Consider the following 57,214-nt stretch of genomic DNA (forward strand, 5'->3'; position numbering starts at 1 on the left):
GGTGTTCATGACGAACGGGCCTGCCATGGCGACGGGCTCGCGGATCGGCTTGCCGCCGAGCACGAAGACCTCCAACGACTCGCTGCGCGAATCCTGGGTGTCCGACGCCGCGAACTCGATGGAGTCTCCGCGGCCGAACAGTGCCGTCTGACCCATGCGAATCGGACGCCGTTCGGACCCGACGGTGCCGTCGCCCGCGAGGACGTAGACGAGGGCGTTGAAGTCGCGGTTCCACGGCAGCGAGACCTTCGCGCCCGGCGCGACAGTGGCGTGAGCGAGCGCGATGGGGGTGTACGTCGAGCCGGGTCCCTCGTGGCCTGCGACCTCGCCTGCGATCACACGGATCAGAGCGCCGCCGTCGTCGCTGGAGAGCAGGGCGACCTTGTTGCCGGTGATGTCCTGGTAGCGGGGTGCGGCGAGCTTGTTGTCGCGAGGCAGGTTCACCCACAGCTGCACACCGTGGAACAGCCCGCCGGACATCACGAGGTGCTCCGGCGGAGCCTCGATGTGCAGGATTCCGGCACCTGCCGTCATCCACTGTGTGTCGCCGCCGCCGATGAGGCCACCGCCACCGTGCGAGTCCTGGTGCTCCATGATCCCGTCGATCATGTACGTGACGGTCTCGAATCCGCGGTGCGGGTGCCACGGGGTGCCCTTCGGCTCTCCCGGCGCATAGTTGACCTCGCCCATCTGGTCCATGTGGATGAACGGGTCGAGTGCGGGAAGGTCGATGCCCGCGAACGCGCGGCGAACCGGGAATCCCTCGCCCTCGTATCCGGTCGGTGCCGTGGTGACGGACTTGACCGGCCGCGGTGTCGCGGTGGCGTCGGGAAGCGGGATTCGGGGCAGGGCAAGAATGTTGTCGACTGTCACGGCAGGCATCGTGGACTCCTCTTGTCGGTAGACCGCGCCATTGGTTGACGCTTCAACTACGCTCGGTGAAACAGCCTATCCGGCTCGATATTCCCTCGACGCGATGGTCTGACGCGCACTGGTCGATCGCACGGACTCGCCGGCGAGGTTCACCCAGGTCAGCGAGTCAGGGTGCCCAGGTCCACGGGAAGCTGAATGCCCGTCACGTGCCGGGCCTCGTCGGAGGCCAGCCATGCGACGGCGGCGGCGATGTCCTCGGGTTGGCTGATCGGATCGGGGAGGGAGCCCATGAAGATCGGGCCGAGCGCCGCGCCGTGTTCGCCGAGCAGTTCCATCATGTCGGCGGGCTGCATCCCGGTCTCGACGCCGTGCGGGTGGACCGTGTTGACGCGGATGCCGTACTGACCGAGCTCGTTCGCCATGGACCGGCACAGCCCGACGATGCCGTGCTTCGACGCGGCATAGTGTGCCAGGAACGGCAGACCGCGCAGCCCGGCGACCGAACTCGTCAACACGATCGCCCCGCCGGTTCCCTGTTCGAGCAGGATCGGAATCGCAGCCTTCGCGGTGTGGAAGGTGCCGGTCAGATTGACGTCGAGAGTTTCCTTCCACTGCTCGGGCGAGATCTTCCACGACATCGCCGCCGAGCAGATACCTGCGTTGGCGACGACGACGTCGAGCCGACCGAGTCGATCGACGCCGTCCGCCAGTGCTGCGGACAGGGCGTCGAAGTCACGAACATCGGTCTCCGACGCGACGATGCGACGACCGAGCCTCTCGACGGCGTCGACCGTCTCCGCCAGATCGGCGGATGTCGCACCGTCGTACGACGTCGACGCGAACTCGCTGCACGCATCGACCGCGATGATGTCCGCGCCCTCCGACGCCAGTCGCACGGCTTCGGCGCGTCCCTGGCCACGGGCGGCGCCCGTGATGAATGCAACCTTGCTTTGGAACCGCTTGCCGTCGTACTGCTTGCCCTCGAATGTCTCGATTCGACCAGTCATGTCCGGACGCTACAACGGCGAGTGTCCGCCGGATGTCCGATTCGGGGTGGATTCGATCGAAGTTCGGCAGCCCAGTACGGTAAGGGGCGACACCGGGAGGTAAGTAGTAATGGAAAGTATCGGCGCGTTCATCGGAATGGTCGTTGTTGTACTCACGATCGTGCTCGTCGTCTTCGGATGCACGATGCTGTTCATTGCATCGGTGAAGCCGGACATCATGAACTTCGACCTGACGCGCCGCTCGCGCAAGAAGCTCGAGAAGGACCGCTCCTGAGCAGTCTCCTCTGGAGACTTAGGTCATAGCCGGGACCGATCCGGCCGCCCGTGCGGTTGTATGTTTCCGTGGCAGATACCGCAGACGTGCAGATCGATGCATGCGGTCCGAGATTGAAGGCGCGGCTGCGAGGTGAGACCGCCCTCGCTCAGTTCGCGCGCTTCGTCTTCGTGGGTGCGTCGAGCAACGTTCTGTACGCAGTCGTGTTCGTCGTCCTTGCTGCTCTCGGATCGTTCGTCGCGAACATCGCAGGAATCGCGGCCAGCACGGTACTCGCGAACGAGCTTCACCGCCGCCACACATTCCACGCCGCCGAGCGCGTCGGGTGGTTCCAGGCGCAGTGGGAAGCGGGTGGCCTCGCCCTCGTCGGTCTCGCTCTCGGAACCGTGGCACTGGCCGCGGTGCACGTTCTCTTTCCCGGCGCATCCGCCGTCGCGCAGATTCTCGTCGTCATCGCGGTCAGCGCCGCCACCGGCGCGCTGCGATTCCTCGCGTTACGCGGTTGGGTGTTCTGACGCACGTCACGGTGCCCCGGCGATAGGCTGACCACGCTCGCCGTAGCGAGGAGGCCTGTGATGGGGAGATGGTTCACCGAAGCGGTCGTGGACACCGGACGTCTTCCGCTGTTCTTCCTGCTCGTGTCGTTTCTGCTCGCCTTTCTGTTCATCCGGTTCAGCGTCCGCATGATCCGCGCCGAAGTCTCGTGGTGGCCGGGCAACGTCACGCCCGGTGGCATGCACATCCACCACGTCATGTTCGGCCTCGTCATGGTCCTCGTGTCGGGGTTCGCGCTCGTCGCTCTCTCCAGTTACGAGACCCCGGTCGCCAACTGCATCCTGGCCGGCGTCTTCGGCGTCGGCAGCGCGTTGATGCTCGACGAGTTCGCACTGATTCTGCATCTGCGCGACGTCTACTGGGCCGAGGAAGGACGGTCGTCGATCGACGCCGTCTTCGTCGCGATCGCGATCTCCGCGCTGTTCCTGCTCGGCGTGCACCCCATCGGTTTCGCCGGCGACTTCGAGGCCTATCAGCAGAACAGGTCGCTGCTGACGCTCGTCGCCGTGCTGGTCGTGATCTTCGGGCAACTGGTGCTCGCTGCGATCACGGTGCTGAAGGGGAAACTCTGGACCGGCCTGGTCGGGTTGTTCTTCGTACCGCTGCTCGTCGTCGGCGCGATCCGACTCGCCCGTCCGTCGTCTCCGTGGGCTCGGTGGCGATACACCGACAAACCGGAGAAGCAGACGCGAGCCTGGGTGCGCGAGAAGCGTTTCCGCGAACCCGTAGTCCGCGCGAAGATCGTCGCGCAGGAAGCGTTGTCCGGACGCTTCGGTGTTCCGATCGAGGTACCCGAACCGGCGGAACCGCAGGTGGCGATGCCGTCGCGTACATTGCCGAATCGGCTGGTGGCGGGGATTCGCTGGACCCGAACGCGCCGACGCCTCAGGCGAACTCCGGTGTGGCGGTTGCCCGCGATTCTGGTGACGCTGTCGATCGTGCTCGCGTTCGTGTTCGTCGCGCTCGACGACGAATTCGGCTCCACCGACGGCGCTGTCACCACCTCGAGCGAACTCGACATCGGCGCCACGGCGACGCTGCTCAGCGTCATCGCGGGCGGCATGATCACGCTGACCGGTCTGGTGTTCACCGCGATCACCCTCGCGATGCAGTTCGGGGCGTCGCAGATCTCGGTGCGCGTCGTGCCGCTGCTGCAGCAGCAGTCCGTGATGCGGTGGTCCATCGGGATGTTCCTGTCCACGTTCGTCTTCTCGGTCATCATCGCGTCGGATCTCGCGCTGTCCGGAGAGTGGACGGCGCCGGTCGTCTCGACGTCCGTCGCGATCCTGCTGTCGTTCGTCAGCGCATTCCTGTTCATCGCACTCGTGGCGCGCGTCGGCGTCGTGCTCGACTCGGCACGGTTGTTGAGATGGATTGCTGCGCAGGGTCGTTCGTCGATAATCCGGATGTACCCGTCGAGTTCGCCGGTGTCGCGCGGCGCCCTCGCCGCATTCGTGCTTCCGCCGGACGAGCCGACGGGCACGACGACGGTGCGCTTGAAGCAACTGTCGCCGGACGGCCGAATCCTCCTCGCGGTGAACTTCGTTTGCATCGAACGGCTCGCGCAGAAGTGGGGCGTGTCCATCGAGTTGATGCCGACGATCGGCGAGTTCGTCGCGCAGGACGCAGTGCTGTTCGAGATCGAAGGACCGCAGCTACGGGTCAGGGCGCATCAGCTGATGGCGTGTCTCGTGTTCGGGGACACGCACAGTCCGACGGTCAGTCCAGCCGCTGCCCTGCAGGCGATCGTCGACATCGCCCTGAAAGCGCTGTCGCCCGCGATCAACGACCCCGGCCGCGCCGTGCAAGCGATCGATCATCTCGAGGATCTCTTGATGACGATCGCACCCCGCGTCCGCACCGACACCGACGACTCGACGCCTACACGCATCCGCGGGACGCGTCGCACCTGGGACGATTACGTCACCATCGCCACCGACGAGATCCGACACTTCAGCACCAACTCCACGCAGGTTCAGCGTCGATTGCGGTCCCTCTTCGTCACCTTGCTCGCGTCGTGCCCGCCGGATCAGCACCCGCCTCTGCTCGCACGCATGGACGCCCTCGACGCACAGGCCGCGCGTGAGTGGAAGGGCGATCTCGATCTGCGACTTGCCAGTGTCGCGGACCCGCAGGGTCTCGGTTCCGAGCGCGGGTCGTCGGGAAGAGTTCTGCCGCTCGTCGTCGGGACCAGGCAGCGCGGCGAGGAGAACGGATCGCGAGACGATCTGTGAGCACGCCCAAGCAGGCCCCGCGCGGGCTTCCGACTTCTAACAGACTTCCTCGCAGTCCGCGCTCGGCGTCGTCGAACGCACCTACGCTCTCGTAGGTAATCGATTCGAGGAGGCATGTCCATGGTCAGGGAACTGACACAACTGGAGTTGCTGCGTGAGCTGGTCCCCGCCGCCGAGGACAACGTGAACCGCCACTTGTCCATGGCCAAGGAATGGCATCCGCACGACTACGTACCGTGGGACGCGGGCCGTAACTTCGCCGAACTGGGTGGTGTGGACTACGACCCGGAGCAGAGCAAGCTCTCCGAGGTCGCCAAAGCTGCGATGATCACCAACCTGCTCACCGAAGACAACCTGCCGTCCTACCACCGCGAGATCGCCGAGAACTTCTCCCAGGACGGCGCCTGGGGCACCTGGGTCGGACGGTGGACCGCCGAGGAGAACCGGCACGGCATCGTCATGCGCGACTACCTCGTCGTCACCCGCGGCGTCGATCCCGTCGCGCTCGAGCAAGCCCGCATGATCCACATGACCAACGGTTTCGCATCCCCCGCCGGATCGCAGACCGGACTGCTGCATTCGGTGGCGTACGTGACGTTCCAGGAGCTCGCGACGCGCGTCTCGCATCGCAACACCGGCAAGGTGTGCGACGACCCGATCGCCGACCGCATGCTCCAGCGCATCGCCGCCGACGAGAACCTGCACATGATGTTCTACCGCAACATCAGCGCCGCAGCCCTCGACATCGCACCCGACCAGACGTTCGACGCGGTGTGCAATATCGTCATGAACTTCCAGATGCCCGGCGCCGGAATGCCGAACTTCCGCCGCAACGGTGTCCTGATGGCAAAGCACGGCATCTACGACCTGCGTCAGCACCTCGAAGAGGTCGTCTGGCCGGTCCTGCGCAAGTGGAAGATCTTCGAGCGCGAGGACTTCACCGGCCGCGGCGAGACCCGTCGGGAAGAACTCGCCGCGTTCCTCGAAGACCTGGAGAGGCAGGCCACCAAGTTCGAGGAGATGCGCGACCGTTCGCTCGCCCGCGACGCCGCGAAGGCGGAGCGACAAGCGTCCTGAATCACGCGAAGGAGGGGCCGCTCCGCCAGTCGGGGCGGCCCCCTCGTGTACCGACTGCGACCGACTGCGACGAAAGATGTGTTCGTGACGACTGCGGAAAAGATCGAGGCTCTACGGGAACGTTCGGCTCGCGCGCGCGAGCCCGGAAGCGAACGCGCGCGCGCCAAGCGCGCAGCCGCCGGGTTGCCGACTCCGCGTGATCGGATCGATGCGTTGCTCGACCCGGGTAGCTTCGTCGAATACGGCGCGTTGATGCGGGCGCCGGGCGGTGCGGACAATCCGTACGGCGACGGTGTGGTGACCGGGCGGGGAACGGTCGACGGCAGGCCCGTGGTGGTGTACTCGCACGACAACACCGTGTTCGGTGGCTCTCTCGGAGAGATGTTCGGCCGCAAGGTCGTTGCCATGATGGAGCTCGCCGCGAAGACCGCATGCCCCATCGTCGGCATCAACGATTCCGGCGGTGCCCGCATTCAGGACGCGGTGACGTCGCTGGCGTTCTACTCCGAAATCGGTAGGCGCCAGAGATTGTTGTCCGGTCTGGTTCCGCAGATTTCCATCATGCTGGGAAAGTGTGCGGGCGGAGCGGCCTACTCGCCGGCATGTACGGACTTCATCGTTGCGGTGCAGGACCAGGCGTACATGTTCGTCACGGGGCCCGACGTGCTGAAAGCGGTGACCGGCGAGACGATTTCGGCCGAGGATCTCGGCGGCGCGACGAAACAGGCGAGCTATGGCACCGTGCATCACGTCGCCGACTCCGAGGCCGACGCATTCACCTGGGTCAAGACCCTTCTCGGCTACCTGCCGAGTAGCTGCCACGAATCGGCTCCCCTGGTCAACCCGGGTTTGGAACCTCACCTGACCGACACCGATCTGGGTCTCGACTCGTTTCTTCCCGACTCGGACAACACCGCCTACGACATGCACGACATCATCACCAAGGTGTTCGACGACGGCGAGTTCCACGAAATCGGAAGTATGTACGCTCCCAACGTCATCACGGCGTTCACGAGGGCGGACGGCCGGACCGTCGGGGTGGTGGCCAATCAGCCGACGCATCTCAGCGGGGCACTCGACATCGCGAGTTCCGAGAAGGCGGCGCGGTTCATCTACATCTGCGACGCGTTCGCGATCCCGGTCGTCTTCCTCGTCGACATCCCGGGCTATCTGCCGGGACTAGAGCAGGAACGAGCCGGGGTCATCTATCGCGGCGCGAAACTCCTTGCGGCAGTGATCGAATCGACTGTTCCGAAGGTGACCGTCGTGATTCGCAAAGCATACGGCGGCGGGTATGCCGTCATGGGGTCCAAGAACCTCGGTGCCGACCTGAATTTCGCGTGGCCGACGGCTCGAATCGCGGTGATGGGCGCCGAGGGTGCCGTCGGGCTGCTGAAGCGACGGGAGATCGAGGCGGCAGGCGAGGACGGGCCGAAGGTGCGGCAGAAGTTCATCGACTTCTACAACGAGTTCGTGGCCACCCCGTACACCGCTGCGGAACGTGGATACATCGACGCGGTGATCGAGCCGTCGGCGACGCGGCTCGAGATTCGGAAAGCGCTGAAGTTGTTGGCGAACAAGACTCCTGAGCCGCTACCTCCGCGTCGCCGGTCGCTGCTGCGTCCGGTGTGACAGGAACCCGTGTGACGCATACGCCCGGCCGCCGGTTCAGCGTGTCGCGCGGTAGCGATGAACCGGTCGTCCGGCTCGGCCGTATTCGAGCCGGACGCTGAGCACCCCTGTCGACGCATAGTGTTCGAGGTATCGCCTGGCGCTGACGCGTGAAAGTCCGGCCAGCTCGGCGCATTCGCCTGCCGAGACTTCACCGCCTTCGTCGACCGCCGCCAGGACGAGTTGCCCGGTACCTGCACTGAGCCCCTTGGGGAGCGAGGCGGGTGCGGTTGCGGGGGCACCGAACAGCGAGTCGATGACGGACTGGTCCACCCCACCGGGATCGGCCAGGGCCAGCGCACGACGTCGAAAGCCGCTCAGCTTGTCCGCCAGCTGCGGATACTCGAAGGGTTTGACCAGGTAGTCGGTGACTCCGCCGTGCAGGGCTCGGCTGACGGTGTCGAGCTCTCGTGCGGCGGTGATGACGATGACGGCGGTAGCGTTGCCTTCCCCGCGCAATTGCTGCAGGGCATCGAGCCCGGACCTGTCGGGAAGGTAGACGTCCAACAGCACGAGGTCGGGGGCGTGCTCGTGAACAGCGGCTACCGCGTCGGCGGCCGTGTGGGCGACACCGACGGTCTCGAAGCCGGCGGTGGAATCGACGAACCGTCGGTGAATCTCTGCGACCATGAAGTCGTCGTCGACGACCAGCACGCGGTACTTCCGGTCAGTCACGACGATCGACTCTATCGGGTGGCAGCGACGAGGTCGGGATTCTCACCGTGAACAGGGCGCCACCGGTCGAATCGGAATCGGCGACGCGCGCGGAACCCCCGTACTGCGAGCTGACGATTCGGACGAGTGCGAGCCCGATCCCGCGCCCACCGGGCGCATCGGGTTTGGTGGTCACCCCGCGGGAGAACACTTCGGTGCGCATCTCGGCCGGCACACCGGGCCCGGAATCGGCGACCTGTATTTCGATGTCCTCGGAATCGTCGATGCTGACGACGATGCGCGCGTCGTCGGTACCGGCGGAGGCGTCGACTGCGTTGTCGACGAGGTTGCCGAGCACGGTGATGACGTCGGTCGCCAGAATCGGATCCAGTGCGGCGAGATGCGAGCCTTCCTCGAGCTCCAACGCCACCCCGGCTTCGGCCGCCAGCGAGGTCTTGGCGATCAGCAGGGCCGCCACTGCGGGATCGGAGATGGCCTGTGTGACAGACGCATTGATCTCGGCACGCCGACGGGTCAACGCGCCGACGAAGTCCGTCACCGCGGCGTGGTCGCCGAGTTGGTTCAGCCCGGAGATCGTGTGCAGTTGGTTCGCGAACTCGTGCGTCTGCGCGCGAAGAGTGTCGGTCACGGATCGATGGGAGCTGAGTTGGCTTTGCATCCTTGCCAATTCGGTGCTGTCGCGCATGGTGGTGATCGTTCCGATCCGTCGTCCCTTGCTCGAGGCCGCTCGGCGACTGAGGACCAGAACTCTCGAGGCAGTGGTCAGCACCGAATCCCCACTCCCGTCGGGATTCTTCAGGTAGTCGCGAATCGTCGGTTCCAGGGCGAGATCGTCGACGGTGCGTCCGATTGCGTCGTCGATCCCGAGAAGTTCGGCGCCCGAGTCGTTCAACACCGTCACGACTCCGTCGGGATTCACGGCGATCACTCCCTCACCGATACTGTGCAGCAACGCTTCTCGATGGTCGGCGAGATGCGCGATCTCCTCGATCTCCAGTCCCCGGGTGTGGGTCTTGACGCGTCGGGACAGCAGAATGGACCCGACCAGGCCGAGGCAGGCGCCGATGCCGAGGTAGAGAAGAAGCGGTGGCCCGGCTGCGACGAGCAGTTCCCATGTCGACGGGTAGGCCGTGCTGACCGCCACGACACCTCGGACCTCGCCCGACGGCGACAGAACGGGAACGTGACCGCTGATGGACCTACGGCCGTCGACCACAGCATCCCCGCTCCAGGCTCGGCCCTCCGGCGCGAGACTGTCTCCGAGTTCCGCGGGCCTGCCCGTCCGATCGGGAATGGACGACGCGACGATCACGCCGGATGCGCCGACGACGTCGGCAATGCCTGCGCCCGACAGATCGACCGCGCGCCCGACCTCGGGGGCGAGTACGCGGTCGGCCTCGGGTGCATTCGACTGTGCCCGCACGACGGGCGTCGACGCCAGGTTCTCCGCGACGGCGATCATCCTGGCGCTCTGACCGGCGCGGAATTCCGAGCTCGATTGGTGAATCGAGACGCCTGCGACGGCGACGAGCACCACCGCGACCACCACCAGTTGCAGCAGAAGGACCTGGCTGGCCAGGCTGCGGGGGCGTCGTCTCATACCGTCGCCGAACCCTCGGGTCACACGGACGCGATCACGTACACGACGCCGGACAGAGCGAATCCGACGATCGAGATCAACGTCTTGATGACACTCCAGGTCTTGAAGGTCGTCGGGACGTCCATGCCGAGCAACTTACCGATGAGCCAGAAACTCGCGTCGTTGACATGCGGGAAGATCGACGAGCCGGCCGCGAGCGTCAGGATCATCGCGACGGTCTGCACCGGGTTCAACCCCGCAGCCATGATCGACGCGCCCAGCAGACCTGCCGACGTCGTAATCGCCACGGTGGCCGTTCCGAGCGCGATGCGCAGGATGGCAGCGATGATGAAGGTCGACACGATCAACGGGAGACCGAGGTCGCGCAATGTCTCGGCCAAGGCGTCGCCGATGCCACTTGCCAGCAGTACCGCACCGAACATGCCACCCGCGCCGGTGATCAGTACGACGGGTGCGATGGGCTTCAGCGCATTGTCGAGCAGATCCTCGACGTAGTCGGCTGTGCGGCCTCGGCGAAGCGCGAGTACGTACGTCGACACCAGAACGGTGATGAGGAGCGCGACGGGTGTGGATCCGATGACCTGGGGAACGGTGACCCAGGGAGACTCGGCGTCCAGCGTCCCGGTGCGTGCTGCCGTCGTGACGGCCGTGTTGGCGAAGATCAACACCAGCGGAAGCATGAGCAACGCGATGATGGTGCTCGGCTTCGGTGGGTCCTCGACGGTCTCGACCCGCGGTCCCCCACTCAACAGGTCCGGTACCGGAAGGTCGATGCGTCTACCGATGAACGTGCCGTAGAGGTATCCCGCGATGTACCACGTGGGAACCGCCACGACGATTCCGATGAGGATCGTCAGGCCGACGTCGCCACCGAGCAGGACGGTCGATGCCACCGCGCCCGGATGCGGGGGAAGGAAGACATGCATCGTGGACAACGCTGCCGCTGCAGGCAATACGTACAGCAGCACACTCCCACCCAGTCGACGCGCGACGCTGAAGATGATGGGGAGCATCACCATGAACGCTGCATCGAAGAAGATCGGGAAGCCGAACAGCAGTGACGCGACGCCGAGCGCGAACGGAGCACGTTTGTCGCCGAACCTGCGAATCAGGGCGTCGGACAGTGCTTGGGCGCCACCACTGATCTCCGCCAGACGCCCGAACATGGCTCCGAGTCCCACCAGCAGCGCCACCTCGCCGAGGGTGGCGCCGAAGCCGTCGATCAGTACGTCCTGGATCTCCGAGATGGGGATCCTTGTCGCGAAAGCTGTTGCTATCGAGACGATCACGAGTGCAAGGAGCGGGTGCACCTTGAACTTGATGATCATCACCAGCAGCACTGCGATCGCCACGAGTGCGATCGAGAGCAGGGCCGGTGTGGAGAGGGTCTGGACCCAGTCGTCCACGAGAAGTCCTTCCGTGATTCTTTTCTAACGAGGTATATGGAGATCTTCGAGCGTGCGTCGCATTCGAAGATCCTCTGCCGCAAGGAATTCGGAGAATTCATCACCCGGCAGGAAGGAATCGGCCCAGCGATGCCGAGCCAGGGCGTCGTGCCATTCGTCGGACTCACGCATCGTGCGCAGCACGTCGACGATGTCGTTTCTGGTCACAGCGGGAATGTCTGGGGGAGCGACGAATCCGCGCCAGTTCGTGAACTCCAGATCGATTCCGGAGTCGCGGAGCGTCGGGGCATCCTCGGTCGGGTTCGACACCGCCAGTATCCGTAGCGATCCCGCGTCGACCTGATCGATGTACTCACCTGCGCCCGCGATTCCCACGTCGACGCTGCCGTCGATGATCGCGGTGAGGAGGTCGCCCGCGCCGTCGAAGGTGACGATGTCGAGCGTGTTCGGATCGATCCCGATCGTCCGGGCGAGTTCGACTGCGAAGACGTGGTCCGGTCCGCCGACGGCCGAACCCGCGCCGACGGTGAAGGCACGGGGATTCGCACGCCAGGCTTCTGCGAGCGACGCTGCCGAACCGAGAGGGGAAGCCTCTCCGACCACGAGAGCCTCGGGCTCGTCGACGAGTCGCGCGAGTGCTGTGGCGTCGGACAGTTTCCACGGTGAGTTGTCCACCTGCGCGGCGCCGACGACGCCCACACCGACCATCGCGATCAAGTTCTCGTTGCCCGACTCGCGCATCAGCCGCGCGAGCGCGACCGATCCGCCACCGCCGACGACGTTGAACTTCTCGATCGACCCGGTGAGGTCACGGTTCTCGAGGATGCGAGACGCGGTCCGAGCGGTGACGTCGTAACCGCCGCCCGGGGTATTCGGGATGAGCATCCGTAGTCCGGAGAGGTCCGGTTCCGACGACAGCGCCGAGCAACCGACCGACAACGCCAGCGGGAGGGCCGCCAGGGTCGTCAGTGCGCGTCGTCGCGTCATCTGGTTCGAGATGTTCATCGACGTTCATCTTGCCGACGGTCGTGACCGTCGTCACGTATACGAAACCATTGGACGTATTGGTCTTTGTGGTCGCTCGGCGCCGGCCCTGGCGTGTATCGGCGCTCGCCTAGAGTGTGGTGTGCAGCAATTCTGGGACCGCATTTCCGCGGTGAGTCCTGACCCGCCCGCGTGGATCGTTCAGGTGGCCGCGGTGACGGCGCTACTGATAGTCCTGATTCCGCAGACCTGGCGGATCGCGCGCAACGTCGTGACGATTGCTCACGAGGGCGCGCATCTGTTCGTCGCGTTGATCACCGGCAGACAGTTGATGGGCCTTCGTCTGCATTCCGACACGTCCGGAGTTGCGATCTCGAAGGGAAAGCCGACCGGGCTCGGCGTCGTCGCCATGACGTTCGCCGGCTACGTCGGGCCGTCGTTGCTGGGGCTCGGCGCCGCTCTCGTACTGGGCACGCAGCATGCCGTGGCGGTGCTGTGGATCGGCGTGATCTCGATTGCGTTGATGCTGACCATGATTCGCAATTTCTATGGATTGCTGTCGTTGGTCACGGTCGGCGCGCTGCTGTTCGCCGTGTCCTGGTGGGGAACGGGCGAACAGCAGGTCGCGGCCGCGTACTTCATCACGTTCTTCCTGCTGATCGCAGGGCCGAGGCCCGTCCTCGAGCTGCAGCGGTCGCGCAGCGCGGGACGGGCCAGGGATTCCGACGCGGATCAGTTGGCCCGGCTGACGTTCCTTCCCGGAATCGTCTGGGTGGGCCTGTTCCTGCTGGTTACCGTCGGCTCTCTTGCAGTGGGAGCGTGGCGGATTCTGGTTCCGGTGCAGTGACTTCGGGGGCGGCGACGGGGTCGTTGCCGGTGAAGTAGAACATCGCCCGCCGGGCGTCGACTTGTTGCTCGGTGATGGCGAGCTGGCCGCGGCCTTTGGAGAAGAATGCGGTGAGCCAGGAAATGACGGTGGTCAGGCGGCTGCGGAAGCCGACGATGTAGAGCAGGTGGACCAGCAGCCACATGACCCAGGCGATGAAGCCGGTGATCTTGATGGGTCCGACCTGTGCGACGGCGGAGAACCGTGACACCGTTGCCATCGAGCCCTTGTCGAAGTACTTGAACGGGGTGCGCTCGGGAACGTCCTTGCCTGCACGCACGGCCTCGACGCCGTCTTCGATGACCCGGGCTGCGTAGCGTCCGCCCTGGATGGCGACCTGGGCGACGCCGGGGAGCTTGTCCAGACTCATCATGTCGCCGACGACGAACACCTCGGGGTGTCCGGGCAGGGTCAGGTCCTTGTTCACCAGGACGCGGCCCGCGCGGTCGATCTCGGCGCCGGACTGCTCGGCGAGGGTCTTACCGAGGGGGCTGGCGGCGACACCGGCCGACCAGACCTTCGTCTTCGCCGAGATGCGTCGCACGGTGCCGTCACTGTCCTTGACGGTGAGGCCGTGGGCGTCGAGGTCGGTGACCATGGCGCCGAGTTGGATGTCGACGCCCATCTTCTCGAGCCGCTTGGCCGCGGACTGGCCGAGGGAGTCGGCGAACGGCGGCAGGACTTTCGGGGCGGCGTCGAGGAGGATGACCTTCGCGCTGCGGGAGTCGATGTGGCGGAAGGTGCCGTCGAGAGTCTTGTTCGCGAGTTCGGCGATCTGTCCTGCCATTTCGACGCCGGTCGGGCCTGCGCCGACGACGACGAAGGTCAGGAGCTTCTCGATCTCGGCGGGATCGGTGGCGAGTTCGGCCTGGTCGAAGGCGCCGATGATGCGGCCGCGGAGTTCGAGGGCGTCGTCGATGGTCTTCATGCCGGGGGCGTATTCGGCGAAGTGGTCGTTACCGAAGTAGGACTGCCCTGCTCCTGCGGCGACGATGAGGCTGTCGTAGCTGGTCTCGGTGACGCGCTCGAGGAACTGGCTGGTGACGACTCTGTTCTCGAGGTCGATTGCGTTGACTTCGCCGAGGATGACCGAGGCGTTGTGCTGGTCCTTGAGGATCAGGCGGGTCGAGGGTGCGATCTCGCCTTCGGAGAGGATGCCGGTGGCCACCTGGTACAGCAGTGGCTGGAACAGGTGGTGGGTGGTCTTCGCGATCAGCGTGACGTCGACATTGGCCTTACGCAGTTGTTTCGCTGCGAACAGGCCGCCGAACCCGGAGCCGATGATGACGACGTGATGCCGGTGCACCCGCTGCGCGAGGGCTGGGGTGAGTTCTGGCGTGTTGGACACGGCTGCGTTGGAGGCAGACATGGATGTGTCCTTCCGAGTTCGGGACGGGCCGGTTCGCGGTCTGTCGTGTGTGCTGTGTCACGATGGTGCTTGAAGAGTACACCACTTCGTGTGCATATGTTAAGACAATTTTGACCGGTCTAAGAAATTACCGTCGAGCTGGCGGCGGTCCCACCACGACGAGGTCCAACTCGGCGCGAGCGCGAGCAAATCCGGACTCGGGGAACGAGCCGGGATTCAACTCGTCGTGGACGTTGTCGTCCGTGGGTGTGTTCATGTATTCGAAGAATTTCTCGAAGATGCCGGTGGTGAGAATCCCGAGCATCTGAGTGCTGTTACCGTCGAACGCGAAGCTGTGGACCGTTCCCGCGGGTGCGTGTACGAAGTCGCCCTTCGTGAGCAGGATCTCCTGGCCGTTGACGTGCAGCAGAATTCTGCCCTCGGTACAGAAGAAGTTCTCGGTGTGTGCGCGGTGGAAGTGCCGGGGAATGTAGGGGCTCTTGGCGCCCCGCGTGTGCACCGCGAAGTAGGTACCAGCGGTGTTCCTGGAGCGCGCAAGGTAGGTGTTGAGCTGCCCCGAGCTCTTCCACCGCTCACCCTCGCCCGCCTTGACGACGAACGGTGTCGCGTGATGGGGCAGCGCCTTCCCGGTCAGTGCCGGGCGGTCGACCTTCTCGAGGTCCGCGTAGCGGATTCCGAACTGATCGGCGAGCTCCGAATCGCGCAACGGCGAACTGGTTCCGGTGAACACGTGCGACTGGGTGGCGGTGCCCTGCGCCGTGGCCATGGCATGGCCGTCCCCGGCGGTGGTCCAGCTCAGAAACTTGTTGGCGTGAGCCGTCATTCGGTACGCGTACGGGGTGCCCGCCGGGATCGTGGCGGAGTCGCCGGGGATGAGGACCTGGGTCTCGCGGGGGAGCCACAATTGGATTCGGCCTTCCAGAACGTACAGGAAGGTGTGCTCGCGATCGTGTGCAACGAACGGAGTCTCCACGCCCTTGCCTCCGTAGACGTAGGCGGCGCCGAATTGCCCGCCGGTGTCCTCCGGGCGAGCGATGACGGTGACGAGTTGACCACCGAGGTCGTACCGAAGGCCCTCGCCGGACGAGATGAAGTAGGGAGCGCACCGCCCCGGTAGGCGATCGACTTCGGGAATCAGCGAATGTGTGTCCTCGATGGACGGAATCTCTGAGGTGGTCACGCGGAAAGTCCTTGTCCTAGATGGTGTTCGAAGAATCGTGCAATGATGTCCATCGACAGATGGCCGTGCGTCGTGGTGTCGCGTCGGATCTCGGCAGGGGCGTCGGGCTCGGCTTCGAGCCGACCCTGGTCGAGAAAGACGCCCGGACCCAACTCGAGAACGGTGCCGGGGTTGAAGAATCCGTGCCCGAAGTTCTGCACGAGGTACAGGGTGGAATCGTGGCGCGCCGTGCGTAACGCGTCGTGCAGCGCGATGCTGTGCGACGCAGGGACGAGTGTGTCCGCGGTGCCGTGCGCGATCAGAAACGGCGGGACGCCGGTGCCGACCTGCCATGCAGGGCTTGCAGCTCGGGCGAGTTCGACGTTCTCGCGTAGGGGGCCGCCCAGTAAAGCGGCCTCGGGTGAGTCGTCGCTCTGGCTCTCGAAGGTCGTCGGTCCGTAGCCGTCGACGACGGCCTGAACGGCACTGCTGACGCCGTGTGGCTCCTCGCCGTCGAGAGCGAGTCGACTCGAATGGATGCCGGTCAGTGCAGCGAGGTGTCCGCCTGCGGACGATCCCCACATACCGATCCGGTTCGGGTCCACCCCGAACTCGTCGGCATGGTTCCTCAGCCACCGAACGGCCGCGCGGACGTCGTGTAGCTGGCCGGGGAACGTCGTGCCCGGAGTAAGTCGGTAGTCGATCGAGACCATGACGAAACCGCGTTCGACGAAGTGGCGTGCGAAGTCGGGTCGCGCTTTCCTGTCCTGCATCCGCCACCCGCCACCGTGCACCCACACGATCGCGGGGCGATTCGATGCCCCATCGGGGGCGACGACGTCGAGTAGAAGGCCGGGTGCGAACTCGATGTCGAGGTTCTCCATGCATCAACCGTACACCAAAACAAAGGATTCCTTGTTTTCGTCGAAAGACGGGCGCGAGTACTGTCGTGCGTCATGGCGCGTGGGAGGTACTCCGTCGGAGACGAGCGAAGGCAGCACATCGTCGAGGCGGCAGCGGCGCGATTCGCGAGCGAGGGGTACCACCGCACCGCGATGACCACGATCGCGTCGGACGTCGGTATCAGCGAAGGTGGGCTGCTCCACCACTTCCGATCGAAGAAGCATCTGCTCGTGGCCGTCGCGCAGGAGCGCTTCGAATCGTCCGCGAGGTGGTGGGACGCGTTGCCCGACGACGTGATCGGGCTGGCGACGCTTCAGTACATGGTCGATGCGACGCGTCGATATCTCGCCGAGCCGGGGCTGATCTCGTTGGTCGTGCTGGTCAACGCCGAAGCTGCGGACCCGTCGAGCCCGGCGCACGAGGTGTACGCAGGTCGGTACGACATCGCGGTGCAAGGATTGGGTGAGCGCCTGCGAGCCGGGATCGACCGTGACGGCTTGGACCCCGACATCGACTACGACGCCGTCGCGCGTGAATGCCTGGCCGTCAGCGACGGACTACAGCTGCAATGGGTCATGAGCAACGGGACGATCGACATCGTCGCCGGCGTGAAGGCGCACATCGACCGTCTCGGACCGGCGCTGCGTCGTCGAGGAACTACCTGATTCGGCCGGGCTAGCGGTCGTGCGTCGTGCGGTCGTGTGGCGTGTTGTCGTGCGGGGTGCGCTCGCCTGTGTTGCGATCCACGTCGAACACCACATCGGGTGAATCCGGATGGTACACAACGGGAGTCGGGTCTTGCGCGTTCTTCGCACTTGCGCGGAAGCACAGCAGGCCGGTCGTGAAGATGGCGATCACGGCGATGCCTGCGATCAACGCCCATCCTTCGAAGCCGCCCCCGAGGGCCACGATGAATAGCCCGGCGGACACCAGGCCGAGCAACATGCAGGCGAGTCCGGTGCGATTCTCGGCCGTCTTGATCCAGCGAGGGTTACGTGGTTTCTTCTGCTCTGCCATGGTCCTCAGTCCCTTCAGGTTGCCGTCGGTGCGCACGAGTGGCTGCCGTGTCGCATACCCGGCAAACCGGGACTTACACGTGAACGAAGGAGCGGTGGTGGCCCGCGTCCGACCGTCTAAGCTTTCCGCATGGAGCGCCCCGCCGTAGTTCTCGAAAACGATCAGGCCGTCTACGACTTCTATCTACGGCACCAACAGAACCGGCAGGTTGCGCGTCTCGCCTATGCAGCCCTCGCCCGACGCTTCAAGCCTCGGCTGAGTTACCCCGACGGTGCACGCGAGGAGTTGCGCAGGCTGGTCTACGACGACGCGCGGCTGATCATCGCCATCAATCACCTCACCGAGACCGACCCCTACACCGTCGCGGCCACGGCATGGTCGAGTCCGCTGCGTCCCGTCATCGGTCGCACCCGGGTGCTGGCGAAGGACGAGCTGTTCCAGGAATCGAAGCAGCGCAGGCGAATCGACATGATGGGCGGCATCCCCGTGTTTCGCGGCAAGAATCACGGCATGCGGGCCGTCAGCGCAGCAGGGAACCGCATGATGGACATCAGCGCCGAAAGAATGCGACGGGGAGACGACCTCGCGGTCTTCCCCGAGGGCACGTGCAATCTGGAGGATCCGACGCAGGTCCAAAAGGTCGGCAGCGGGATCGGCCATATCGCAGTGCGGGCGCGGAAACTCGGGGTCGAACCGATCCTCGTCTGCATCGGTCTGAGCTACGGGCCCGAATCGACCAAGCTGAAGTCCGCGTCGGTGTACATCGACACGCCGATCCGAGACCTACCGGACAAACCGATCGACATTGCCCGGGTCGTGTCGACCGGACTGCAGAAAGCCGTCGACGGTGCGGTAGCTGCGTACTGAGGTTTGGTAGAAACAGTTCGAGGTTCTCATCGATCGCAACTTCAGGAGATGCACGTGAGTGATCAGATCAAGACTGCCGTAGTGACCGGAAGCGCCCGCGGAATCGGCGCAGCCGTCGCCAAGCGTCTGGCCAAGGACGGATTCGGTGTCGCTGTCGTCGACCTCGACGAGTCCGCCTGCGCGGACACCGTCGGCGCCATCCAGTCCGCGGGCGGGCACGCCGTCGCCATCGGCGCGAACGTCGCCGACGAAGAATCGGTTCGAACCGCAGTGGACCGGATCGCCTCCGAGTTCGGTGCCCCGACCGTTCTCGTCAACAATGCGGGCATCACCCGTGACAACCTTCTGTTCAAGATGACCGTCGACGATTGGGATTCCGTTCTGGGCGTGCATCTTCGCGGCTCGTTCCTGATGACGCGTGCGGTGCAGAAGCACATGATCGATGCGAAGTGGGGTCGCATCGTCAACCTGTCGAGCACGTCGGCTCTCGGCAACCGTGGACAGGCGAACTACGCGGCCGCCAAGGCGGGTATGCAGGGCTTCACGAAGACCCTCGCTATCGAGCTCGGCAAGTTCGGTGTCACCGCCAACGCCATCGCACCCGGCTTCATCGAGACCGAGATGACGGCGGCCACCGCGGAGCGAGTCGGAGTGCCCTTCGAGGACTTCAAAGCCGCTGCGGCAGCCCAGATTCCGGTCAACCGCGTCGGACATCCCGACGACATCGCGCACCTCGCGTCGTTCTTCGTCAGCGAGGGTGCAGGCTTCATCTCGGGTCAGGTCGTGTACGCCGCGGGCGGCCCGAAAGATTAGTGCGGCTTCGCCGCCCGTGCGTGGATGGTCGGACTCTGGGCCAACTAGCCACGCACGGGTGGGTGCGCACTGCGGTACGCGGGCGACTTCGCCCCCTTGCCGGTATCGAGAGTCCGCAGCAGCGGCATCGAGCGGTAGGGAATCAGAATCGACAGAACCACCACGCTCGTCGATCGCACGACGACGCCGGAACGATTGAGTTCCAGTAGTACGTGCTGCAAGCCCATGTGCGACGCGGCCGCGATCCGGCACAGCACATCCCCGGCTCCCGTCGTCGCGAACGCTTCGAGAACGCCTGGGATGGACGACAGTTCGTCGGTCACGCTGTCCAGTGCGCCCTGCGCGATCTCCAGGGTGACGAACGCCTGGACCCCGAAACCTGCCGCTTCGACGTCGAGTCGAGGTTCGTAGCCGGCGACGACGCCGCAGTCTTCGAGCTTCTTCATCCGTGCCTGCACAGTGGCGCGTGCGATCTTCAAGCTCCGAGACAGTTCGAGCACTCCGGCCCTCGGACGTTCGTGAACGGCCTCGAGCACCGCGAAGTCCAGCGCATCCAGCTCCATGTGAGCAAAGTGTAGAGAAAGAGTGCGTGGTCGTGTGCAGGATTCGGCAATCGGCCTAGCTGTTGCTCGTCCGATTGACTACCTGGTCGCGATCCTCTGTGGTAGCAGCATGAGCATCGATCAGCTACTCACCGACGACGAACGACTCGCTTCTCTCGACGCCCGTGCGCTGCGCCAACTCGTCGGACTGGTGGAGTACGACGCCTCGGCCGATCCGTTTCCGGTGAACGGCTGGGACGCGCTGGTGTGGGTCGTCGGGAACGCGACGCAGACAGCGCACTTCTTCCGATCCGCATTCGGCATGGAACTGGTGGCCTATTCGGGGCCGACGACCGGCCACCGTGATCGGCACAGTTACGTTCTGACCAGTGGCGCAGTGCGATTCGTGATCGAGGGGGCGGTCGACCCGTCGAGCGAACTCGTCGAGCACCATCGGCGACACGGTGACGGCATCGTCGACGTCGCGTTGGCGGTACCCGACGTCGACAAGTGCATCCAGCATGCGCGACGGCAGGGCGCGACCGTGCTCGTCGAGCCGTACGACGTCTCCGACGAGCACGGGGTCGTACGGCTCGCATCGATCGGCACGTACGGGGACACGCGGCACACCCTCGTCGACCGGTCGCGGTACACGGGCCCTTACCTACCGGGGTACACGGCGCGTGCTTCGGCGGGACATCGACACGGCCGCACAGTATTCCAAGCGCTCGACCATGTCGTCGGCAACGTCGAGCTCGGCAACATGAATCGATGGGTCGACTTCTACCACCGCGTCATGGGGTTCACCGACATGGCCGAGTTCGTCGGCGAGGACATCGCCACCTACTACTCGGCGTTGATGAGCAAGGTAGTGGCCAGCGGAGACCACCGAGTGAAGTTTCCGCTCAACGAGCCGGCCGTCGGGAAGAAGCGTTCGCAGATCGACGAGTATCTGGACTTCTATCGCGGACCGGGTGTGCAGCACATCGCCCTTGCGACGCAGGACATTCTGCGATCCGTGGACGTGCTGGTCGAGGAGGGCATCGAGTTCCTGGCGACACCGGAGTCCTACTACCAGGATCCGGAGTTGCGTGCGCGCATCGGCGACGTCCGTGTGCCGGTGGAGGAACTTCAGAAGCGCGGCATCCTCGTGGACCGTGACGAGGACGGCTATCTGCTGCAGATATTCACCAAGCCGCTCGTCGACAGGCCGACGGTGTTCTTCGAGCTGATCGAACGCCACGGCTCGCTCGGCTTCGGCATCGGGAACTTCAAGGCACTGTTCGAGGCGATCGAGCGCGAACAGGCGGCGCGGGGGAATTTCTGAGTGCGCCTTCGGCGCCCGTGCGCGGATAGTCGGCCTATGGACCGACTTTCCGCGCACGGGTGGCGCAGCCGCACTCAGTAGGTGTAGAAACCTTTGCCCGTCTTGCGGCCGAGTTGTCCGGCGTCGACCATGCGCTGCAGCAGAGGCGGCGGCGCGTAGTGCGGCTCACGGAATTCGGCGTACAGGGATTCGGCGACGGCCAAGGTGACATCCAGTCCGACGGTGTCGGTCAGACGCAACGGACCCATCGGGTGCGCGCAACCGTTGACCATGCCGTCGTCGATGTCCTCGGCGCTCGCGAAGCCGGACTCGAGCATGCGAATCGCCGACACGATGTAGGGGATGAGAAGGGCGTTGACGATGAAGCCCGCGCGATCACCGGAGCGAATGGTCTTCTTGCCCAACGTGTTCGCTGCGTAGTCGGTGACCGCAGCAACGGTGTCTTCCTCGGTGACGAGGCTGACGACGATCTCCACGAGCGGCAGCACCGGCACCGGGTTGAAGAAGTGGACACCGACGACCTTGCCGGGCCGCTTCGTCGCGTTCGCCATCTTGATGACCGGGATCGACGACGTGTTGGTCGCCAGAATGCCTTCCGGCTTCACGATCGCGTCGAGCTTGCCGAACAGCTCCAGCTTGAGCGATTCGATCTCGGGTGCGGCCTCGACGACGAGATCGCGGTCCGCGAAATCGTCGATATCGAGCGTGAGAGTGATTGCCGTACGGGCTTTCTCGGCAGCGTCGGCCTCGATGCGACCGGACTTGACGGCGCGCGCGAACGACTTGTCGAGCCGAGCCTCGGCCGCGTCGGCTGCTTCCTGGGTGGTCTCGAGCACGATGACCGAGGATCCCGAGCGGGCTGCGACCTCGGCGATACCTGCGCCCATCGTGCCACCGCCGATGACGCCTACGAGTTCGATGCTCATTTCAGCAGCGCCCGCGACATGACGACACGCTGAATCTGGTTGGTGCCCTCGTAGATCTGCGTGATCTTGGCGTCGCGCATCATGCGCTCGACCGGGAAGTCGGTCGTGTAGCCGGCACCACCGAACAGCTGGACGGCGTCGGTGGTGACCTCCATGGCGACGTCGGACGCGAAGCACTTCGATGCGGCGGAGATGAAACCGAGGTTCTTCTCACCGCGCTCGGCGCGCGCAGCGGAGGTGTAGACCATGAGGCGCGCGGCTTCCACCTTCATCGCCATGTCGGCGAGCATGAACTGCACCGCCTGGAAGTTGCTGATGGACTGCCCGAACTGCTTGCGGTCCTTCGTGTATTCGATCGCGGCGTCGAGTGCACCCTGCGCGAGGCCGACGGCCTGAGCGCCGATGGTGGGACGCGTGTGGTCGAGCGTCTGCAGCGCCGTCTTGAAGCCGGTGCCGGGTTCGCCGATGATGCGATCGCCGGGGATCTTGCAGTTCTCGAAGTAGAGTTCGGCCGTCGGCGAGCCCTTGATGCCGAGCTTCTTCTCCTTGGGGCCGACGACGAATCCTTCGTCGTCCTTGTGCACCACGAACGAGGAGATGCCGTTGGCGCCCTTGTCGGGATCGGTGACGGCCATGACCGTGTACCAGTCGGACTTGCCGCCGTTGGTGATCCAACACTTCGAGCCGTTGAGGACCCAGTCGTCACCGTCGGCCGCGGCGCGGGTACGCATGCTCGCAGCGTCGGAACCGGCCTCACGCTCGGACAGTGCGTACGACGCCATCGCACCACCGGCGAGCGACGGAAGGACCTGCTTCTTCAGCTCGTCGGAGCCGTTGAGGATGAGGCCCATCGTGCCGAGCTTGTTGACGGCGGGGATCAACGACGACGATCCGCAGACGCGTGCGACCTCTTCGATGACGATGCACGTCGCGACGGAATCTGCACCCTGGCCGTCGTACTCCTCGGGGACGTGAATGGCGTTGAAGCCCGAGTTGTTGAGAGCGGTCAGCGCCTCTTCGGGGAAGCGCGAGTTCTCGTCGACGTCCTTCGCGTACGGCGCGATCTCCTTCTCGGCGAGCGCACGAATGGCTGCGCGCAACTCGTCGTGCTCCTCGGGAAGCTTGAAGAGATCGAAGTCCGGGTTTCCGGCCATGAGCGGCTGTCTCCTTGGTATCGATCGTCGGCACTGAGTGCCACGGATGGTTCCAGAGTACGGCGGTCGGCGTCGCGAATCAAGGGCCGGTTGGCACTCGGTGCCAGGTGGTCGCGTGCGAATCCGCATCGATGGGCCGCGGCAGTCGATAGACGGCTCGAGAGCGCCATCGATGCGGTCGGAATGCGGGCGAAACGCCCGGTCAGCGCCCCAGCTGCTCCGAAATCGCGTCGACGACGGCATCTCGCGACGCCCCGCGCGGGAACACGGCGACGACGACCTCGTCCGACGACGGCTGAAAGCTGGCCCTGACCTTTGACAACGCGGCCTGCAGGTCCGCAGGCGCGGTCGCGACGCCGTCGCGGATCATGCGTCGCAGCACGAAGTTGTGGGTAGCGGTGACCGTCGCACAGAACTGGATCGTCTCGAGGTGCGAGTGGTCGGGGACGGCCCCACGCAGATAGTCGACGAAGAGGCGCTCGTAGCGGAATACTGTCACGATCTCCCTGTCACGCAGTGCCGGATTGACGTGCACCACCTGGTAGCGAAGTGTCGCGTACTCCTTCCACCCGGAGAACCGATCGAACACGAGCTGGGCGGCGTCGCAGACCGCGACCCAGGGATCGTCGTGGTCACGGTCGAGGAACTCCGCGGCCTGGGTCAGCAGGATTTCGTGATCGGCGAAGATGACGTCGTCCTTGCCACGGAACTGCCGAAAGAACGTCCGACGCGAAATGCCGGCGGCCTCGGCGATGTCGTCGACCGACGTCGCGTCGTATCCGTTGGCGGAAAACAGGTCGAGGGCAGCTTTCGCCACGGCAAGGCGAAAGGCGTCGGAATCCTCGGTGTCTCGCATAGCTGACGAACGTAGCGGAATCCCTCGGCGCCCTGCTACTGGCGGTAGGGTCACCGGTAAGCAGTGCCACGTGGGAAGGAAAGAAGATCTTGGCTCTCGTCGCAGGTATCGATTCGTCCACCCAATCGTGCAAAGTGTTTGTCCGCGATGCCGATTCGGGAGAGCTGGTGCGCAGCGGGCGGGCCAAGCATCCCGACGGCACCGAGATCGACCCGGCGGCGTGGAAGGACGCGCTCGACACCGCAGTCGCCGACGCGGGCGGTCTCGACGACGTCGACGCGGTGGCCGTCGGCGCGCAGCAGCACGGAATGGTCTGTCTCGACGACGGGGGCGATGTCGTGCGGCCGGCCTTGCTCTGGAACGACATCAGGTCGGCGGCTTCGGCGCGCGACCTCGTCGACGAGGTGGGCGCGCAACAGTGGGCCGATGCCGTCGGCGTCGTCCCGCTCGCGTCGATCACCGTCAGCAAGCTGCGGTGGCTCGCGGACAACGAGCCCACGAACGCGGATCGTACTGCGGCCGTGTGCCTTCCGCACGACTGGTTGAGTTGGCACCTCGGTGGCGCAGGCAGCCTCGACACCCTGGCCACCGATCGCGGTGACGCCAGCGGCACGGGATACTTCTCCGCGGCCACGAACACGTACCGCGAAGACTTGCTGGAACTCGGTATGCGAGGCCGTAAGCCGCGGTTGCCGCGGGTCGCGGGACCGTCGGAACGCATCGGGGAGACGGCGAGCGGCGCGATCATCGGGCCCGGCACCGGCGACAATGCCGCTGCCGCACTCGGACTCGCGGCAGGTGTCGGTGACGTCGTCGTATCGATCGGTACGTCGGGTGTCGTCTCCGCGGTCACCGACGTCGGGGCGGCCGACCCGTCGGGCATCATCGCCGGATTCGCCGACGCCACCGGCAGGCAGCTGCCGCTGGTCTGCACGCTCAACGCCGCCCGGGTGCTCGACGCGACGGCGTCGCTTCTCGGCGTCGATCACGACGAATTGTCTTCGCTGGCATTGTCCACCGCGAGCGATGGCCTGGTGCTGGTGCCGTACTTCGAAGGGGAGCGGACGCCGAACCGGCCGGATGCGTCCGGTTCGATTCACGGTCTGCGACTGAACAATTCGACACCGGGGCATCTGGCGCGTGCCGCGGTCGAAGGGCTGCTGTGCGGGCTGGCCGACGGTATCGACGCGCTACGCGCGGCCGGGATCGAGACGCGACGGGTGCTGCTCATCGGCGGCGGCGCGAAGTCCGCGGCAGTTCGTGAGCTGGCGCCTGCGATCTTCGGTGTACCCGTCGTCGTGCCGGAGCCGGGCGAATACGTCGCCGACGGTGCTGCACGACAGGCGGCCTGGACACTCGCCGGCACCGCGGAACCACCGCAGTGGGCGTCGGCGCGCGCTCGGACGTACGAGGCGGATCCGACGCCTACGATTCGGGAGCGATACGCCGAGGCCGCCTCCCGCCCGTGAGCGCGAATGCACAGCCGGCAGGAGCGTAGCCTGCGGAGCGACCCGAAGGCGCTGTACATTCGCACTCACGAGAGGAGCTGCTGGCCGATCAGAACGACGGCACCGACGGTCGAGACCGCGATGGCCGTCAGCCTCAACCGGCGGCGGTCCATGACGCGATTCACGAAGCGCGACAACACGTAACCGAGAATCGCCGCCGGCGTCAGCAGCAGAAACAACCACGCGGTGTGCAGCGTGACCGCACCGGCGGCGGCGAGCGCGACCAGCGACAGGACCGAACCGACCAGAAAGAAGGCGCTCATCGTCGAGCGCAACTTCGCTCCGGTGTTCCGCTGCCACACCAGCGCCATCGGTGGGCCGCCGATCGACGTCGCCGTCGCGAGCAGTCCGGATGCCGCGCCTGCGACCACGAGATTTCGTCTGCGCGGCAATGGAATCCATCCCAGAGACGTCAAGCCGATACCGAGCAGAACGACGAACGCGAGCATCAAGGCCAGTCCGCGCTCGGGTAGCGCGACCAGGAGCAGAGCGCCGGCGATGGTGCCCGGCACCCGACCCGCGAGTGCCCAGCTCGCTCCGGACAGGTCGAGCGCCGTCCCGTCGCGAATGAGCACCATCGTGCTGACGACGATCGCCAACATGATCAGCGTGCCGGGCACCAGACCCGGGTCGACGATCGCGACGATCGGTGCCGCCAACATGCCCATCCCGAAACCGATCGACGCCTGCATCGCCGATGCGAAGAAGATCGAGGCGGCGACGACTGCGAACCCGACCGTGGTCAGACCCCCTATCACCCGGCGGCCACGAGGCCGAGGTCGTCGTCGACGAGCGGGTAGTGGCATTCGGCCATGTGGTCGGATTCGTTGCGGTCCAACGCAACCGGCGGCGCATCCGAGCTGCACTTGTCGGTCGCCTTCCAGCAGCGCGTCCGAAAACGGCAGCCCGACGGCGGGTTCAGCGGCGACGGCACCTCGCCCTTCAACAGGATGCGCTCGCCGCGCGCCTCCGCGTCGAGCTTGGGTGCTGCCGACATCAACGCTGCCGAGTACGGGTGGCTCGGGCGGTCGAAGACGGCCTCGGTCGCACCGGACTCGACGATCCGACCGAGGTACATGACGGCCACACGATCGGCGACGTGGCGCACCACGGACAGGTCGTGCGAGATGAACACGTACGAGATCCCGAGCTGCTTCTGCAGGTCGTTCAGCAGATTGAGGACCTGCGCCTGCACGGAGAGATCCAACGCGGACACCGGCTCGTCGCAGATGATCACGTCGGGGTTCAATGCCAACGCACGCGCGATTCCGAGACGCTGACGCTGGCCGCCGGAGAACTCCTGCGGGAATCGGTACTCGTCGCTGGGGCGAAGCCCCACGAGGTGCAGAAGTTCGCGCACCCGAGCGGAGCGGTCGCGGCGAGTCTTGTACAGCCCCTTGTGTGTTCGCCACGGTTCACTGATGATGTCGGCTGCGTTCATGCGGGCGTTCAGTGACCCGTACGGGTCCTGGAACACCATCTGTACGCGTCGGCGAAAGCCCAGCAGTTCCTTGCCGCGCAGACCGAACGGGTCGACGCCGTCGAAGTTCACCGTTCCGCCATCCGGGCGTTCCAGCATCATCAGCGTTCGTGCGAGAGTGGATTTACCACAACCGGATTCGCCGACGAGGCCGAGTGTTTCACCGCGGCGCAGGTCGAGGTCGATCGAATCGAGTGCGCGGAGGTTGCCGCCGCCCACCTTGAAGGTCTTGTTCAATCCGCGGACCGTCAACAACTGATCAGACATGGGACACCTCGTTCGAGAAGTGGCAGGCAGAGAAACGACCGTCGCCGACGGCTTCCAGCGTGGGTCGCTGCGCGCGACAGATGTCCCGTGCGAGAGGACATCTGGCTTGGTAGACACACCCGTCGGGGATGGAATGCAGATCGGGCGGAGTGCCGCCGATGGATTTCAGATCCTCACCGCGCGCCGCGTGCACGGGTACCGAGTCGAGCAGACCCTTGGTGTACGGATGGCGTGGGTTCGCGAAAACCTCCGACACGAGCCCGGTTTCGACGACGTTGCCGGCATACATGATCGCGACGCGGTCGGCCTCCTCCGCGACGAGCGCGAGGTCGTGCGTGATGAGGATGACCGCCATGTCGTGTTCGGTGCGCAGTTCGCGCAGCAGCGTCATGATCTGAGCCTGCACGGTCACGTCGAGCGCGGTGGTCGGTTCGTCGGCGAGCAGCACCGACGGGCTGAGCGCGACGGCCATCGCGATGAGCAAGCGCTGACGCATACCTCCGGAGAACTGGTGAGGATACGAATCGGCGCGGGACTCCTGCTGCGGGATGCCGACGCGTCGCATCAGCGAAATGGCCTCCTCGCGTGCAGCTTTCGCCGACATACCGCGGTGAATCCGGAATGGCTCGGCCAACTGGGTGCCGACGGTGTACACGGGGTTCAGTGCCGTCAGCGCGTCCTGGAAGACGATCGCCAATTCGGTGGCCGCGATGTGGCGTCGAACCTTGGTCTTGGCGGTCACCAGATCGACCCAGCCCTTCGTGTCACTGCCGAGTTCCACGGAACCATCGGTGATATCGGCGATCGGTTCGAGCAGTCCGACGACGGCTTGCGCGGTCATGGACTTACCGCAGCCGGACTCGCCGAGGAGAGCGAGGGTTTCGCCGCGCCGCGCGCTGAACGTGACGTGATCGACGGCTCGGATCACCCCCGACGGCGTGCGTAGGTCGACCGTCAGATCGCGGACGTCCATGGCGACCCGGTCGGTGTCGGGGCGGACGACGGCAGGTGCACTCATGAGACGACCTTTCGGACGGGAACGAGGCGGGACTTGGCGGAACGGGGGACGGTCAGGCGCCACCGCTGCGCCGGGTCGGTCGCGATGCGTGCCCAGGCGGCGAGCACGGTGGCCGACACGGTGGTGATGACGATGGCGAGGCCGGGGAAGAACGACAGCCACCATGCGGTCTGCAGATAGGTGCGGCCCTGCGCGACCATGAGACCCCAACTGACGTCGGGCGGCTGTATACCGATGCCCAGGAAGCTGAGCGACGATTCGGCCAGCATGACGAAGCAGAAATCAAGCGTGGCGACGGTCAGCAACGTGGGGAGCAGGATGGGCGCGACGTGACGTCGGATCACCGCGCCGCTCGACGCGCCGAACGTGCGGGCGGCGTCGACGAACAGCCGACTCTGCAGTTCCGCGGACTCCGCACGCGCAGTGCGGAGGTAGATCGGAATACGCGTGATCGCAAGGATCAGAACGATGTTCGCGGCGCTGGGCGAGAAGACGTACAACACGACGACGGCCATGAGCAACGACGGAAAGCTCATGATGACGTCGGCGACGCGCATCGCCGTGGTCTCGCGCCATCCCCGGTGGTAGCCGGCCCACATTCCGATGATCGAGCCTACGATCGCCGACAGGATGACTGCGGGGATCGCCACCGACAGCGTGGTCTGGCACGCGACGATCAATCGTGCGAGCATGCTGCGTCCGAGAGGATCGGTCCCGAGGACGTTCATCCACCCGGTATCGAGGGTGAACGGCGGGAGGTTCGACCGACTCAGATCCTGGTCGGTGGCTGCGTCGCCGACGAGCATCGGCCCGAAGATCGCCGTCAGGAACACCAGGACGAGAATCCCGGCGGCGACGGTGGCGACTCGGTCACGCAGCAGCAGCCGCCACAGCGGAGCGGAGCTCGTACGGGAAGTAGGCTTTCCGGCCGGAACCTCCTCGGGCTCCGACGTTTTCGGTGCGTCGAAATCGAGTGACATGGTGGCCTCCTAGACCTTCGCCTTGTCGCGAACACGGGCGTCGAGCAGTGCGTAGCAGGCGTCGATGACGATGTTGAGAAGGAAGATGCTGACGGCCGTCAGCAGAACGGCCGCTTGGAGAACCGCGAAGTCGCGCTGCAGGATCGCGTCGATCATGAGCTTGCCGATGCCGGGCCACCCGAAGATCGCTTCGACGACGACGGCTCCGTTGACGAGACCGACCATCAGGTCGCCCGCGACGGTCAGTGCCGGGGCTGCGGCGTTGCGCAGTGCGTGGTGCGTGACGACGCGAACATCGCTTGCGCCTTTGCTTCTCGCGAGTCGAACGTAGGGCGCGGACAACGCAGCGACCATCGCTCCGCGGACGACCTGGGTGAGGACGCCGAGCGGACGGATCAGCAGCGTGGCGATCGGGAGGATCCAGGACAGCATTCCCGCACCGGTGCCCGACGTCGGCAGCACCCCGAACGTGACGGCGAACAGCCACACACCCATGATCGCGAACCAGAAGTCCGGGATGCTGGCCGCGGTCATGGACAGCAGGCTCGAGACGCGGTCGGCGAGCGAGTTGGGGCGGTAGGCGGCCCAGCATCCGATGACGATCGCGCCGAGAACGGCGAGGAACATCGTCATGAACGCGAGCTGCAGCGTCGCGGGGAATGCGCGCAACGCCATCGTCGACGCGGCCTCACCGGTGCGCAGGGAGTCGCCGAAATCGAGATGCACGACGCCCTGGAGGTAGTCCCAGAGTTGCGTCAGCAGAGGCTGATCGAGCCCGTTCGACGCCCGGAACGCCTCGCGCTGAGCCTGAGTCGCGGATTCGGGGAGGTAGAGGCTCGTCGGGTCACCGGTGAGTCGCGCCAGTAGGAACACGCCCAACAGGACGACGATCAGCGGCACGAGGCTGGTGTAGATCCGGCGACGGAGGAATCTGAACATGTTCGGCCTCAGTCCGTTTCGGTGGAGTCGTTGCGCGTCATCGCTGCGAGATGCATCTCGTCGACGGTTGCGGAGTTGGGTGTGTAGTCGACCGAGTCCGCCTTGGCGAGAACACCTTCCATATGGGCGATGAACGCCATCTGCATGATGTCCGCGGGCTCGTCGGCGAAGAGCTGTTCGTACGCTTCCTGACGCGCATCTCCGGTGAGGGCCGCGGCCTCGTCGACGCGCTCGTCGAATTCCGCTGTGCCACCGGCGCTCTGGAAGCCGTCGCTCTTCAGGTACTGATCGGCGGTGAACGCCGCGTCGCCTGCCTGATTGCCGTGCTGGATGACGAGTAGATACGGCCCGACGTTCGGGAACGGACGTTCCTGGTACTCGGCGGTGCCGGCGGAGTCCGTCATCTCGATGGAGACGTTCATGCCGATCTTCGACAGTGCATGCTGGACGACTTCGAGTGTCTCGTTGACCTTGGGGAACTGCCCGGTCCGTCCGATCAGCCGGATGGGGGCGTCGACGGGAACGCCGTCGGCGCGGGCTTCGTCGATGAGTTGCTGTGCCTTCTCGGGGTCGTACGGCCACGGGGTCAACTCGTCGTTGTATCCGATGACGCCGTCCGAGATCAGCTGCGCTGCAGGCTTTCCGAGGCCCTGGAACAACGCGTCGACGATGCCGTCGCGGTTGACCGCGTAATTGATCGCCTGACGCACGCGCATGTCGTCGAGAGGGGGCTCTTCGAGCTGGATGCGAACAGCCGTCGTCTCGTTGTTGGGGTACGAGACTCCGAGGTCGCCTGCGCCGTCCTCCGGTCCGAGTGACGTCGCGATCTCGGCCTCGCCGTTGGAGACCATCGAGGCGCGGACGCTGCCCTCGCTACGCCACTGGTAGGTAGCGCGAGCGTAGTCCGGCTTGTCGCCCCAGTACGTCTCGTTGCGGACCAGCGACAGGCGCTGTCCGTACTCCCAGTTGTCGATGGCGTACGGGCCCGTACCGATCGGCTCGCGGACGCGTTCGGTCATGCTGTACGTCCGCGGCACCATCTCGATGAACGACAGTTTGAGCGGGAGAATGGGGTCGGCAGCAGGCGCGGCGACGCTGATCGTCAGCGGATCGACGATGCGGACGTCGAGGTCGGCGTCGCCGAAGACGTAGCCTTCGACGTTGCATCCGAGGTCCGAGTTGACGGCTCTCTCGATCGAGTGTGCCGCGTCCTCCGCCTCGAACGGGCTACCGTCGCTGAACGTCACTCCGGGGTGCAGCGCGAACGTCCACTCGCGGTCCGAGACCTGGGTCCAGGAGTCGGCGAGCTTCGGTTCGAGTGTGCCTTCGCTCGGGTTCCGCTCCATCAACGGTTCGGTGATGTTGGACCGAGTGACCACCCCGATGGAGGTCATGGACACGTCGCAGGCTTCCAGCGTCGGAGGTTCTTCCTGCAGGACGATCCGTAAAGTATCCGCGCTCGCGGCCGTGCCGGCGCCGGAGTTCGCGACCGTGCATCCGGTGGCGATCATCGAAAACGTAAGTGCGCCAGCGATGGTGATCGCGGTGCGCGTGGTCCGTCCCTGCTGCACTTCGAGTGCAGGGCTCATGGGGGCCTCCAAAGGGGAGAATGTGACGGGCTGTCGCCGCGTGTGACGGTAGCCACACGTTATGAGGGGGGTGTAGAGCCGTCAACCGGCGCTGGCGCCGTATGCAGGGAGTTTCGTGGGTCACATCGGTGCTGCGTAAGCCGCCCAGCTCACAGCGCAGGGCATCTGACCTGGTAGAACGAGGTGTGGTTAGGTCACCCATGCTTGCGGCCCAGGCTCTATCATGCCGTTTGAGTATCAATCCATGTTATTTACGTGTTGGACAGGTATCCGACGGGCGACATAACGTACCAGAAAACGCGCACGTCCCCGGCCCGGCGAGGAGTTTCGAATGACGACAGTCGAGAAGGCGAAAGACGCTGTTGTGCAGAGTGATTCGCGCAGCAGCGGGAGGGTGCTCCGAGTCGGGCCTCTGAAGCCGTCACTCATGGACACACTTACCGGTGACTACGACGCCCTCGTGCTGCCCGAGCCTTCCGAGCGTGCGGCTTTCTTCTCTCAGCACGGTGAGTCGATCACTGCGGCGGTCACTTCGGGGCGCACGGGCGTCGACGCGGAGTTGATGTCGCATCTGCCCAACCTCGGCGCGATCGTGCACTTCGGCGTCGGGTACGACACCACCGACGTCGACGCAGCCGCGCAGCGCGGCATCGGCGTCAGCAACACTCCCGACGTGCTGAACGATTGCGTCGCAGATCTCGCCGTCGGGTTGGTGATCGACGCATTGCGGCAGGTGTCGTTCTCCGACCGCTACGTCCGCGCAGGCCGCTGGATCTCCGACGGCAACACACCTCTGACGCGTCAGGTCACCGGTAAGAGAGTGGGCATCATCGGACTCGGCCGGATCGGTACTGCCATCGCAGATCGCCTCGTCGGTTTCCGTTGTGCCATCAGCTATCACAACCGGAACGAGGTCGACGGTTCGCCGCACACGTACTTCTCGACGCCGGCAGCTCTCGCGGGCGCTGTCGACGTTCTGATCGTCGCAGCGTCGGGCGGAAAGGGAACGCGGCATCTCGTCGACGCCGACGTCCTCGATGCCCTGGGTCCGCAGGGTTACCTGATCAACATCGCGCGGGGAAGCGTCGTCGACGAGGACGCTCTTGTCGAACGTCTCACCGACGGCCGACTCGCGGGGGCGGGGCTGGACGTGTTCGCGAACGAGCCCGCTGTCCCTGAGGCCTTGCTGACGTTGGACAACGTCGTACTGCTGCCGCACGTCGGTAGCGGAACAGTGGAAACCCGAGCCGCCATGGAGGCGTTGACATTGCAGAATCTCGATCAGTTCCTGGCCGACGGCACGCTGACGACGCCGGTGACGCGATGACCGTCGTCGTCGGCTATTCGCCGACAGCAGAAGGCAAGGGCGCGTTACCGTTCGCGTTCGCCGAGGCGGTGCAGCGTGGAACAGATCTGGTCATCGTGGCCGAGGAGGACAGCGCTGCCGACGCCGCGTTCGGTGCCGCCGTCGAATCCGCTCGCGACGAAGCGGGCGGGCTGGGCGTCGCGGTGAAGATCCACGACAACGAGCCGGGACGATCGCACGCAGACAACCTGATCGACCTGTCGTACGTCGAAGGGACGCAACTTCTCGTCATCGGGATCCGTCGTCGCTCACCCGTCGGAAAGTTGTTGATGGGCAGCATCTCTCAGCGTGTCATCCTCGAAGCGCAATGTCCGGTGACGGCCGTCAAGCCGCCGGTGGGGTTGCCGCGCTGACAGGAGACGCATTCTGCTCGGACTGACCAGGTCTCGGGTCCATCCACGACTGAGCCCCCGCCTCGATACGAGGTCGGGGGCTCGGTGCGTCTCAGCGGACGGACGTCACCACCAGCCGAGGTTCGAGCCGTTGGTGAAGATGGCGATGGCGTCGTTGATGAGGGAGAACAGGATGCCGAGCATGTGAGGGGTGTTCCTTTCGTAGTGCTGTCGTGGTGCCGCAACTCCCCGTAGCGAGGTCATGTCGCCCCGGGTGTCAACTCTATGTCGTCCTGTAGACCCATTTCGTTAGCGGGCCTCAACTGAGCCGGTCTTCGAACATTTGTTCGACAAAGTGCGAAAGTTGGGCTAGAGTGGGTTCATGCTTTCGGGGGAGAGTGTTGCCGGCCTTGCCGACGACGTGGGGGTTGCAAGCGCGCGGGCAGTGCTGCCGATTTCCGACGCCTCCCTCCTGGCTGCTGTGGAATCCATGGAAAGTGCGTGGGATTCGGTCGCCGATGTGGATACGAGCATGCTCGACGACGCCGACCGCCGTGCCCTTCTGGTGCGGATGGAGAAGCTCTCTCGGGCGATGTACGGCACCTCGCACACCTGGCTGACCGAACTGATCGAGAACGACGGTCTGGCAGTGCTTCCGGACAGGACGAATGCGTCGCGGTTGGCGAGTTTGCTGCTCGTCGACCCGAGTGTCGCAGGCAAGCGCATCAAGATCGCGGCCAAGATCGCCGACGGTCGTGCGCTGACGGGAGAGAAGCTGGAGCCGCAGTACCCGACGACTGCCGAGGCTCACCGCGACGGGCACATCGACGCTGCCCACGTCACCGTCATCGACGAGTTCTTCAAAGATCTGCCGGGAGCAGTGGATCACGATTCGAAGGTTCAGTCCGAGATCCTGTTGTCCGATCTGGCGAAACAGGTTACGCCCGAACAACTTCGAGTGGCCGCAGCCCGGCTGCACGCGCTTCTGGATCCGGACGGATCGCTGAAAGACGAGAAGGATTCGATAGCGAAGTGCTTCTTCCGGCTCGGGCGGCAAGGCAAGGACGGACTCAGCAAGGGTAGCTTCGTCATCGACGCAGAGTTCCGTGCATACCTCGAACCGATCCTGGCCAAGTACGCGAAGGCGGGGAACTGCAACCCGGACGAGCCGAAGCCAGTCGCAGAGGACGACCCGAGCGACACGTCGAACGACGAACCGACGTTGTTCGACCGTGATGAGGACTCCGACAGCCCCGGTGGCGAGTCCGGCCCCAAAGACTCCGCTAGCCCTGGTTGCGACTCCGGTTCCGCGGACTCCGACAGCCCCGGTGGTGAGTCCGGTTCCCCGGACTCCGACAGCCCCAGTAGCGACTCCGGTTCCGCGGATCACTCTGCCTCTACCCGCGACTCGGTGAACTCCGAGGACGAGAAGCGCCGAGCCGGACGGGATATGCGCAACCAGGGCCAGCGAAACCACGATGCGATGAAGGCGGTACTGCGTCAGATGCTGGCGTCGGGGAATCTGGGCCAGCACCGAGGCCTCCCGGTGACGGCAGTGATCACGATGACGGCGAAGGACCTGGAAACCGCGTCGGGGCATGCTGTCACGGGCACCGGTTCGCTGGTGACCGTCCGCGATGCGATACGGATGGCGTCGCACGCCCACCAGTACCTGGCGATTTTCGACGACGACGGACAGGCCCTCTACCTCGGCCGCTCGAAGCGCCTCGCGTCGGCAGACCAGCGGATCGTTCTGATGGCCCGAGACCGGGGATGCACGTTCCCGATGTGCACCCGTCCTGCGACCTGGTGCCAAGTCCACCACCTGAACGAGTGGGCCACCGGAGGCGAGACCGACATCGACTCCCTCACCTTCGGTTGCGACCTGCACCATCCGCTCGTCGGCGACGGTCCGAACGACTGGGCCACGACGACGACAGGCCCCGATCATCCCCAGCCGGGCCGAACTCAGTGGCACCCACCCGAATCCGTCGACCCGGATCGCCGCGGCATGGTGAATCACTACCACCATCCGCAGGAGTATCTGTACTCCGAGCCGGAGGACCCGGAGCCGTAGCTTCGGTGCGCGTTGTCCTGCGCGAAACGATTCCACGAGCGGTGCAGAGCGAAATCTGCACCGCTCACAGTCATGCCTGAACGCAGATACCGCCAGCCGGGCCCGAGTCAGTCCCACCCAGCCCACCCCGTCAGCTCCACTCCCGTGCAGGCAGGACGTCCGACATGAACCTGTGCAACGCTGGGTTCTCGTTGTCCGGCCTCCAGGCGGCGTGCAGCTCGACCGGTCGCTTGGGCGTCGTGTCGATAGGCCGGAACACGACGCCTTCCGGCTGCATGGTCCGCGACGACGAGGGAACCAGTGCCATTCCGATTCCCGAGCGCACCAGTACCAGCATCGTGTGCACCTGCGTCACGTATTGCACGTACCGAGGCGTGACGCCGACGACGGTGAACGTGCTGATCAGCAACTCGTGAAAGTACCGGGCATCGACGGGCGAGTACATGACGATCGGCTGGTCGTCGAATTCCTCGATCGTCAGCTTGTCGTGCTGCGCGAGCGGGTGCGATTCCGGCAGGGCGGCGACGAACGACTCGTGCAGCACCGGTCGGGACGAGATGCCCGGCCTGTTCAACGGAGGCCTGGCGAGTCCGAGGTCGATGTCGCCGATCGCCAGCGACTCCATCTGTACCGCCGAGACCATCTCGCGCAGAACCACTTTGACGTCGGGAAGCTGCTCTCTCGCTTTCTCGAGCAGCTGCGGCAAGACCGCATGCGCGGAGGCGCCCGTGAATCCGACTGTGACGGTACCGAGATCGCCGGTGGGGACGCGTCGCACGGTCAGTACTGCGCCTTCGGCCAGGTGCACGATCCGGCGGGCGTCGGGAAGGAACGCGACGCCTGCTGCCGTCAGCGTCACGGAACGGCTGGTGCGGTCGATGAGCTGGACGCCGACCTCGTTCTCGAGCTGCTGTATCTGCCGACTGAGCGGCGGCTGCGTCATGTGCAGTCTCTCGGCGGCGCGGCCGAAGTGAAGTTCCTCGGCGACCGCGATGAAGCACGTGAGCCTGTTGAGCGAGAACAATTCATTCACTCCTGATATCGAAGAAAGCCGCTCGCGGTCAGGTCGGGTATCAACTTAACCTACGAGCGGCCATCGCCGATCAGTTACCAGCGGGGGCTGGTGTTCTCGAAACTCGGGTCGATGCTCTTCATGTACCCGGTGTCGTCGCGGTCCCGCAGACCGCAGTCGAGATACTGCCGATGCAACGCGGCGAGTGCGTCGTCGTCGATCTCGATGCCGAGTCCTGGCCCGGTAGGAACGGCGACGACGCCGTCGACGATCTCGAGAACCCCGGGCTTGACGACGTCCTCGGTCTTCCACGGCCAGTGCGTGTCGCATGCGTACGTCAGATTCGGCGTCGCCGCCGCCAGATGCACCATCGCGGCCAGGCTGATCCCCAGGTGGCTGTTGGAGTGCATCGACAAGCCCATGTCGAAGTTGTCGCACACACCCGCGAGCAGACGAGAACGCTGCAGACCGCCCCAGTAGTGATGGTCGGACAGTACGACCTGCACCGAATCTCGCAGTACAGCAGGCTTGAGCTGATCGAATGCGACGACACACATGTTGGTGGCGAGAGGCATCTTCGCCTCTCGTGCCACCTCGGCCATGCCGTCGAGCCCGGGCGTCGGGTCTTCCAGGTATTCGACGATGCCGTCGAGTTCGCCGGCCACCCTGATGGACGTGTCGACGGTCCATGCGGCATTCGGATCGAGCCGCAGCGGCAGTTCCGGGAAGGCTTCCCGCAATGCTTTGATTCCCGCGATCTCCTCGTCGGGCGGAAACACTCCACCCTTCACCTTGATCGCTCCGAAGCCGTACTCGCCGATCATCTTTCGGGCCTGCCGAACCAGCCCGCCGGGATCGAGCGCCTCACCCCACTCGTCGGGCTCGGCACCGGGATGTGCCGCCCACTTGTAGAACAGATAGGCGCTGAACGGAACCGCGTCTCTGACCCTGCCGCCCAACAGATCCGACACCGGACGCCCGAGGATCTTGCCCTGCACGTCGAGGCAGGCGACCTCGAACGGCGAGAAGACGCGATCCGTCGTGCTCGCGGTCGTGATCATCCCGGCGACGCCGTCGCCGCCGGTGACGATCGACGACGCCAGTTGGGTATCGATGGCAGATCGAATCTCGTTGAGCGCGAACACGTCCAGGCCGGTGATTGCCTCGGCTGCCGCCTCCATCCGCGCGACGTGCGCCGTGTCCGCGTACGTCTCGCCGAGACCGACGATGCCTGCGTCCGTGTCCAACTGGATGATCGCACGCAGGGCGTACGGCTGATGGACACCGACGGTGTTGAGCAGCGGCGGATCAGCGAAGGCAACGGGCGTGATGCGCGCGCCCGTGATCCTGATCGGCGCGGCCATCAGTGCACCGCGAGCTCGTGTCCGAGAACCGCGCGGCCGTTCGCGACGATCTCGGTGAGTTCGCTCAGGTGTGCACTGCTGATGTCGACGAGCGGCGGACGGACCGGGCCGGCCTCGATGCCTTCCATCGTGACGCCCGCCTTGATGAGCGAGACCGCATAGCCGGGAACCTGGTCGCGCAGACGCACGAGGGGGTGGAAGAACTCGCGCAGCAGCGTCGCAGTCAGCTTCTCGTTGCCGCTTTCGAGCGAGCGGTAGAAGGCGAGTGCCAGCTCCGGCGCGAACGCGAACGTGGCCGAGGAGTACAGCGTGACACCGATCGCGCGGTACGCCTGCTGCGAGACCTCTGCCGTCGGCAGGCCGTTGAAGAACTGGAACTGCTTGCCCGACGGTTCCAGCGCGTCGAGCACCGCGCGGACGATGCGGCCGACCTGATCGAGATCGCCTGTGCCGTCCTTGAATCCGACGACCGTCGGCAGCTGTGCCACCGCGACTGCCGACGATTCAGTGAAGCGTGCGTTGCTGCGGTTGTACACGATGAGCGGCAGATCGGTCGTGTCCGCGACAGCCTTGGTGTAGCCGACGAGACCGGCCTGAGGCATCGTCACGAGGTACGGCGGAAGGAGAAGGATGCCGTCCGCACCGTTCTCCTTCGCGCTGCGTGCGAACGCCTGGGCCTGCACGACGGATCCGCCCGCGCCGGCGTAGACCGGAACACGGCCGGCGACGACGTCGACCGCGGTGCGCACGATCTTGCCGAACTCTTCGAGTCCGAGCGCATGGAATTCTCCGGTACCGCACGCGATGAACACGCCACCGGGGCCGGCGTCGACGCCCTTGGCGACGTGGGCCGCCAGCAGGTCGTAATCGACCTCGCCGGCTGCGGTGAACGGGGTGACGGGGAAGAAGAGGACTCCGTCGAGCATGGTCTTGTCTCCTGTGATCGTGGGCAGTCGTATGGGCAGTCGTGTGTGGAGGGGGGATCAGTCTTGGGTGAGGGCGCCGTCGACGCGTCGCCAGATCCCGTCGGGGTTGCCGTCGGCAATTGCACTGGGAAGCAACGACTTCGGGACGTCCTGGTAGGCGACCGGACGCAGGAAGCGTTCGATGGCGAGAGAACCGACCGACGTGGTGCGCGAATCGGAGGTGGCGGGGAAGGGCCCGCCGTGAACCATCGCGTGACCGACCTCGACGCCGGTGGGCCAGCCGTCGAACAGGATCCGTCCGGCCTTCAGCTCGAGAGTCGACAGCAGCTTGCCTGCCTCCGCGTGATCCGCGTCGTCGCCGTGGATCGTGGCGGTGAGCTGACCCTCGAGGCGGACGGCCACGTCACGAACCTGCTGGGCGTCGCGGCAGCGCACGATCAAGCTGGAGGCGCCGAAGACTTCCTGCTGCTCGACTTCGGACGTGACGAACGTGTCTGCGTCGGTGGTGAACAGCGCTGCGCGGCAGGCGTTCGGCGCGTCGGTTTCGGTGCCGCGAGCCAGCTCCGTCGCGGACTTCCCGAGTTCTTCGACGCCGCTCGCGTACGAGGCAGCGATGTTGGGGGTCAGCATCGTCGTCGGAGCAGCCTCGGACACGGCAGCCCGAGCGGCCTCGACGAACGTGTCCAAACCGGGGCCGTCGACGGCGATGACGAGTCCGGGGTTCGTGCAGAACTGGCCCGACCCCATCGTGAGAGACCCGACGAACGCGCGTCCCAGGTCGGCGCCACGGGAGTCGAGCGCTGCACTCAGAACGAAGACGGGATTGATCGAGCTCATCTCGGCGTACACCGGAATCGGTTCACGACGGCCTGCGGCGGCAGCCACGAGAGCCGTTCCACCCGAACGTGATCCGGTGAATCCGACGGCCTTGACTCGCGGATCGGTCACGAGCGCGGTCCCGAGCGTGCGGCCCGATCCGTACAGCAGCGAGAAGGTGCCTGCGGGCATTCCGGTCGACGCGACGGCGTCGGAGACTGCACGACCGACGAGCTCGGAAGTTCCGGGGTGGGCGTCGTGAGCCTTGACGATGACAGGGCATCCGGCGGCGAGAGCCGACGCCGTGTCGCCGCCCGCGACCGAGAACGCGAGGGGGAAGTTGCTGGCACCGAAGACGACGACGGGGCCGAGCGGAACCTTCCGCTGACGAATGTCGGCGCGGGGGAGCGGGGTGCGGTCCGGGATGGCCGGGTCGATGCGCGCACCGTTCCAGCTGCCCTCACGCAGGACCGATGCGAAGAGCCGAAGCTGGCCCGTCGTCCGTGCGACTTCACCGGTGATACGGGCTTTGGGCAGTCCGGACTCGGCGACCGCGCGGTCGATCAGCGTCTCGCCCAGCGCGGCGATGTTGTCGGCGATGGTGTCGAGGAACTGTGCACGCGACTGCGACGACGTGGAGCGGTAGGCGTCGAACGCTGCTGCTGCCGCGGACGTCGCCTGCTCGACCTGGCCGAGGTCACCGTGCTTGTAGGAGGGTTCGAGATTCTCGCCGGTGCTCGGGTCGATCCCGTGGACTGCGGTGCCGGTGCCCTGCACGGACTCGCCGGCGATGATCGACGCGCCGACCAATTCGGTGGACTGCGTGAGCGATGCTGTCATGCGGACTCCTTTTCGTGTACATGGCCGAGCTGTGTAGATCGCCAAGCGTGTGTGAGGCAGCGGATCGGTCCGGCCGTGGCGCGTGACCTGCCTCATAGATGACGACGTTATGCCTGTGATCGATACGTGTCCAAGTCAAAAGATGGTGCTGTCGATGCTCGTCTGGTATCGATCCACGTCCCGCGCCCCGGGTTGTATCGATGCAGATCGTGAATCAGTTCATGCCTAGTTGGTCTTGGACATGAATCGTCGGCGGTGCTTAAGGTCATGTGAGCCGAGTCACCGGTCACACGGTGCTGCGCCCGCATCACACGTGGTCCTACAGGTCTGTGCGCGAACACAGACCGGACCCGATCTACAGAAAGGAGTGGCCGTTGTCGATCACTCTTCCGCCGACTCCTGCCGTGGACTCCGCAGTGGCGAAGATCTTCCGCCGCGTGGTTCCGCTGTTCATCATCATGTTGGTCTGCAACCAGCTCAACAGGTCCAACATCGGCTACGCACGCGAGCATCTCGAGGCCGACGTCGGAATCAGCGCTGCCGCATACGGATTCGGTGCAGGCGTCTTCTTCATCGCCTACGCGCTCTTCGAACTGCCCAGCAACGTGATGATGGAGAAGTTCGGCGCCAAGATCTGGTTGACGCGCATCATGGTCAGCTGGGGAACCATCTCGTTCCTGATGGCCTTCGTCAACGGCCCGACGATGTTCTACATCCTCCGATTCCTCCTCGGAGCTGCCGAAGCGGGCTTCTTCCCGGCGATCATCTTCTACTTCGCGAAATGGCTGCCGAACACCCACCGCGGACGTGCGACCGCGTTGTTCGTCGCCGGCTCGTCGATCGCCGCGGCGATCTCGGGCCCGTTGTCCGGCCCGCTTCTGTCGCTCGACGGCCTGTTCGGCCACCGCGGTTGGCAGTACCTGTTCGGCATCGAAGGTCTGCTGTCCGTCGTCGTCGGAATCATCGCGTACTTCCTCATCGACTCCCACGTCAAGGACGCCACCTGGCTGACCGACGAGGAAAAGCGCGACCTGAACGCGACGATCGCCGCCGAGGAGGCCGCGAAGTCCGAGACCTCCGGTATGGGAGACGGTCGTTCACGCTGGAAGATGCTGCTCGACCCGAAGCTCATGCTCTTCATCTGGATCTACTTCGCGATCCAGCTGTCGATCTACGCCAACACGTTCTGGCTCCCGTCGATCATCAGGCGCATCGACGGAACGAACGACATCACCGTCGGACTGCTGTCGTCCCTGCCGTGGATCTGCGCAGTGTTCGCGATGTACTACATGTCCAAGATCGGTGACCGGACCGGCAACCGTCGCCCGCTGCTGATCGTCGCGCTGCTCACTGCGGCCGTCGGAACGCTGCTCGCCGCCGTCGCGACACCGTGGATCGCACTGATCTTCCTGTGCATCGCCGCGATGGGCTTCAAGAGCGCAAGCCCGTTGTTCTGGTCGATCCCGCAGTCGACACTGCACCCGATGGTGCTGGCCGCGGCCATCGCCGTCATCAACTCCGTCGGCAACCTCGGTGGATTCGTCGCACCGTTCAGCTTCGGCCTCATCCAGGACGCCACCGGGTCCGTGACCTGGGGCCTGTACGCCCTGGCGGCGTGCTCGGCGCTCGCAGCACTGTCGGTGCTGTTCATCAAGAAGTCCAGCAAGGATACTGTTCCGAACGCTACCGAGAAGGTTCGATCATGAACGCACGTACCACCACTCCCGTCGTCGCCGAGATGCGCGTCGTGCCGATCGCAGGACACGACGACATGCTGCTCAACCTCAGTGGCGCGCACGCGCCGTACTTCACGCGAAACCTGGTGATTCTCACCGATTCCGACGGCCGCGTCGGCGTCGGGGAAGTTCCCGGTGGCGAGCCGATCAGGCGATGCCTCGAAGACGCGCGATCCCTCGTCGAGGGTGCGTCGATCGGCACGTACAACGCGGTGCTCCGATCGATGCGCACGGCGTTCTCGGACAGAGATTCCGGTGGTCGTGGAGCGCAGACATTCGATCTACGCATCGCCGTGCACGCGGAGACCGCCGTCGAGTCGGCCTTGTTGGACCTGCTCGGCCAGCACCTGGGCGTCAGTGTCGCCGCCCTGCTCGGCGAGGGCCAGCAGCGTGAGAAGGTGCAGGCGCTCGGCTACCTGTTCTTCGTGGGCGACGCCGCCAAAACCGACCTCGCGTACCGCACCGCCGCGGACGAGGGCGCAGGCGCCGACGACTGGGAACGCATCCGGCACGAGGAAGCGCTGACTCCCGACGCCGTCGTGCGGCTGGCCGAAGCGGCACAAGAGCGGTACGGCTTCCAGGATTTCAAGCTCAAGGGCGGCGTATTGCCTGCCGCCGAGGAGGCCGCAGCCGTCATCGCACTCGCGCGGCGATTCCCCGACGCACGAATCACGTTGGACCCCAACGGGGGCTGGCTACTGAAGGAAGCGATCGAGACCTGCCGCGGACTGCGCGACGTACTCGCGTACGCCGAGGATCCCGTCGGGCCCGAAGGCGGCTTCTCCGGTCGCGAAGTCATGGCCGAGTTCAAGCGCGCGACCGGCCTCCCGACCGCGACCAACATGATCGCCACCGATTGGCGCGAGATGGGCCACACCATCCGATCGGGTGCCGTCGACATCCCGCTCGCCGACCCGCACTTCTGGACGATGAACGGTTCGGTGCGCGTCGCGCAACTGTGCGACGCATGGGGACTGACGTGGGGATCGCACTCCAACAACCACTTCGACGTGTCCCTCGCGATGTTCACGCATGTGGCCGCTGCCGCACCCGGCGACATCACGGCCATCGACACGCACTGGATCTGGCAGGACGGACAGCGCGTCACCAAGGATCCGTACCGCATCGAGGGCGGCTACCTGACGGTGCCCGACAAGCCGGGCCTCGGCGTCGAACTCGATTGGGACAGAGTCGACGCGGCACACGAGCTGTATCAGCGCGAAGGCCTCGGCGCTCGCGACGACTCGATCGGCATGCAGTACCTGATCGACGGGTGGGCATTCGACAGCAAGCGGCCCGCCCTCGTTCGGTGACGGTGGACCGATGAAGATCGTCGTCGGAGATCGAAACGTTCTGCCGCACAGGGAGCAGTTGTCGATGGGGCTCCCGGACGACGTCGAGGTCGTCTGGGTCGTCCCGTTCGACGAGGCCACCGCCATCGAAGAGCTCGGTGACGCGGACGTGTACGTGGGCGGTCGGTTCAGTGCGGCGATGGGCGCTGCGGCACCGCGCCTTCGCATGATTCATGTTGCCGGCGCGGGCACCGACAATGTCGACCGTTCCGGTCTCGGTCCGGATGTTCTCGTCTGCAACACCTTTCACCACGAGCAGTCGATCGCCGAGTACGTCGTCGCCGCGACCGTCATGATGCGTCGTGACTTCCTGGTACAGGATCGTGCATTGCGCGACGGGCGTTTCCGAACATCGGTCTACGATCCGTCGATTCCGCAGCCGATGTCGTTGAGCGGAGCCCGAATCGGATTCGTCGGATTCGGGCACATCGGTCAACGGACGTGGAGGCTGTTCGAGGCCTACGGCTGCGTCGGCGCCGCGGTCACCGGAAGCGGACGAGACACCGGCGCGTCGTTGGAATGGCATTCGGACACAAATGATCTCGTGAACTTGATGCAGTGGTCCGACGTCGTCGTCGTGTCCGCACCGTTGACCGACGACACGCGCGGCATGATCGGGGCTTCCGAGTTGGCGTCCCTGGGGGCCGACGGCGTATTGGTGAACGTCGGGCGCGGCCCGCTGGTGCAGGAGCAGGCGCTGTTCGACGCGTTGTCGGACAGGGTGATTGCGGCCGCTGCCATCGACGTCTGGTACCGGTACCCAGGGCCCGACGGTGTCGGAAAGCCGAGCGCACTGCCGTTCGAAGAGCTGCCGAACATCTTGATGACCCCGCACTCGTCCGGCGTCACCCATCACACCTTCGTCGGGCGGGTTGCGGACATCGCCGCGAACATCACCAGGCTTCACCAACGGGAGATGCAGTGCAGGTATTGAATGAATGCATGCACAAATAGTGTTGGACCGGAATCGATCTGGGTCATAGCGTGTGAGGCAGACCACGACCACCGTTCAAGGGAGTTCGCCGCAGTGTCCACATCTTTCACGACGAAGCCGACGAGCGGACTCACCGCTCCCGATGCCGCGATCAAGGCCCTCGCGGCAGGCGATGCGACGATCGACCGCATCGCCCACGTGAAGCTGTCGTCCATCACGCTGCCGCTCGAGAATGCGATCAGCGACGCCAAGGTGCTCACCGGCCGTCAGAAGCCCATGACCGAGGTAGCGTTCCTGTTCGCCGAGATCACGACCGAACAGGGACACGAGGGTATCGGTTTCAGTTATTCCAAGAGGGCAGGCGGCCCAGCCCAATTCGCCCATGCGCAGGAGATCGCTCCCGTTCTGATCGGTGAGGATCCCAGCGACATCGGCAAGATCTGGACCAAGCTGCAGTGGGCGGGTGCGTCCGTCGGCCGTAGTGGCGTTGCGACGCAGGCCATTGCGGCGATCGACATCGCATTGTGGGATCTGAAGGCCAAGCGTGCACAGTTGCCGCTGGCGAAGCTCATCGGTGCGACGCGCGACTCGGTGCAGACCTACAACACGTCCGGCGGGTTTCTGCACACGCCGATCGAAGAGGTGCTCGACAACGCCACCGCATCGTTGGCGGCGGGTATCGGTGGCATCAAACTCAAGGTCGGACAGCCCGATTGGCGTACGGACATCGCGCGTGTCACGGCGGTGCGCGAGCATCTCGGCGACGACGTCCCGCTGATGGTCGACGCCAACCAGCAGTGGGACCGCCCGACGGCAAACCGTATGTGCCGCATCCTCGAACAGTTCGACCTGGTCTGGATCGAGGAGCCCCTCGACGCGTACGACGCCGAGGGCCATGCGCAGCTCGCGCGGAACTTCGACACGTCCATCGCCACCGGTGAGATGCTCGCCAGCGTCGGCGAGCACGTCCGCCTCATCGAGGCAGGTTCCGTCGACATCATCCAGCCCGACGCCCCGCGCATCGGCGGCATCACGCAGTTCCTGAAACTGGCCGGCCTGGCCGAGCATCACAACCTGCAACTCGCGCCGCACTTCGCGATGGAAGTTCATCTGCACCTCGCGGCCGTGTACCCGCTGCAGACGTGGGTCGAGCACTTCGACTGGCTGGATCCACTGTTCGAGGAGCACCTCGAAACCCGTGACGGCAGAATGCATCTCTCGGAGAGGCCGGGTCTGGGCTTTACGCTGAGCGAGCAGGCCAAGGCGTGGACCGTCGGGACTGCGGAGTTCCGCCGCTGACGCCACTCACGGGCGGCGGTTACCACCACGTGAGTGGGAATGTATAGAGGGCTATGTATTCGCACTCACGGGCGGCGGAGCGCCTCCAGCGTTGCGCGAGCACCGTTCTCGTGCAGCGACGCGAGTTGCCGCGTGTACTCCTCGACGAATCGATCGTCGTCCACGAGGTCGCCGAACACCGCCCGGTTCGCGATGAACGCCGTCGGGTTCTCCCGCTGCGACTGGGCGATCGGGATCAGCGAGTCCTTCAGCTGGTCGACGATCTCGATGGGCTGACCGAGTTCGTCGACGCCCTCGGCGTACCGCGCCCAGCTCGCGACGACCGCGGTCGACCGGACGATATCGCCGCCGGTCTCGAGATTCTTGCGAATGACAGGCAATAGCCACTTGGGAATTCGATCGGACGACTCGGCGCACAGACGTGCGACGGTGTCGCGAATCTCCGGGTTCGAGAACCGCTCGATCAATGTCTTCTTGTACTCGTCGAGGTCGATGCCGGGGACCGGCTGGAGCGTCGGCGTCGCCTCGTTGTCCATGTAGGACAACAGGAACTCGGAGAACAGCGAATCCTGAGCCACCTCGTGCACGAGTCGGTACCCGCTGAGGTAGCCGAAGTACGCGAGCGCCTGATGACTTGCATTGAGCAAGCGCAACTTCATCAGTTCGTACGGCGTGACATCGTCGACGACCTGGACGCCGACGTCCTCGAACGGCGGTCGTCCGTCGGTGAACTTGTCCTCGAGCACCCACTGCGTGAACGGCTCGCCTGCGACGGGCCACTTGTCGTCGATGGCGTAGCGCTCCGAAAGTCCCTCCATCACTTCGGGCGTGGTGACCGGCGTGATGCGGTCGACCATCGAGTTGGGGAACGCACCCTCGGCCGAGATCCAGTCTGCGAGCGCCGGGTCCTTCAGCCGAGCGAACGTCGTGAAGGTCGACTGCGCGATGTGACCGTTGCCCTCGATGTTGTCGCACGACATGATCGTGAAAGGCTTCAGGCCCCGATCCTTGCGTCGCGCAAGAGCCTCGACGACGAGACCGAACGTGGTCGACGGAACGGCTCCGTCGGCGAGATCCGCCTTGATGGCCGGGTTCTCCTCGTCGAACTCGCCCGTCGTCGCCGAAAAGTTGTAGCCACCCTCGGTGATGGTGAGCGAGACGATCTTCGTCGTCTCCGCAGCCATCTTCTCGACGACCGCCTCCGCATCGTCGGGAGCGAAGAGGTACTCGACGATCGAGCCGATGATCCGGGTGTCCCACGTTCCGTCGGAATGCTTGAGCGCCAACGTGTACAGGCAGTCCTGCGCCTCCATGACGTCCTTCATCTTCCGGTCACCGGGAAGAACGCCGACACCGCAGATGCCCCAGTCCGAACCTTCGCCCTGCTGCATCAGACGGTCGACGTACATCGCCTGGTGCGCCCGGTGGAAGCCGCCGACGCCGAAGTGCACGATCCCGACCTGCACGTCGGATCGATCGTAGGTGGGTATCGCGACGTCCTCGATGAAGTCACCCAACGTGTGCTTGTTCAGCTTCATGCGTTCTTCTCCTTCGAAAGCCCGGGGACCACTACGGCTTTGATGCTCCCGGCAAGTTTGTCGGCGTTCAGAGCGTCCTCGACGTGCGCGAGATCGAAACGAGCGGTGACCATCGAGTCCAGGTCGACCTGCCCGGCGAGGACGAGTCGACGAGCGACAGGCCACGTGTTCGCGTACCGAAACACGCCTGTCAGAACCAGTTCTCGATTCTGGATCAGCGAGATCGGCAGAGCGTAGTCGTCTCCGCCCATGCCGACGAGCACCACGGTACCGGCGGGACGAACGGCATGGATGCCGTCGACGACGGCCCGCGGCGCCCCGGACGCGTCGATGAACGCGTCGACCTCGAGGCCCCGGATGTCGTCGACGGCGGGGTCGAGCACACGCGTCGCGCCGAACGTCGATGCGTGGACGCGCCGGCTCTCGTCGATGTCGCTGACGATGATCTCCGTTGCGCCGAACGCTCGTGCGACCTGAGCGGTGACGAGTCCGACGGGACCTGCGCCCGCGATCAGAACGCTCGATCCGGCGGTGATGCGCGCCTTCTGCGCCGACGCGATGCCGACCGACAGTGGCTCGAAGAGCGCGGCGGCCTCGTCGGAGACCTCGTCGGGTACCTCGTGCGCGAACACGGACTGGATCAGTACGTACTCGGCGAGCGCGCCGTCGATGGGAGGCGTCGCGAAGAACTCCATGGACGGGCACAGGTTGTAGCGACCCGCGCGTGATTGGGAGCTCGTCGGATCGGGACGTTGCGGCTCGATCGACACTCGCCGGCCGATGCGGGTGTCCGCGACTGCAGATCCGACGGCGACGATGACGCCCGCAGCTTCGTGTCCGAGGACGAGAGGCCCGTTCAAGACGTGGTCACCGATGCGTCCCTCGCGGTAGTAGTGCGCATCGGAACCGCACACTCCGACGGCGGTCACGCGGACCAGCACCTCGTCGGCAGCCGGCGTGGGCACCGGTCTCTCTTCGAGACGGATCTCCTGCGGACCGCTCAGCACGCTGACCTGCATCGACCGTGGGACCGACAACTCGGACGAGTCGGGTGTTGTGTAGATCACACCTGAATGTTAGCTTAATGAGCATAAGAACACACGCTGAGCATTTGCTCACTTCTTATGGCATCGAAGGAGAGGTCGTGACCGCACCCGAGCAGGCGCCTCCGGGTCACTCCGCAGGCTCCGCTCCCGCACAGCGTTCGTCGAAGACGAGCGACGATCTGCGTCTCGCGGTACGGGCGGCCACGATGTACCACCTCGAAGGGGCGACGCAGGCCGAGATCGCCGCCAAGCTCGGCGTCTCGCGTCCGACGGCGGGCAGGCTCGTCGCGAAAGCGCGCACGCTCGGCCTGGTCACGATCGAGGTTCATGTGCCGGACGAACTTCAGGGCACCGTCCATGCCGAGATCGAGCGTGACCTCGAGCAGGCCTTCGGGCTCACCGAAGCACTCGTCGTGCCCGACGTCGTCGACGGAACCGACATCGGATACGGCTCGCTCGGACGGGCGGCGGCCGCATTACTCAGCCGACGCCTCCAGCCGTCGGACACTCTCGGTTTCACGTGGGGCCCCGAAACCGTCGCTGTCGCGCAGTCGTTGAAGACGCGCAGCGCCAAGTGCGCGCAGGTCGTGCAGCTCGACGGTTCGATGACGTCCGCCGACTACCAGACCGGCGTCGAGTTCACCCTGGGTCGATGCGCGCAGTACCTGCAGGCCAAGCCTGTGCGGCTGAACGCTCCCCTGTACGCGGATCATGCGACAGTCACTGCACTGCAGCAGGATTCGGTGATCTCGCGTGCCCTCCAGACCGGGACCGAGGCCGATGCGATGATGTACGGTCTCGGTCCCGTTTCCACGTCGACGACGCTGTTCGAGGGCAGCTTCATCGACGCCTCCGTCCTCGACGAGCTGCAGGGACTCGGTGCCGTCGGCGAGATCGGTGGACGGTTCTTCGACGCCGACGGGCGTGAAACGGGCGGTTCGCTTCCGGCGAGGACAGTGTCGGTCTCGCTCGATGCGATCGCGAAATGTACACGTGCGGTTCTGATCTCCGGTGGAAAGAAGAAGCACGAGGCGATTCTCGGCGCACTGCGTGGCGGTTTCGCATCCATGTTGGTTACCGATATCGAAAGCGCTCGTTGGCTGATTGCACAGAAAGAAGGTTCCACGTGAGAGCTCCACGGAAGGCGGCCGTCGCAGCATCGCTTGTGACGACCTTGGTCCTGTCCGGCTGCGCCGGCGCGGGCGCGATCGGTGGCGGTGGGAGCGGCACGACCATCACCGTCGCCATCGTCTCGAATTCCCAGATGGCCGACGCCATCTCGCTCGCCCCGTCCTTCGAGGCCGAGAACCCCGGCATCGACCTGAAGTTCGTGTCGCTGTCGGAGAACGAGGCGCGCGCCAAGATCACCGCGTCCGTCGCGACGGGTGGCGGCGAGTTCGACGTCGTCATGATCAGCAACTTCGAGACCCCGCAGTGGGCCGAGAACGGCTGGCTGACCAATCTCTCCGAATACGCCGACGCGACAACGGGTTACGACGAGGACGACTTCATCCCGACCCTGAAGGAGTCGCTGTCGTACGACGGCAGCATGTACGCGGTGCCGTTCTACGGTGAGTCGTCGTTCCTGATGTACCGCAAGGATCTCGTCGAAGCTGCGGGCATCCAGATGCCCGAGGAGCCGACGTGGCAGCAGGTTGCCGACGCGGCCGCCAAGCTCGACAACCCCGCAGGCGGCGTCTCCGGAATCTGCCTACGCGGCAAGCCCGGTTGGGGCGAGGTGCTCGCGCCGCTGGACACCGTCATCAATGCTTTCGGCGGACGCTGGTACGACGAGGACTGGAACGCACAGCTCGACAGTCCCGAAGTCGAAGCAGCTGTTCAGTTCTACGTCGACACCGTGCGCGAACACGGCCAGGCCGGTGCGGCCACCAGCGGCTTCAGCGAGTGCGCGACGCAGCTCTCGCAGGGCAACACCGCGATGTGGTACGACGCGACGTCGGCGGTCTCGGTTCTCGAGGACCCGAGCGCCAGCAACGTCGTCGGCAAGATCGGTTACGCCAAGGCGCCGAGCGAGGTGAAGGGCGACAACGGATGGCTCTACTCGTGGGCGCTCGGGATTCCGACGACGTCCGAGCATCCCGACGACGCGTGGAAGTTCGTGTCGTGGATGACGAGCAAGGAGTACCTGAACAAGGTCGGTAACGAATTGGGTTGGGAGCGTGTGCCGCCCGGTAGCCGAATCTCGACCTACGAGATCCCCGAATACGCCGAAGCTGCGGCCGCGTTCGGACCGTTGACGCTCGACTCCATCGAGAGCGCCGACCCGAACAACCCGACCGTCGACCCGGTTCCCTACACCGGAGTGCAGTTCCTGACGATTCCCGAGTTCCAGGACCTGGGCACCCGCGTCAGTCAGCAGATCAGTGCAGCAGTGGCAGGACGAATCAGCGTCCAGGACGCGCTAGCTCAAGCGCAGCAGTACGCCGAAGTGGTCGGCAAGACGTACCAGGAGGGCCAGGGATGACCACGACGAAAGAGCGGGCAACGGAGGCCGAACCGGAGAAGTTCGTCCCACGCCCGCGCACCATCTCGAAAGCGGAAGGGTGGCGCCGTCGTGGGCCACTGCTGCCTGCACTGATCTTCGCGATCGTCGTCACGCAGATTCCGTTCCTGTTCACGCTCTACTATTCGACGCAGTCGTGGAACCTGGTCCGCCCGGGATCCCGAGAATTCAACGGGCTCAACAACTACGTCGACGTCTTCCGTGACAGCCAGTTCCGCGAGGTCGCGCTCAACACGGTCATCATGATCGTCGGCACCGTCGTCATCTCGGTGATCCTCGGTCTGTTCCTCGCGCTGTTGCTCGACCGTAAGTTCATCGGCCGCAGCCTCATTCGGACGCTTCTGATCACACCGTTCCTCGTCACCCCGGTGGCAGGCGCGCTGATCTGGAAGACGACGATGTTCGATCCGGTCTTCGGCCTGATCAACTTCGCACTCAGCCCCTTCGGCGTCGAGCAGATCGACTGGGTGTCGCGCTACCCGCTCGCCGCGGTCATGGTCAACCTGATCTGGCAGTGGACGCCGTTCATGATGCTGCTGATCCTGGCGGGCCTGCAGTCGATGCCCAAGGACATCGCCGAGGCAGCACGCGTCGACGGCGCAAGCGCGTTCGCGCTGTTCCGCGAACTGACGCTGCCGCATCTGCGTCGTTTCATCGAACTCGGCGCCGTCCTCGGTGCCATCTACCTCGTCAACACGTTCGACGCCGTCTACATGATGACGTCCGGCGGACCGGGTGTCGCGAGCTCGAACCTTCCGTACTACATCTACCAACGCGCGTTCCTCGGCTTCGACATCGGCCAGGCCGCTGCGATGGGTGTCGTGACCGTCGTCGCGACGATCATCGTCAGCACCCTCGCGCTGCGTTTGATCTTCAAGAGTTTCAGCGGGAACGAGGAGGCAGCCTGATGAGCACGGCAACTACCACCGAGCCGGCGACCACCAGCGCGCCGATCGTCAAGCACAAGAAGAAGTTCGGCGCCGGCACCATCTGGACCGTCGTCGCGTGGATCGTCGGAATCGGGTTCTTCTTTCCCGTCCTGTGGATGGTCATCACCAGTTTCAAGCAGGAATCCGACGCGTACACCAACCCGCCGACGCTGTTCTTCACCCCGACGCTGGACCAGTACAGCGCGGTGCTGTCGAGTGGTATCGGTACCGCACTGCTGAATTCGGCGTTCGCGACCATCGTCTCGACGCTTCTCGTTCTGCTGCTGGGCATTCCGGCCGCATTCGCGCTGTCGCTACGGCCGGTGAAGAAGACGAAGGACGTGCTGTTCTTCTTCATCTCGACGAAGATGCTTCCCGTCGTCGCGGCGATCGTGCCGCTCTACGTCATCGTCGGTGACATCGGCATGCTCGACAACATCTGGGCGCTGATCATCCTGTACACGGCCATGAACCTTCCGATCGCCGTGTGGATGATGCGGTCGTTCTTCCTCGAAGTGCCGGGCGAGCTGCTCGAAGCCGCGAGCATGGACGGCGCGTCGCTGTGGACGTCGGTGCGAGAAGTGATCCTGCCTCTCGTGTCACCCGGCATCGCGGCAACCGCACTCATCTGCGTGATCTTCTCGTGGAACGAATTCTTCTTCGCCGTCAACCTCACTGCCGTGCAAGCTCAGACCGTTCCGGTCGCACTCGTCGGCTTCATCACCGGTGAAGGCCTGTACTGGGCTCGCCTGTCCGCAGCTGCGACGCTCGCAGCACTGCCCGTCATCCTCGCCGGCTGGATCGCACAGAACAAGCTCGTGCGCGGTCTGTCCTTCGGCGCCATCAAGTAGCTCGGCCTACTCGAATACAGGAGTTCCTCATGGCTGCAATCAATTACAGACAAGCTTCCTGCATCTACGACGGTGCCGAGAAGCTCGCGGTCGACTCGCTCGACCTCGACATCGCCGACGGCGAATTCGTCGTCCTCGTCGGCCCTTCCGGCTCCGGAAAGTCCACGGCGCTGCGCATGCTCGCAGGACTGGAGGACATCGACGGCGGCGCCATCGAGATCGGCGGCAAGAACATGGTCGGGGTGCCGTCCAAGGATCGGGACATCGCCATGGTGTTCCAGAACTACGCGCTGTACCCCAACAAGACCGTCGGCGAGAACATGGGATTCGCGCTCAAGATGCGCGGTGTCTCGCTCGAGGAGCGCAAGAAGAAGGTGGCCGAGGCGGCGAAGCTGCTCGACCTCACCGAGTACCTCGACCGCAAGCCGGCCAAGCTGTCCGGTGGTCAGCGTCAGCGAGTTGCCATGGGCCGCGCCATCGTTCGCGAACCCCAGGTGTTCTGCATGGACGAGCCGCTGTCGAACCTCGACGCCAAGCTGCGCGTCCAGACCCGCACGCAGATCGCCGCACTGCAGCGCAGGCTGGGCACGACCACCGTCTACGTCACCCACGACCAGGTCGAGGCCATGACGATGGGTGACCGCGTCGCCGTGCTGCGCGGCGGCAAGCTGCAGCAGTTCGCGTCGCCGACGGACTTGTACGACAAGCCCGTCAACGCGTTCGTCGCCGGATTCATCGGGTCTCCCGCCATGAACCTGATGACGGTGCCGATCGGTTCCGGCGGGCTGCAGATCGGAAACTCGCTGCTTCCGCTCGAACGTGACGAGCTGACCAAGCTCGCCAGCGCGAACCTCGACACCGTCACGGTCGGTCTCCGTCCCGAACAGCTGGGCATCGACCACTCCGACGGCTTCGCGGCGAAGGTCGATCTGATCGAGGAGCTCGGCAGCGAATCGTACGTGTACGCGCACCTCGACGATCCCAAGGTCAAGGGACTCGACGGCGGTCCGGTGTCGCTCGTCGCGCGATCCGCGGTCCGTGCCCCGGCGAGGATCGGCGACAGTGTCAGCCTGACGAAGATCGACGGTCCGGTGCACCTGTTCCACCCGGAGACAGGGGATCGAATCTGACCTGTGCGACGCGGAGCTCCCGGGTCACTCCGCGGGCTCCGCTCCTGCGCTCTCGGGCTGGTTCCACCTCGTTCGGCGCGAGGTGGAGCCGACGTCCCGACCATCCGTGGATGTCGGCTGCCGGATCGTCCAGCATCACGACGCCGATCCACGTGTCACCGCGTGCGTCCTCGTGAATCGACTCGACGCGGGCCGTTCGTCCGCCGAAGAACAGGTCCGGTGTGCCGGACCGACGGCGTCGGACGCGAACGACACTGTTCTTCGCGACCGTCACGCCATCGATGACGACGACGTCCGGGTCGGGTTCGACGAGACTCGCGGGATCGGCCTCCCACCAACCGTCGGCGTCGTCCGGCGCTACCGAGTCGCGTCCGTCGGCTTCGGGATGGACTTCTTCGGGATAGTCGTACAGCACGGTCGGCGACACGAGAATCGAATCGGTACTTCCGCGTTCGCCTGTCAACACGGGAAAACACCTGTGTTGGTGACACTTTCGTGCCGACTCGACGGCAGGCTGGGGCGGTTCGAGCAGTGACGAGAACCGCGTGTGCTCGGCGTGGAGAAGCAGAGTGGTCTCGATGAACGACGCGCGAATGGCCGATTCCCGATCGGGTTCGGGCGGCCCGGTGTTGCTCACTTCGACGCCCAGTTTGGTGTACGTGCCCAATACTTCACCGGACAGCACGATCTCGCCCGTGAGGGGCTTTCGGGACCTGACGATCCGTCCCCTGGCCCCGAGCGGTTCGGTCGTCACGCCACCCGAAACGGTCACCGGCACCACTGTTCCGGTGCCGAAGGCGGACAACGGGACCGGGCCCAGGTCGAGTTCGACTTCGACTGCCTCCCTCCACGGCAACCAGTGCGTGCCGGCCACGGTCAGGTCGTCGACTGCGACGAAGGAGTCACCGGTCCTGCGTTCGATTCGTCGGTCCTGCGAGTGCAGGAACCGCAGAACGACGTCGACGGACGCGTCGGGCCGAGTCTCGACGAGGCATTCGGTCGACAGAGACGAGGCTGCGCCGACTCCTGTCGAACGGGCGTCGACCGGACCCAATATCCCTGAGGTAGAGGTCCATTCGTCACTGCCGCGTGGCTCGATCGGGGCATCCGCCGCGAACGCCGATCGAAGCTGTGTCATTGGCCCCACCCCTTCGGAGCCCACCCCGCTCCTGTCGTGACTGCGGTCGACCCCGACCCGTCACCTCCGCCGTAATCCACTGTCCACCTGCGGCGACGACGTTGTCAATGAACCGTGAGACGGTTTTGGGCGTGCCGACCGTACCGGGTGTTCGGGCCGTCGTGATACTACCGTCGCGAAAAGGGTTGCAATGCAATGGCATTACGGTCACAGGCCACAGGCTCGTTCTCGACGGCGGTACTTGCGACGGAGGAACGGGATCATCACCCGCAGCATCATCCCGCCTTCCTTCTTCAGCCGGACGAGTTCCTCCGGGGTCAGCACGTCGAATGCTCGGGGAAGTTCGAAGTCGACCTTGCCGCCCGTGCGCGCCGCGTTCTCGACGGCTTCCCACTCGGCCAGCGGGAGGTGCTCCGTGATGAGGGGAAAGATCGTGCGTTCCTCGTCCTCGATGTGCTCGTCGAGTTCGTTCTTCAACTGCACCAGCGCGGCGGTCAGGCGCGGCAGGCTGTCGGGGAGACCGTCGGCGGCCGCGCGCAGCTCGTCGAGCAACGGATCGAGGGCTTCGTGATCCTCGGTCAGATCGCTCAGGTCGATGTGCGGACCGACCGACGCGACGATCTTCGGCCACAGGACGTCGTCCTCGGTGGTGTGGTGGTGATGGATGCTGTCGGCGAACAGGTGAACGTACTCGGAGATAGCGGCCACCTGCTTCGCGTCGGGACTCTCGATGCCCTCGCCGAGCCCGGCACACAACGCGACGAGGCGGGAGGCGTCGCGACGCATCGCGCGATGGGCGAGCCGGATTCCGAGGAGGTCGGCGTCGGAGGTGATTTTCTGGGTCTTCCGTGTCGTTGTCATGGCTCGAAGACTGCCGCCGACCGCTTGGCGCGCACTTAACGCCGACTGTCCCGTCACCCCTGTTCGGGGGTAGCGCGGCTTTTCGACGGCGTTCTAGCCTGAGGCGGACTGAGACGTGTGCCACATTCAAGGAGCTTCGATGACGGACGGAACGGCAACCAAGGCGTTCAGGCAGGCGCGCGACGTGCTGCTCGGCGCGTACGGCCAGTACGACACGGCCCTGACCGACTTCGAGTGGCCGTCGTTCCCCGACACGTTCAACTGGGCGATCGACTGGTTCGACGCCATCGCCCGTGGCAACGACACGACAGCGCTGTGGATCGTCGAGGAAGACGGTTCCGAGGCCAAGTACAGCTTCGACGACATGGCCCGTAGATCCGACCAGGTCGCGCGGTGGCTCGAGTCGCTCGGCATCGGACGCGGCGACTCGGTGATCCTGATGCTCGGCAACCAGGTCGAACTGTGGGAGACGATGCTCGCCGTCATGAAGCTCGGCGCGGTGTTGATGCCGACGACGACGGCCATCGGAACCGTCGACCTCGTCGATCGTGTGGAACGGGGACAGGCGAGGGCGGTCGTCGCCAACCCGTCGGATGCTCCGAAGTTCGACGAGGTCCCGGGCGACTACCTGCGTATCTCCGTCGGTGACACGGACGGATGGACGAACTACCACGCGGCGTACGACGTCCAGGATCCCCGGCCGTTCGAGTCCGTCACCGCGCCCAGCGACCGTCTGCTGATGTACTTCACGTCGGGCACGACGAGCAAGCCGAAACTCGTGGAACACACGCAGGTGTCGTACCCCGTCGGACATCTGACGACGATGTACTTCCTCGGCGTGAAGCCGGGCGACGTCCACCTCAACATCAGTTCACCGGGCTGGGCGAAGCATGCGTGGAGCTGCTTTTTCGCGCCGTGGATCGCCGAGGCGACCATCTTCATCTACAACTACAGCCGGTTCGACGCGAAGGCTCTGCTCCAGCAGATCCGTCGAGCGGAGGTCACGACGTTCTGCGCGCCTCCGACGGTGTGGCGCATGCTGATTCAGGCCGACATCTCCGGCGGCAAGGGCGCTCTGCGCGAAGCGATCGGTGCGGGCGAGCCGTTGAACCCCGAGGTCATCTCGCACGTGCAGAAGCAGTGGGGCCTGACGATCCGTGACGGCTTCGGACAGACGGAAACCACTA

53 protein-coding genes (2 of these 53 running past the window's edge) are annotated in these 57,214 nt (G+C 65.0%); 24 read left to right on the plus strand and 29 right to left on the minus strand.

The features are described from left to right. Together HQ354_RS15480 and HQ354_RS15485 are read right to left on the minus strand one after the other, a co-directional pair. Positions 1-882, minus strand: the 5' portion of a protein-coding gene (locus tag HQ354_RS15480; RefSeq protein WP_068427258.1) for a pirin family protein. Its footprint begins 78 nt before the window's first position; 882 of the gene's 960 nt are visible here — the first part of the coding sequence; the start codon lies at positions 880-882; its stop codon lies beyond the left edge, outside the window. Between the two features lie 149 nt (positions 883-1,031). Next, on the minus strand, positions 1,032-1,880 hold the full coding sequence (locus tag HQ354_RS15485) for a mycofactocin-coupled SDR family oxidoreductase (RefSeq protein WP_068427257.1): 849 nt from the start codon (positions 1,878-1,880) through the stop codon (positions 1,032-1,034). A gap of 109 nt (positions 1,881-1,989) precedes the next feature. Between HQ354_RS15485 and HQ354_RS15490 the strand changes: the two genes are divergently transcribed. The 5 genes from HQ354_RS15490 (at position 1,990) to HQ354_RS15510 (ending at position 7,652) form a co-directional block, all read left to right on the plus strand. Then, positions 1,990-2,154 (plus strand): hypothetical protein, encoded by a 165-nt coding sequence (locus HQ354_RS15490; RefSeq protein ID WP_165839676.1) that lies wholly within the window; start codon positions 1,990-1,992, stop codon positions 2,152-2,154. A gap of 68 nt (positions 2,155-2,222) precedes the next feature. Continuing rightward, on the plus strand, positions 2,223-2,669 hold the full coding sequence (locus tag HQ354_RS15495; RefSeq protein ID WP_068427256.1) for a GtrA family protein: 447 nt from the start codon (positions 2,223-2,225) through the stop codon (positions 2,667-2,669). A gap of 60 nt (positions 2,670-2,729) precedes the next feature. Continuing rightward, the gene (locus tag HQ354_RS15500; RefSeq protein WP_167677173.1) at positions 2,730-4,943 is read left to right on the plus strand and encodes a DUF2254 domain-containing protein; all 2,214 of its coding nucleotides are present in this window, start codon (positions 2,730-2,732) and stop codon (positions 4,941-4,943) included. Between the two features lie 120 nt (positions 4,944-5,063). Further along, positions 5,064-6,020, plus strand: a complete 957-nt coding sequence (locus tag HQ354_RS15505; RefSeq protein WP_167677221.1) for an acyl-ACP desaturase — start codon at positions 5,064-5,066, stop codon at positions 6,018-6,020. 78 nt (positions 6,021-6,098) lie between these two features. Further along, entirely contained in the window at positions 6,099-7,652 is a 1,554-nt protein-coding gene (locus HQ354_RS15510) for an acyl-CoA carboxylase subunit beta (RefSeq protein WP_222635133.1), read from the plus strand. 36 nt (positions 7,653-7,688) lie between these two features. On the opposite strand, the gene HQ354_RS15515 is transcribed toward HQ354_RS15510, so the two are convergent. From HQ354_RS15515 to HQ354_RS15530, 4 genes are read right to left on the minus strand one after another with little or no spacing between them, the layout of a single operon-like run. Next, a complete protein-coding gene (locus tag HQ354_RS15515) occupies positions 7,689-8,366 on the minus strand; it encodes a response regulator (protein ID WP_302050735.1) in 678 nt (225 codons plus the stop codon). Further along, positions 8,359-9,966, minus strand: coding sequence for an ATP-binding protein (locus tag HQ354_RS15520; RefSeq protein WP_068427342.1), 1,608 nt, complete (start codon positions 9,964-9,966; stop codon positions 8,359-8,361). Before HQ354_RS15520 ends, HQ354_RS15515 begins: the two co-directional genes overlap by 8 nt. Before the next feature lie 20 nt (positions 9,967-9,986). After that, positions 9,987-11,372 (minus strand): GntP family permease, encoded by a 1,386-nt coding sequence (locus HQ354_RS15525; protein ID WP_222635132.1) that lies wholly within the window; start codon positions 11,370-11,372, stop codon positions 9,987-9,989. Between the two features lie 24 nt (positions 11,373-11,396). Further along, positions 11,397-12,377 (minus strand): tripartite tricarboxylate transporter substrate binding protein, encoded by a 981-nt coding sequence (locus tag HQ354_RS15530; RefSeq protein WP_068427250.1) that lies wholly within the window; start codon positions 12,375-12,377, stop codon positions 11,397-11,399. Positions 12,378-12,498: 121 nt separating this feature from the next. Between HQ354_RS15530 and HQ354_RS15535 the strand changes: the two genes are divergently transcribed. Beyond that, complete coding sequence (locus tag HQ354_RS15535; RefSeq protein ID WP_068427248.1) at positions 12,499-13,203, plus strand: M50 family metallopeptidase; 705 nt, start codon at positions 12,499-12,501, stop codon at positions 13,201-13,203. Here HQ354_RS15535 and HQ354_RS15540 read toward each other — a convergent pair. From HQ354_RS15540 to HQ354_RS15550, 3 genes are all read right to left on the minus strand, one after another. After that, positions 13,148-14,611, minus strand: a complete 1,464-nt coding sequence (locus HQ354_RS15540; protein WP_222635131.1) for an NAD(P)/FAD-dependent oxidoreductase — start codon at positions 14,609-14,611, stop codon at positions 13,148-13,150. The two genes, HQ354_RS15535 and HQ354_RS15540, sit on opposite strands and share 56 nt — an antisense overlap. Positions 14,612-14,738: 127 nt before the next feature. Then, the gene (locus HQ354_RS15545; protein WP_068427246.1) at positions 14,739-15,791 is read right to left on the minus strand and encodes a quercetin 2,3-dioxygenase; all 1,053 of its coding nucleotides are present in this window, start codon (positions 15,789-15,791) and stop codon (positions 14,739-14,741) included. After that, positions 15,788-16,654 (minus strand): alpha/beta hydrolase, encoded by an 867-nt coding sequence (locus HQ354_RS15550; protein WP_068427245.1) that lies wholly within the window; start codon positions 16,652-16,654, stop codon positions 15,788-15,790. Before HQ354_RS15550 ends, HQ354_RS15545 begins: the two co-directional genes overlap by 4 nt. A gap of 72 nt (positions 16,655-16,726) precedes the next feature. Here HQ354_RS15550 and HQ354_RS15555 point away from each other — a divergent pair, with 72 nt between their 5' ends. Next, positions 16,727-17,338 carry a TetR/AcrR family transcriptional regulator gene (locus HQ354_RS15555; protein ID WP_068427241.1) on the plus strand — a complete coding sequence of 204 codons (612 nt, stop codon included), beginning with the start codon at positions 16,727-16,729 and terminating at the stop codon, positions 17,336-17,338. Positions 17,339-17,348: 10 nt separating this feature from the next. Here the strand turns inward: HQ354_RS15555 and HQ354_RS15560 are convergent, their stop codons facing one another. Continuing rightward, positions 17,349-17,690, minus strand: coding sequence for a hypothetical protein (locus HQ354_RS15560; RefSeq protein ID WP_068427340.1), 342 nt, complete (start codon positions 17,688-17,690; stop codon positions 17,349-17,351). 129 nt (positions 17,691-17,819) lie between these two features. Here HQ354_RS15560 and HQ354_RS15565 point away from each other — a divergent pair, with 129 nt between their 5' ends. Then, on the plus strand, positions 17,820-18,557 hold the full coding sequence (locus tag HQ354_RS15565) for a 1-acyl-sn-glycerol-3-phosphate acyltransferase (protein ID WP_068427240.1): 738 nt from the start codon (positions 17,820-17,822) through the stop codon (positions 18,555-18,557). Positions 18,558-18,605: 48 nt separating this feature from the next. Beyond that, positions 18,606-19,370 (plus strand): 3-oxoacyl-ACP reductase FabG, encoded by a 765-nt coding sequence (fabG, locus tag HQ354_RS15570; protein WP_206030985.1) that lies wholly within the window; start codon positions 18,606-18,608, stop codon positions 19,368-19,370. Between the two features lie 44 nt (positions 19,371-19,414). Here fabG and HQ354_RS15575 read toward each other — a convergent pair whose 3' ends face one another. Next, positions 19,415-19,933 carry an Lrp/AsnC family transcriptional regulator gene (locus HQ354_RS15575; RefSeq protein ID WP_222635130.1) on the minus strand — a complete coding sequence of 173 codons (519 nt, stop codon included), beginning with the start codon at positions 19,931-19,933 and terminating at the stop codon, positions 19,415-19,417. A 109-nt stretch (positions 19,934-20,042) separates the two neighbouring features. On the opposite strand from HQ354_RS15575, the gene hppD reads away from it, so the two are divergent. Then, positions 20,043-21,239, plus strand: a complete 1,197-nt coding sequence (gene hppD, locus HQ354_RS15580; protein ID WP_222635129.1) for a 4-hydroxyphenylpyruvate dioxygenase — start codon at positions 20,043-20,045, stop codon at positions 21,237-21,239. Positions 21,240-21,313: 74 nt separating this feature from the next. On the opposite strand, the gene HQ354_RS15585 is transcribed toward hppD, so the two are convergent. From HQ354_RS15585 to HQ354_RS15595, 3 genes are all read right to left on the minus strand, one after another. Next, positions 21,314-22,159, minus strand: coding sequence for a 3-hydroxybutyryl-CoA dehydrogenase (locus HQ354_RS15585; RefSeq protein ID WP_068427605.1), 846 nt, complete (start codon positions 22,157-22,159; stop codon positions 21,314-21,316). A gap of 2 nt (positions 22,160-22,161) precedes the next feature. Further along, on the minus strand, positions 22,162-23,319 hold the full coding sequence (locus HQ354_RS15590) for an acyl-CoA dehydrogenase (protein ID WP_068427511.1): 1,158 nt from the start codon (positions 23,317-23,319) through the stop codon (positions 22,162-22,164). A gap of 202 nt (positions 23,320-23,521) precedes the next feature. Then, entirely contained in the window at positions 23,522-24,175 is a 654-nt protein-coding gene (locus HQ354_RS15595; protein ID WP_068427513.1) for a TetR family transcriptional regulator, read from the minus strand. An 89-nt stretch (positions 24,176-24,264) separates the two neighbouring features. Here HQ354_RS15595 and xylB point away from each other — a divergent pair, with 89 nt between their 5' ends. After that, positions 24,265-25,644 (plus strand): xylulokinase, encoded by a 1,380-nt coding sequence (gene xylB, locus HQ354_RS15600; RefSeq protein WP_068427515.1) that lies wholly within the window; start codon positions 24,265-24,267, stop codon positions 25,642-25,644. A 65-nt stretch (positions 25,645-25,709) separates the two neighbouring features. Here xylB and HQ354_RS15605 read toward each other — a convergent pair whose 3' ends face one another. The 6 genes from HQ354_RS15605 to HQ354_RS15630 are packed head-to-tail and all read right to left on the minus strand — an operon-like array spanning position 25,710 to position 31,956. After that, positions 25,710-26,441, minus strand: a complete 732-nt coding sequence (locus tag HQ354_RS15605) for a sulfite exporter TauE/SafE family protein (protein ID WP_084423826.1) — start codon at positions 26,439-26,441, stop codon at positions 25,710-25,712. After that, positions 26,438-27,430 (minus strand): ABC transporter ATP-binding protein, encoded by a 993-nt coding sequence (locus tag HQ354_RS15610; protein ID WP_068427517.1) that lies wholly within the window; start codon positions 27,428-27,430, stop codon positions 26,438-26,440. The genes HQ354_RS15605 and HQ354_RS15610 overlap by 4 nt, the downstream gene beginning before the upstream one ends. Next, positions 27,423-28,448, minus strand: a complete 1,026-nt coding sequence (locus tag HQ354_RS15615) for an ABC transporter ATP-binding protein (RefSeq protein WP_222635128.1) — start codon at positions 28,446-28,448, stop codon at positions 27,423-27,425. Before HQ354_RS15615 ends, HQ354_RS15610 begins: the two co-directional genes overlap by 8 nt. Beyond that, positions 28,445-29,428 carry an ABC transporter permease gene (locus HQ354_RS15620; protein ID WP_068427520.1) on the minus strand — a complete coding sequence of 328 codons (984 nt, stop codon included), beginning with the start codon at positions 29,426-29,428 and terminating at the stop codon, positions 28,445-28,447. The genes HQ354_RS15615 and HQ354_RS15620 overlap by 4 nt, the downstream gene beginning before the upstream one ends. Before the next feature lie 9 nt (positions 29,429-29,437). Then, on the minus strand, positions 29,438-30,367 hold the full coding sequence (locus HQ354_RS15625) for an ABC transporter permease (RefSeq protein ID WP_068427525.1): 930 nt from the start codon (positions 30,365-30,367) through the stop codon (positions 29,438-29,440). Between the two features lie 8 nt (positions 30,368-30,375). Next, positions 30,376-31,956: an ABC transporter substrate-binding protein gene (locus tag HQ354_RS15630; protein ID WP_222635127.1), complete on the minus strand. Its 1,581-nt coding sequence runs from the start codon at positions 31,954-31,956 to the stop codon at positions 30,376-30,378. A 331-nt stretch (positions 31,957-32,287) separates the two neighbouring features. On the opposite strand from HQ354_RS15630, the gene HQ354_RS15635 reads away from it, so the two are divergent. Both HQ354_RS15635 and HQ354_RS15640 read left to right on the plus strand, forming a co-directional pair. Then, entirely contained in the window at positions 32,288-33,283 is a 996-nt protein-coding gene (locus HQ354_RS15635) for a 2-hydroxyacid dehydrogenase (protein ID WP_174551435.1), read from the plus strand. After that, the gene (locus HQ354_RS15640) at positions 33,280-33,675 is read left to right on the plus strand and encodes a universal stress protein (RefSeq protein WP_068427528.1); all 396 of its coding nucleotides are present in this window, start codon (positions 33,280-33,282) and stop codon (positions 33,673-33,675) included. The genes HQ354_RS15635 and HQ354_RS15640 overlap by 4 nt, the downstream gene beginning before the upstream one ends. A 105-nt stretch (positions 33,676-33,780) precedes the next feature. Here the strand turns inward: HQ354_RS15640 and HQ354_RS15645 are convergent, their stop codons facing one another. After that, positions 33,781-33,918: a hypothetical protein gene (locus HQ354_RS15645; RefSeq protein WP_157105356.1), complete on the minus strand. Its 138-nt coding sequence runs from the start codon at positions 33,916-33,918 to the stop codon at positions 33,781-33,783. Between the two features lie 118 nt (positions 33,919-34,036). Between HQ354_RS15645 and HQ354_RS15650 the strand changes: the two genes are divergently transcribed. Beyond that, complete coding sequence (locus tag HQ354_RS15650) at positions 34,037-35,731, plus strand: DUF222 domain-containing protein (RefSeq protein WP_084423827.1); 1,695 nt, start codon at positions 34,037-34,039, stop codon at positions 35,729-35,731. Positions 35,732-35,861: 130 nt separating this feature from the next. Here HQ354_RS15650 and HQ354_RS15655 read toward each other — a convergent pair whose 3' ends face one another. The 4 genes from HQ354_RS15655 to HQ354_RS15670 all read right to left on the minus strand — a co-directional run bounded on the left by HQ354_RS15655 (position 35,862) and on the right by HQ354_RS15670 (position 40,689). Further along, positions 35,862-36,755, minus strand: coding sequence for a LysR substrate-binding domain-containing protein (locus HQ354_RS15655; RefSeq protein WP_068427612.1), 894 nt, complete (start codon positions 36,753-36,755; stop codon positions 35,862-35,864). An 83-nt stretch (positions 36,756-36,838) separates the two neighbouring features. Further along, entirely contained in the window at positions 36,839-38,110 is a 1,272-nt protein-coding gene (locus HQ354_RS15660; RefSeq protein ID WP_167679147.1) for a glucarate dehydratase family protein, read from the minus strand. Next, a complete protein-coding gene (locus HQ354_RS15665; RefSeq protein WP_068427531.1) occupies positions 38,107-39,033 on the minus strand; it encodes a 5-dehydro-4-deoxyglucarate dehydratase in 927 nt (308 codons plus the stop codon). The genes HQ354_RS15660 and HQ354_RS15665 overlap by 4 nt, the downstream gene beginning before the upstream one ends. A gap of 57 nt (positions 39,034-39,090) precedes the next feature. Further along, positions 39,091-40,689, minus strand: a complete 1,599-nt coding sequence (locus HQ354_RS15670) for an aldehyde dehydrogenase (NADP(+)) (RefSeq protein WP_068427533.1) — start codon at positions 40,687-40,689, stop codon at positions 39,091-39,093. 374 nt (positions 40,690-41,063) lie between these two features. On the opposite strand from HQ354_RS15670, the gene HQ354_RS15675 reads away from it, so the two are divergent. From HQ354_RS15675 to HQ354_RS15690, 4 genes are all read left to right on the plus strand, one after another. Then, entirely contained in the window at positions 41,064-42,395 is a 1,332-nt protein-coding gene (locus tag HQ354_RS15675; protein ID WP_222635126.1) for an MFS transporter, read from the plus strand. Continuing rightward, positions 42,392-43,738 carry an enolase C-terminal domain-like protein gene (locus tag HQ354_RS15680; protein ID WP_222635125.1) on the plus strand — a complete coding sequence of 449 codons (1,347 nt, stop codon included), beginning with the start codon at positions 42,392-42,394 and terminating at the stop codon, positions 43,736-43,738. The genes HQ354_RS15675 and HQ354_RS15680 overlap by 4 nt, the downstream gene beginning before the upstream one ends. A gap of 10 nt (positions 43,739-43,748) precedes the next feature. Beyond that, a complete protein-coding gene (locus tag HQ354_RS15685) occupies positions 43,749-44,711 on the plus strand; it encodes a 2-hydroxyacid dehydrogenase (protein ID WP_068427535.1) in 963 nt (320 codons plus the stop codon). Positions 44,712-44,861: 150 nt separating this feature from the next. Then, on the plus strand, positions 44,862-46,010 hold the full coding sequence (locus HQ354_RS15690) for a mandelate racemase/muconate lactonizing enzyme family protein (protein ID WP_174551437.1): 1,149 nt from the start codon (positions 44,862-44,864) through the stop codon (positions 46,008-46,010). Between the two features lie 65 nt (positions 46,011-46,075). Here HQ354_RS15690 and HQ354_RS15695 read toward each other — a convergent pair whose 3' ends face one another. After that, on the minus strand, positions 46,076-47,548 hold the full coding sequence (locus HQ354_RS15695; protein ID WP_068427540.1) for a mannitol dehydrogenase family protein: 1,473 nt from the start codon (positions 47,546-47,548) through the stop codon (positions 46,076-46,078). After that, entirely contained in the window at positions 47,545-48,567 is a 1,023-nt protein-coding gene (locus HQ354_RS15700) for an NAD(P)-dependent alcohol dehydrogenase (protein ID WP_068427542.1), read from the minus strand. Before HQ354_RS15700 ends, HQ354_RS15695 begins: the two co-directional genes overlap by 4 nt. Positions 48,568-48,692: 125 nt before the next feature. Here HQ354_RS15700 and HQ354_RS15705 point away from each other — a divergent pair, with 125 nt between their 5' ends. Genes HQ354_RS15705 through HQ354_RS15725 form a run of 5 tightly spaced genes read left to right on the plus strand, consistent with a single transcriptional unit; the run spans position 48,693 to position 54,028 of the window. Continuing rightward, positions 48,693-49,724: a sugar-binding transcriptional regulator gene (locus tag HQ354_RS15705; RefSeq protein WP_374107344.1), complete on the plus strand. Its 1,032-nt coding sequence runs from the start codon at positions 48,693-48,695 to the stop codon at positions 49,722-49,724. Continuing rightward, the gene (locus tag HQ354_RS15710; protein WP_222635124.1) at positions 49,721-51,079 is read left to right on the plus strand and encodes a sugar ABC transporter substrate-binding protein; all 1,359 of its coding nucleotides are present in this window, start codon (positions 49,721-49,723) and stop codon (positions 51,077-51,079) included. Before HQ354_RS15705 ends, HQ354_RS15710 begins: the two co-directional genes overlap by 4 nt. After that, positions 51,076-52,026 (plus strand): carbohydrate ABC transporter permease, encoded by a 951-nt coding sequence (locus HQ354_RS15715; RefSeq protein ID WP_068427549.1) that lies wholly within the window; start codon positions 51,076-51,078, stop codon positions 52,024-52,026. Before HQ354_RS15710 ends, HQ354_RS15715 begins: the two co-directional genes overlap by 4 nt. Beyond that, positions 52,026-52,898 carry a carbohydrate ABC transporter permease gene (locus HQ354_RS15720; protein WP_068427551.1) on the plus strand — a complete coding sequence of 291 codons (873 nt, stop codon included), beginning with the start codon at positions 52,026-52,028 and terminating at the stop codon, positions 52,896-52,898. The genes HQ354_RS15715 and HQ354_RS15720 overlap by 1 nt, the downstream gene beginning before the upstream one ends. A 29-nt stretch (positions 52,899-52,927) precedes the next feature. Next, positions 52,928-54,028: an ABC transporter ATP-binding protein gene (locus HQ354_RS15725; RefSeq protein WP_068427553.1), complete on the plus strand. Its 1,101-nt coding sequence runs from the start codon at positions 52,928-52,930 to the stop codon at positions 54,026-54,028. On the opposite strand, the gene HQ354_RS15730 is transcribed toward HQ354_RS15725, so the two are convergent. Together HQ354_RS15730 and HQ354_RS15735 are read right to left on the minus strand one after the other, a co-directional pair. Next, positions 53,964-55,166: a hypothetical protein gene (locus HQ354_RS15730; RefSeq protein ID WP_222635123.1), complete on the minus strand. Its 1,203-nt coding sequence runs from the start codon at positions 55,164-55,166 to the stop codon at positions 53,964-53,966. The two genes, HQ354_RS15725 and HQ354_RS15730, sit on opposite strands and share 65 nt — an antisense overlap. A gap of 207 nt (positions 55,167-55,373) precedes the next feature. Then, a complete protein-coding gene (locus tag HQ354_RS15735; RefSeq protein WP_222635122.1) occupies positions 55,374-56,027 on the minus strand; it encodes a hemerythrin domain-containing protein in 654 nt (217 codons plus the stop codon). Positions 56,028-56,166: 139 nt separating this feature from the next. Between HQ354_RS15735 and HQ354_RS15740 the strand changes: the two genes are divergently transcribed. After that, positions 56,167-57,214 carry the 5' portion of an AMP-binding protein gene (locus HQ354_RS15740; protein WP_222635121.1) on the plus strand. 620 nt of this gene lie beyond the right edge of the window, so only the first 1,048 of its 1,668 coding nucleotides appear in the window; its start codon is at positions 56,167-56,169; its stop codon lies beyond the right edge, outside the window.

This window comes from Rhodococcus sp. BP-261, assembly GCF_019835205.1.
GTDB classification, from domain to species: Bacteria; Actinomycetota; Actinomycetes; order Mycobacteriales; family Mycobacteriaceae; genus Rhodococcoides; species Rhodococcoides kyotonensis_B.

What these genes read in the sequence shown, in the direction of transcription:
- HQ354_RS15725 (WP_068427553.1), top strand. Translation starts at nt 52,928, where the DNA reads ATGGCTGCAATCAATTACAGACAAGCTTCCTGCATCTACGACGGTGCC.
- HQ354_RS15720 (WP_068427551.1), top strand. Translation starts at nt 52,026, where the DNA reads ATGAGCACGGCAACTACCACCGAGCCGGCGACCACCAGCGCGCCGATC.
- HQ354_RS15595 (WP_068427513.1), bottom strand. Translation starts at nt 24,175, where the DNA reads ATGCGAGACACCGAGGATTCCGACGCCTTTCGCCTTGCCGTGGCGAAA.
- HQ354_RS15555 (WP_068427241.1), top strand. Translation starts at nt 16,727, where the DNA reads ATGGCGCGTGGGAGGTACTCCGTCGGAGACGAGCGAAGGCAGCACATC.
- HQ354_RS15645 (WP_157105356.1), bottom strand. Translation starts at nt 33,918, where the DNA reads ATGACCTCGCTACGGGGAGTTGCGGCACCACGACAGCACTACGAAAGG.
- hppD (WP_222635129.1), top strand. Translation starts at nt 20,043, where the DNA reads ATGAGCATCGATCAGCTACTCACCGACGACGAACGACTCGCTTCTCTC.
- HQ354_RS15500 (WP_167677173.1), top strand. Translation starts at nt 2,730, where the DNA reads ATGGGGAGATGGTTCACCGAAGCGGTCGTGGACACCGGACGTCTTCCG.
- HQ354_RS15670 (WP_068427533.1), bottom strand. Translation starts at nt 40,689, where the DNA reads ATGACAGCATCGCTCACGCAGTCCACCGAATTGGTCGGCGCGTCGATC.
- HQ354_RS15680 (WP_222635125.1), top strand. Translation starts at nt 42,392, where the DNA reads ATGAACGCACGTACCACCACTCCCGTCGTCGCCGAGATGCGCGTCGTG.
- HQ354_RS15650 (WP_084423827.1), top strand. Translation starts at nt 34,037, where the DNA reads ATGCTTTCGGGGGAGAGTGTTGCCGGCCTTGCCGACGACGTGGGGGTT.
- HQ354_RS15530 (WP_068427250.1), bottom strand. Translation starts at nt 12,377, where the DNA reads ATGAACATCTCGAACCAGATGACGCGACGACGCGCACTGACGACCCTG.
- HQ354_RS15610 (WP_068427517.1), bottom strand. Translation starts at nt 27,430, where the DNA reads ATGTCTGATCAGTTGTTGACGGTCCGCGGATTGAACAAGACCTTCAAG.
- HQ354_RS15695 (WP_068427540.1), bottom strand. Translation starts at nt 47,548, where the DNA reads ATGAAGCTGAACAAGCACACGTTGGGTGACTTCATCGAGGACGTCGCG.
- HQ354_RS15635 (WP_174551435.1), top strand. Translation starts at nt 32,288, where the DNA reads ATGACGACAGTCGAGAAGGCGAAAGACGCTGTTGTGCAGAGTGATTCG.
- HQ354_RS15550 (WP_068427245.1), bottom strand. Translation starts at nt 16,654, where the DNA reads ATGGAGAACCTCGACATCGAGTTCGCACCCGGCCTTCTACTCGACGTC.
- HQ354_RS15625 (WP_068427525.1), bottom strand. Translation starts at nt 30,367, where the DNA reads ATGTTCAGATTCCTCCGTCGCCGGATCTACACCAGCCTCGTGCCGCTG.
- HQ354_RS15505 (WP_167677221.1), top strand. Translation starts at nt 5,064, where the DNA reads ATGGTCAGGGAACTGACACAACTGGAGTTGCTGCGTGAGCTGGTCCCC.
- HQ354_RS15700 (WP_068427542.1), bottom strand. Translation starts at nt 48,567, where the DNA reads ATGCAGGTCAGCGTGCTGAGCGGTCCGCAGGAGATCCGTCTCGAAGAG.
- HQ354_RS15485 (WP_068427257.1), bottom strand. Translation starts at nt 1,880, where the DNA reads ATGACTGGTCGAATCGAGACATTCGAGGGCAAGCAGTACGACGGCAAG.
- HQ354_RS15630 (WP_222635127.1), bottom strand. Translation starts at nt 31,956, where the DNA reads ATGAGCCCTGCACTCGAAGTGCAGCAGGGACGGACCACGCGCACCGCG.
- HQ354_RS15590 (WP_068427511.1), bottom strand. Translation starts at nt 23,319, where the DNA reads ATGGCCGGAAACCCGGACTTCGATCTCTTCAAGCTTCCCGAGGAGCAC.
- HQ354_RS15730 (WP_222635123.1), bottom strand. Translation starts at nt 55,166, where the DNA reads ATGACACAGCTTCGATCGGCGTTCGCGGCGGATGCCCCGATCGAGCCA.
- HQ354_RS15560 (WP_068427340.1), bottom strand. Translation starts at nt 17,690, where the DNA reads ATGGCAGAGCAGAAGAAACCACGTAACCCTCGCTGGATCAAGACGGCC.
- HQ354_RS15715 (WP_068427549.1), top strand. Translation starts at nt 51,076, where the DNA reads ATGACCACGACGAAAGAGCGGGCAACGGAGGCCGAACCGGAGAAGTTC.
- HQ354_RS15685 (WP_068427535.1), top strand. Translation starts at nt 43,749, where the DNA reads ATGAAGATCGTCGTCGGAGATCGAAACGTTCTGCCGCACAGGGAGCAG.
- HQ354_RS15735 (WP_222635122.1), bottom strand. Translation starts at nt 56,027, where the DNA reads ATGACAACGACACGGAAGACCCAGAAAATCACCTCCGACGCCGACCTC.
- HQ354_RS15575 (WP_222635130.1), bottom strand. Translation starts at nt 19,933, where the DNA reads ATGGAGCTGGATGCGCTGGACTTCGCGGTGCTCGAGGCCGTTCACGAA.
- fabG (WP_206030985.1), top strand. Translation starts at nt 18,606, where the DNA reads ATGCACGTGAGTGATCAGATCAAGACTGCCGTAGTGACCGGAAGCGCC.
- HQ354_RS15620 (WP_068427520.1), bottom strand. Translation starts at nt 29,428, where the DNA reads ATGTCACTCGATTTCGACGCACCGAAAACGTCGGAGCCCGAGGAGGTT.
- HQ354_RS15490 (WP_165839676.1), top strand. Translation starts at nt 1,990, where the DNA reads ATGGAAAGTATCGGCGCGTTCATCGGAATGGTCGTTGTTGTACTCACG.
- HQ354_RS15540 (WP_222635131.1), bottom strand. Translation starts at nt 14,611, where the DNA reads ATGTCTGCCTCCAACGCAGCCGTGTCCAACACGCCAGAACTCACCCCA.
- HQ354_RS15565 (WP_068427240.1), top strand. Translation starts at nt 17,820, where the DNA reads ATGGAGCGCCCCGCCGTAGTTCTCGAAAACGATCAGGCCGTCTACGAC.
- HQ354_RS15520 (WP_068427342.1), bottom strand. Translation starts at nt 9,966, where the DNA reads ATGAGACGACGCCCCCGCAGCCTGGCCAGCCAGGTCCTTCTGCTGCAA.
- HQ354_RS15640 (WP_068427528.1), top strand. Translation starts at nt 33,280, where the DNA reads ATGACCGTCGTCGTCGGCTATTCGCCGACAGCAGAAGGCAAGGGCGCG.
- HQ354_RS15615 (WP_222635128.1), bottom strand. Translation starts at nt 28,448, where the DNA reads ATGAGTGCACCTGCCGTCGTCCGCCCCGACACCGACCGGGTCGCCATG.
- HQ354_RS15665 (WP_068427531.1), bottom strand. Translation starts at nt 39,033, where the DNA reads ATGCTCGACGGAGTCCTCTTCTTCCCCGTCACCCCGTTCACCGCAGCC.